Annotated in this window: 54 protein-coding genes and 2 pseudogenes (2 of these 56 cut by a window edge); 30 read left to right on the forward strand and 26 right to left on the reverse strand. The window is 61.1% G+C overall.

What is annotated here, in order from left to right; genetic code table 11:
• Together M0808_RS00295 and M0808_RS00300 are read right to left on the reverse strand one after the other, a co-directional pair.
• Positions 1-166, reverse strand: the start of a protein-coding gene (locus tag M0808_RS00295; protein WP_247839443.1) for a homoserine kinase. 788 nt of this gene lie to the left of the window's left edge; the window shows 166 of its 954 coding nt (coding positions 1-166); it begins with the start codon at positions 164-166; its stop codon lies off the left edge, out of view.
• Between the two features lie 62 nt (positions 167-228).
• A complete protein-coding gene (locus M0808_RS00300; protein WP_007962757.1) occupies positions 229-525 on the reverse strand; it encodes a DUF2782 domain-containing protein in 297 nt (98 codons plus the stop codon).
• 74 nt (positions 526-599) lie between these two features.
• On the opposite strand from M0808_RS00300, the gene polA reads away from it, so the two are divergent.
• Complete coding sequence (gene polA / locus M0808_RS00305; protein ID WP_247839445.1) at positions 600-3404, forward strand: DNA polymerase I; 2805 nt, start codon at positions 600-602, stop codon at positions 3402-3404.
• A 412-nt stretch (positions 3405-3816) separates the two neighbouring features.
• On the opposite strand, the gene yihA is transcribed toward polA, so the two are convergent.
• Positions 3817-4461: a ribosome biogenesis GTP-binding protein YihA/YsxC gene (gene yihA, locus M0808_RS00310; RefSeq protein WP_047597033.1), complete on the reverse strand. Its 645-nt coding sequence runs from the start codon at positions 4459-4461 to the stop codon at positions 3817-3819.
• A gap of 191 nt (positions 4462-4652) precedes the next feature.
• Between yihA and M0808_RS00315 the strand changes: the two genes are divergently transcribed.
• The 7 genes from M0808_RS00315 (at position 4653) to M0808_RS00345 (ending at position 11988) form a co-directional block, all read left to right on the forward strand.
• Positions 4653-4958: a c-type cytochrome gene (locus M0808_RS00315; RefSeq protein WP_041073683.1), complete on the forward strand. Its 306-nt coding sequence runs from the start codon at positions 4653-4655 to the stop codon at positions 4956-4958.
• 32 nt (positions 4959-4990) lie between these two features.
• Positions 4991-5602 (forward strand): c-type cytochrome, encoded by a 612-nt coding sequence (locus M0808_RS00320; protein ID WP_247839447.1) that lies wholly within the window; start codon positions 4991-4993, stop codon positions 5600-5602.
• A 200-nt stretch (positions 5603-5802) separates the two neighbouring features.
• On the forward strand, positions 5803-6444 hold the full coding sequence (locus M0808_RS00325; RefSeq protein WP_027610241.1) for a thiol:disulfide interchange protein DsbA/DsbL: 642 nt from the start codon (positions 5803-5805) through the stop codon (positions 6442-6444).
• A 14-nt stretch (positions 6445-6458) separates the two neighbouring features.
• Entirely contained in the window at positions 6459-7337 is an 879-nt protein-coding gene (locus M0808_RS00330; RefSeq protein WP_027610242.1) for an endonuclease/exonuclease/phosphatase family protein, read from the forward strand.
• The gene (locus M0808_RS00335; protein WP_247839449.1) at positions 7334-9418 is read left to right on the forward strand and encodes a GGDEF domain-containing protein; all 2085 of its coding nucleotides are present in this window, start codon (positions 7334-7336) and stop codon (positions 9416-9418) included. The genes M0808_RS00330 and M0808_RS00335 overlap by 4 nt, the downstream gene beginning before the upstream one ends.
• A 100-nt stretch (positions 9419-9518) precedes the next feature.
• Entirely contained in the window at positions 9519-10298 is a 780-nt protein-coding gene (locus tag M0808_RS00340) for an N-acetylmuramoyl-L-alanine amidase (RefSeq protein WP_247839451.1), read from the forward strand.
• Positions 10299-10371: 73 nt separating this feature from the next.
• Positions 10372-11988 (forward strand): EAL domain-containing protein, encoded by a 1617-nt coding sequence (locus tag M0808_RS00345; protein ID WP_247839453.1) that lies wholly within the window; start codon positions 10372-10374, stop codon positions 11986-11988.
• On the opposite strand, the gene M0808_RS00350 is transcribed toward M0808_RS00345, so the two are convergent.
• Together M0808_RS00350 and algB are read right to left on the reverse strand one after the other, a co-directional pair.
• The gene (locus tag M0808_RS00350; RefSeq protein ID WP_247839455.1) at positions 11985-13775 is read right to left on the reverse strand and encodes a KinB sensor domain-containing domain; all 1791 of its coding nucleotides are present in this window, start codon (positions 13773-13775) and stop codon (positions 11985-11987) included. The two genes, M0808_RS00345 and M0808_RS00350, sit on opposite strands and share 4 nt — an antisense overlap.
• Before the next feature lie 10 nt (positions 13776-13785).
• Complete coding sequence (algB, locus tag M0808_RS00355; protein WP_027610247.1) at positions 13786-15132, reverse strand: sigma-54-dependent response regulator transcription factor AlgB; 1347 nt, start codon at positions 15130-15132, stop codon at positions 13786-13788.
• A 426-nt stretch (positions 15133-15558) separates the two neighbouring features.
• On the opposite strand from algB, the gene M0808_RS00360 reads away from it, so the two are divergent.
• The 5 genes from M0808_RS00360 to M0808_RS00380 all read left to right on the forward strand — a co-directional run bounded on the left by M0808_RS00360 (position 15559) and on the right by M0808_RS00380 (position 20013).
• Entirely contained in the window at positions 15559-15843 is a 285-nt protein-coding gene (locus M0808_RS00360) for a hypothetical protein (protein ID WP_047297449.1), read from the forward strand.
• Positions 15844-15915: 72 nt separating this feature from the next.
• Positions 15916-16080, forward strand: a complete 165-nt coding sequence (locus M0808_RS00365; RefSeq protein ID WP_003177151.1) for a DUF1328 domain-containing protein — start codon at positions 15916-15918, stop codon at positions 16078-16080.
• A 2-nt stretch (positions 16081-16082) separates the two neighbouring features.
• On the forward strand, positions 16083-16547 hold the full coding sequence (locus M0808_RS00370) for an inhibitor of vertebrate lysozyme family protein (protein ID WP_247839457.1): 465 nt from the start codon (positions 16083-16085) through the stop codon (positions 16545-16547).
• Positions 16548-17249: 702 nt separating this feature from the next.
• On the forward strand, positions 17250-18581 hold the full coding sequence (gene gltP, locus M0808_RS00375; protein ID WP_103367992.1) for a glutamate/aspartate:proton symporter GltP: 1332 nt from the start codon (positions 17250-17252) through the stop codon (positions 18579-18581).
• Positions 18582-18783: 202 nt separating this feature from the next.
• On the forward strand, positions 18784-20013 hold the full coding sequence (locus M0808_RS00380) for a spore maturation protein (RefSeq protein ID WP_025112290.1): 1230 nt from the start codon (positions 18784-18786) through the stop codon (positions 20011-20013).
• Positions 20014-20134: 121 nt separating this feature from the next.
• Here the strand turns inward: M0808_RS00380 and M0808_RS00385 are convergent, their stop codons facing one another.
• Genes M0808_RS00385 through M0808_RS00405 form a run of 5 tightly spaced genes read right to left on the reverse strand, consistent with a single transcriptional unit; the run spans position 20135 to position 24729 of the window.
• Positions 20135-20761 (reverse strand): ABC-type transport auxiliary lipoprotein family protein, encoded by a 627-nt coding sequence (locus M0808_RS00385; protein ID WP_202369305.1) that lies wholly within the window; start codon positions 20759-20761, stop codon positions 20135-20137.
• Positions 20758-21696 carry an MlaD family protein gene (locus tag M0808_RS00390; RefSeq protein ID WP_247839459.1) on the reverse strand — a complete coding sequence of 313 codons (939 nt, stop codon included), beginning with the start codon at positions 21694-21696 and terminating at the stop codon, positions 20758-20760. The genes M0808_RS00385 and M0808_RS00390 overlap by 4 nt, the downstream gene beginning before the upstream one ends.
• A gap of 1 nt (position 21697) precedes the next feature.
• Positions 21698-22501 (reverse strand): ABC transporter ATP-binding protein, encoded by an 804-nt coding sequence (locus M0808_RS00395; RefSeq protein ID WP_007962720.1) that lies wholly within the window; start codon positions 22499-22501, stop codon positions 21698-21700.
• Positions 22498-23646 (reverse strand): ABC transporter permease, encoded by a 1149-nt coding sequence (locus tag M0808_RS00400; RefSeq protein WP_098966456.1) that lies wholly within the window; start codon positions 23644-23646, stop codon positions 22498-22500. Before M0808_RS00400 ends, M0808_RS00395 begins: the two co-directional genes overlap by 4 nt.
• Before the next feature lie 54 nt (positions 23647-23700).
• On the reverse strand, positions 23701-24729 hold the full coding sequence (locus tag M0808_RS00405) for a DUF5924 family protein (RefSeq protein ID WP_096797617.1): 1029 nt from the start codon (positions 24727-24729) through the stop codon (positions 23701-23703).
• A gap of 93 nt (positions 24730-24822) precedes the next feature.
• Between M0808_RS00405 and M0808_RS28540 the strand changes: the two are divergent.
• Positions 24823-24921 (forward strand): annotated as a pseudogene (locus tag M0808_RS28540) (metal ABC transporter ATP-binding protein); the annotation flags it as partial.
• Here the strand turns inward: M0808_RS28540 and M0808_RS00415 are convergent.
• Positions 24921-26309, reverse strand: coding sequence for an insulinase family protein (locus M0808_RS00415; RefSeq protein ID WP_247839461.1), 1389 nt, complete (start codon positions 26307-26309; stop codon positions 24921-24923). The pseudogene M0808_RS28540 and the gene M0808_RS00415 sit on opposite strands and share 1 nt — an antisense overlap.
• Before the next feature lie 166 nt (positions 26310-26475).
• A complete protein-coding gene (locus tag M0808_RS00420; protein ID WP_247839463.1) occupies positions 26476-28134 on the reverse strand; it encodes a Na/Pi cotransporter family protein in 1659 nt (552 codons plus the stop codon).
• Positions 28135-28494: 360 nt separating this feature from the next.
• Between M0808_RS00420 and M0808_RS00425 the strand changes: the two are divergent.
• A pseudogene (locus tag M0808_RS00425) lies at positions 28495-28602 on the forward strand (metal ABC transporter ATP-binding protein); the annotation flags it as partial.
• A 29-nt stretch (positions 28603-28631) separates the two neighbouring features.
• On the opposite strand, the gene M0808_RS00430 reads toward M0808_RS00425, so the two are convergent.
• The gene (locus tag M0808_RS00430; protein ID WP_003220266.1) at positions 28632-29399 is read right to left on the reverse strand and encodes a TerC family protein; all 768 of its coding nucleotides are present in this window, start codon (positions 29397-29399) and stop codon (positions 28632-28634) included.
• A gap of 70 nt (positions 29400-29469) precedes the next feature.
• A complete protein-coding gene (locus M0808_RS00435) occupies positions 29470-30777 on the reverse strand; it encodes a CitMHS family transporter (RefSeq protein WP_007954069.1) in 1308 nt (435 codons plus the stop codon).
• 323 nt (positions 30778-31100) lie between these two features.
• Between M0808_RS00435 and M0808_RS00440 the strand changes: the two genes are divergently transcribed.
• Positions 31101-31502 (forward strand): GFA family protein, encoded by a 402-nt coding sequence (locus tag M0808_RS00440; protein WP_247839465.1) that lies wholly within the window; start codon positions 31101-31103, stop codon positions 31500-31502.
• On the opposite strand, the gene M0808_RS00445 is transcribed toward M0808_RS00440, so the two are convergent.
• On the reverse strand, positions 31503-31829 hold the full coding sequence (locus M0808_RS00445; RefSeq protein ID WP_098966448.1) for a DOPA 4,5-dioxygenase family protein: 327 nt from the start codon (positions 31827-31829) through the stop codon (positions 31503-31505).
• An 83-nt stretch (positions 31830-31912) separates the two neighbouring features.
• Between M0808_RS00445 and M0808_RS00450 the strand changes: the two genes are divergently transcribed.
• Positions 31913-32575 carry an NAD(P)H-binding protein gene (locus M0808_RS00450; RefSeq protein ID WP_247839467.1) on the forward strand — a complete coding sequence of 221 codons (663 nt, stop codon included), beginning with the start codon at positions 31913-31915 and terminating at the stop codon, positions 32573-32575.
• A gap of 4 nt (positions 32576-32579) precedes the next feature.
• On the opposite strand, the gene M0808_RS00455 is transcribed toward M0808_RS00450, so the two are convergent.
• Positions 32580-33530, reverse strand: a complete 951-nt coding sequence (locus M0808_RS00455) for a LysR family transcriptional regulator (RefSeq protein ID WP_247839469.1) — start codon at positions 33528-33530, stop codon at positions 32580-32582.
• 114 nt (positions 33531-33644) lie between these two features.
• On the opposite strand from M0808_RS00455, the gene betC reads away from it, so the two are divergent.
• The 3 genes from betC to M0808_RS00470 all read left to right on the forward strand — a co-directional run bounded on the left by betC (position 33645) and on the right by M0808_RS00470 (position 37918).
• Positions 33645-35159: a choline-sulfatase gene (gene betC, locus M0808_RS00460; protein ID WP_247839471.1), complete on the forward strand. Its 1515-nt coding sequence runs from the start codon at positions 33645-33647 to the stop codon at positions 35157-35159.
• A gap of 15 nt (positions 35160-35174) precedes the next feature.
• Positions 35175-36095, forward strand: a complete 921-nt coding sequence (gene choX / locus M0808_RS00465; RefSeq protein WP_247839473.1) for a choline ABC transporter substrate-binding protein — start codon at positions 35175-35177, stop codon at positions 36093-36095.
• Between the two features lie 254 nt (positions 36096-36349).
• Entirely contained in the window at positions 36350-37918 is a 1569-nt protein-coding gene (locus tag M0808_RS00470; protein ID WP_247839475.1) for a SulP family inorganic anion transporter, read from the forward strand.
• A 90-nt stretch (positions 37919-38008) separates the two neighbouring features.
• On the opposite strand, the gene aroE is transcribed toward M0808_RS00470, so the two are convergent.
• Both aroE and hemF read right to left on the reverse strand, forming a co-directional pair.
• Positions 38009-38830, reverse strand: coding sequence for a shikimate dehydrogenase (aroE, locus tag M0808_RS00475; RefSeq protein ID WP_247839477.1), 822 nt, complete (start codon positions 38828-38830; stop codon positions 38009-38011).
• A 9-nt stretch (positions 38831-38839) separates the two neighbouring features.
• A complete protein-coding gene (gene hemF / locus M0808_RS00480) occupies positions 38840-39754 on the reverse strand; it encodes an oxygen-dependent coproporphyrinogen oxidase (RefSeq protein ID WP_047597005.1) in 915 nt (304 codons plus the stop codon).
• A gap of 163 nt (positions 39755-39917) precedes the next feature.
• On the opposite strand from hemF, the gene M0808_RS00485 reads away from it, so the two are divergent.
• A complete protein-coding gene (locus M0808_RS00485) occupies positions 39918-40895 on the forward strand; it encodes a quinone oxidoreductase (RefSeq protein ID WP_115988543.1) in 978 nt (325 codons plus the stop codon).
• Positions 40896-40960: 65 nt separating this feature from the next.
• Here M0808_RS00485 and M0808_RS00490 read toward each other — a convergent pair whose 3' ends face one another.
• From M0808_RS00490 to M0808_RS00505, 4 genes are all read right to left on the reverse strand, one after another.
• On the reverse strand, positions 40961-41635 hold the full coding sequence (locus M0808_RS00490) for a hypothetical protein (RefSeq protein WP_202369293.1): 675 nt from the start codon (positions 41633-41635) through the stop codon (positions 40961-40963).
• A 240-nt stretch (positions 41636-41875) separates the two neighbouring features.
• The gene (locus M0808_RS00495; RefSeq protein ID WP_003220243.1) at positions 41876-42433 is read right to left on the reverse strand and encodes an L-threonylcarbamoyladenylate synthase; all 558 of its coding nucleotides are present in this window, start codon (positions 42431-42433) and stop codon (positions 41876-41878) included.
• Positions 42434-42488: 55 nt separating this feature from the next.
• Positions 42489-43586: a DNA-processing protein DprA gene (dprA, locus tag M0808_RS00500; protein ID WP_139055030.1), complete on the reverse strand. Its 1098-nt coding sequence runs from the start codon at positions 43584-43586 to the stop codon at positions 42489-42491.
• An 82-nt stretch (positions 43587-43668) separates the two neighbouring features.
• The gene (locus M0808_RS00505; protein ID WP_098966434.1) at positions 43669-44694 is read right to left on the reverse strand and encodes a LysM domain-containing protein; all 1026 of its coding nucleotides are present in this window, start codon (positions 44692-44694) and stop codon (positions 43669-43671) included.
• 159 nt (positions 44695-44853) lie between these two features.
• Between M0808_RS00505 and def the strand changes: the two genes are divergently transcribed.
• The 5 genes from def to M0808_RS00530 all read left to right on the forward strand — a co-directional run bounded on the left by def (position 44854) and on the right by M0808_RS00530 (position 49557).
• Positions 44854-45360, forward strand: a complete 507-nt coding sequence (def, locus tag M0808_RS00510) for a peptide deformylase (protein WP_027610272.1) — start codon at positions 44854-44856, stop codon at positions 45358-45360.
• 57 nt (positions 45361-45417) lie between these two features.
• Positions 45418-46389 (forward strand): methionyl-tRNA formyltransferase, encoded by a 972-nt coding sequence (gene fmt / locus M0808_RS00515; RefSeq protein ID WP_247839479.1) that lies wholly within the window; start codon positions 45418-45420, stop codon positions 46387-46389.
• The gene (rsmB, locus tag M0808_RS00520) at positions 46386-47696 is read left to right on the forward strand and encodes a 16S rRNA (cytosine(967)-C(5))-methyltransferase RsmB (protein ID WP_247839481.1); all 1311 of its coding nucleotides are present in this window, start codon (positions 46386-46388) and stop codon (positions 47694-47696) included. Before fmt ends, rsmB begins: the two co-directional genes overlap by 4 nt.
• 22 nt (positions 47697-47718) lie before the next feature.
• Positions 47719-49095: a Trk system potassium transporter TrkA gene (gene trkA, locus M0808_RS00525; protein WP_003220233.1), complete on the forward strand. Its 1377-nt coding sequence runs from the start codon at positions 47719-47721 to the stop codon at positions 49093-49095.
• A 147-nt stretch (positions 49096-49242) separates the two neighbouring features.
• Entirely contained in the window at positions 49243-49557 is a 315-nt protein-coding gene (locus tag M0808_RS00530; RefSeq protein ID WP_027610275.1) for a tetratricopeptide repeat protein, read from the forward strand.
• A gap of 1 nt (position 49558) precedes the next feature.
• Here the strand turns inward: M0808_RS00530 and M0808_RS00535 are convergent, their stop codons facing one another.
• The 3 genes from M0808_RS00535 to M0808_RS00545 all read right to left on the reverse strand — a co-directional run bounded on the left by M0808_RS00535 (position 49559) and on the right by M0808_RS00545 (position 51390).
• A complete protein-coding gene (locus M0808_RS00535; protein WP_007960749.1) occupies positions 49559-49798 on the reverse strand; it encodes a PilZ domain-containing protein in 240 nt (79 codons plus the stop codon).
• Positions 49799-49904: 106 nt separating this feature from the next.
• A complete protein-coding gene (locus M0808_RS00540) occupies positions 49905-50792 on the reverse strand; it encodes a lysophospholipid acyltransferase (RefSeq protein ID WP_047596996.1) in 888 nt (295 codons plus the stop codon).
• A gap of 40 nt (positions 50793-50832) precedes the next feature.
• Entirely contained in the window at positions 50833-51390 is a 558-nt protein-coding gene (locus tag M0808_RS00545; protein WP_115986448.1) for a DNA-3-methyladenine glycosylase I, read from the reverse strand.
• A gap of 81 nt (positions 51391-51471) precedes the next feature.
• Here M0808_RS00545 and glyQ point away from each other — a divergent pair, with 81 nt between their 5' ends.
• From glyQ to M0808_RS00565, 4 genes are all read left to right on the forward strand, one after another.
• Positions 51472-52425, forward strand: coding sequence for a glycine--tRNA ligase subunit alpha (glyQ, locus tag M0808_RS00550; RefSeq protein ID WP_003187265.1), 954 nt, complete (start codon positions 51472-51474; stop codon positions 52423-52425).
• Positions 52422-54476: a glycine--tRNA ligase subunit beta gene (glyS, locus tag M0808_RS00555; protein WP_103367979.1), complete on the forward strand. Its 2055-nt coding sequence runs from the start codon at positions 52422-52424 to the stop codon at positions 54474-54476. The genes glyQ and glyS overlap by 4 nt, the downstream gene beginning before the upstream one ends.
• A gap of 4 nt (positions 54477-54480) precedes the next feature.
• Positions 54481-55020, forward strand: coding sequence for a D-glycero-beta-D-manno-heptose 1,7-bisphosphate 7-phosphatase (gmhB, locus tag M0808_RS00560; protein WP_177325594.1), 540 nt, complete (start codon positions 54481-54483; stop codon positions 55018-55020).
• Positions 55021-55102: 82 nt separating this feature from the next.
• Entirely contained in the window at positions 55103-55882 is a 780-nt protein-coding gene (locus tag M0808_RS00565; RefSeq protein ID WP_247839483.1) for a lysophospholipid acyltransferase family protein, read from the forward strand.
• A 168-nt stretch (positions 55883-56050) separates the two neighbouring features.
• On the opposite strand, the gene M0808_RS00570 is transcribed toward M0808_RS00565, so the two are convergent.
• A protein-coding gene (locus tag M0808_RS00570) for a HAMP domain-containing sensor histidine kinase (RefSeq protein WP_247839485.1) crosses the window boundary here: on the reverse strand, positions 56051-56211 show its final stretch. It continues 1372 nt past the right edge of the window; 161 of the gene's 1533 nt are visible here — the last part of the coding sequence; its start codon lies beyond the right edge, outside the window; it ends in the stop codon at positions 56051-56053.

Genomic DNA, 56211 nt, shown 5'->3' on the forward strand with positions numbered 1-56211 from the left:
CGCGCTCGACCAGGGTCAGGACGAATTCGCCCTGCTCCAGGCTGATAAAGAAATTGGTGTTTTCGCTGCCGGCGGCGATCCCCTGGAAATCAAGCAGACGGCCGAGCCCGTAAGGGGCGAGAAAGGTTTCCAGCTCGGGCCGAGCCAGGGGGGTGAACACAGACATGGTTAAAAACTGCTCAGTTCGGGCGCCGCGATCAAGCGGCGCCGATTAAAAAGTCAGGAATCTTACTTCCAGGTAAAGATTTCCCACGACGGAATCAGCATATCCGGCTGGTCGGAACGGATGTAGTTCACGTCCGAACCATCGGCGCGCACCAGAAAATACGGTTTGCCGCCCTTCGGCGTGACCTTGATCGCATACACAAAGCCACTGCGGCTGTATTCCTGAATGACCTTGTCGCCTTCGGTGTGCGTGTTAATGGTAACTTCCGGCTCCTTTGACGGCGCATCATCCGCCGCCATCGCGGCCAATGGTGAGGCAGCAATCAAACCGACCAGCAGCAAGCGATTTAACGTACGCATGATAACCTTGTCCCTTTGTCGTCAACGGTCCCGCTATTCTAGCGCCGGGCCCGCCGAAAAGGTTGATTCTGCTCATGAGCCAAGCCCCCCTCGTCCTGGTGGACGGTTCGTCTTACCTGTACCGCGCTTTCCACGCCCTGCCACCGCTGACCACCTCCAAAGGCCTGCCGACCGGCGCGGTCAAAGGTGTGCTGAACATGCTCAAAAGTCTGCGCAAGCAGTACCCGGACAGCCCGTTCGCCGTGGTCTTCGATGCCAAGGGCGGGACGTTTCGCGATGAGATGTACGCCGAATACAAGGCCAACCGCCCAAGCATGCCCGACGACATGCGGGTGCAGATCGAGCCGCTGCACCAGAGCGTGATCGCCCTCGGCTTCCCGCTGCTGTGCGTGGAAGGCGTCGAGGCTGACGACGTGATCGGCACCCTGGCACGCAGCAGCGCGGCGGCGGATCGTCCGGTGATCATCTCCACCGGCGACAAGGACATGGCGCAACTGGTCGATGGCCACATTACCTTGGTCAACACCATGTCCGGTAGCTCGATGGATGTGGAGGGCGTGAAGGAGAAATTCGGCGTCGCTCCCGAGCAGATCATCGATTATCTGGCGCTGATGGGCGATTCTTCCGACAACATTCCGGGGGTTCCCGGCATCGGTCCAAAGACCGCCTCCGGCCTGCTGGTCGGCGTCAACGGCGGCCTGACCGAGTTGTACGCGAATCTCGACATCGTCCCGACCCTGCCGATTCGTGGGGCCAAGACCCTGCCGGCCAAGCTCGAAGAGCACAAGGAGATGGCTTTCCTCTCCTATCAACTGGCGACCATCAAAGTCGACGTGCCGCTGGACATCGGCCTCGATGACCTGCAGATGGGCGCGGAAGACCCGGCCAAGCTCTACGAGCTGTACACCCTGCTGGAATTCAAAAGCTGGATCAATGATCTGGATCGCGACGCCAAGCGCCAGGAACTGAGCGCTGCCGCGGAACCTGCGCCGGCTGGCGATCTGTTCAGCCCCCGCGCAGAAGAAGCCCCTGCCGCTCCGACCGAAGCAGCGTATGAAACCATCCTTGATCAGGCGCGTTTCGACGTCTGGCTGGAGAAACTGAACAACGCCAAGCTGTTCGCCTTCGACACCGAAACCACCGGCATCGACGCGCAACAGGCGCAACTGGTCGGCCTGTCGTTCGCGGTGCAGGCCAACGAAGCGGCATACATCCCGCTGACCCACTCCTACATCGGCGTGCCGGAGCAGCTGGATCGCGACACGGTGCTGCGTGCGTTGAAGCCGATCCTGGAAGACCCGAACAAACTCAAGGTCGGCCAGCACGCCAAGTTCGACATGAACATTCTGGCCAACTGCGCCATCGGCGGTGATCAGAACGAAGGCATCACCGTGCGCGGCATCGCCTTCGACACCATGCTTGAGTCCTACGTGCTCAACTCCACCGCCACCCGCCACGACATGGACAGCCTCGCGCAGAAGTACCTGGATCACACCACCGTGAGCTTCCAGGACATCGCCGGCAAAGGCGCCAAGCAGCTGACCTTCGACCAGATCGCTCTGGAGCAGGCCGGCCCATACGCAGCCGAAGATGCCGACATCACCCTGCGTCTGCATCAGACCCTGTTTGAAAAACTCAGCGCAATCCCGAGCCTGGCCAGCGTGCTGACCGACATCGAAATCCCGCTGGTGCCGGTGCTGGCGCGCATCGAGCGTCAGGGCGCGTTCGTCGATGCCGAACTGCTCGGCATCCAGAGCATTGAGCTGGGCAACAAGATGGTCGCGCTGGAGCGAGAAGCCTTCGAAATTGCCGGTGAAGAATTCAACCTCGGCTCGCCAAAGCAGCTGGGCGTGATCCTCTACGAAAAGCTCGGACTGCCGGTGCTGAAGAAAACCGCCAAGGGCCAGCCATCGACCGCCGAGGAAGTGCTGGCAAAACTGGCCGAGGATGATCACCGCTTGCCGAAAGTGCTCATGGAACACCGTTCCATGAGCAAGCTGAAAAGCACCTACACCGATCGACTGCCGGAGCAGATCAACCCTCGCACCGGGCGTATCCACACCTCGTATCACCAGGCCGTAGCATCGACCGGGCGCTTGTCCTCCAGCGATCCGAACCTGCAGAACATTCCGGTGCGTACCGCTGAAGGCCGGCGTATCCGTCAGGCGTTCGTCGCGCCCGAAGGCTACAAACTGCTGGCAGCGGACTATTCGCAGATCGAACTGCGGATCATGGCCCACTTGTCCAAGGACGAAGGCCTGATGAATGCCTTCCGCAACAATCTGGACGTGCACACCGCAACCGCCGCTGAAGTATTCAAGGTCGAGCTGAGCGAAGTGACGTCCGACCAGCGCCGTGGCGCCAAGGCGATCAACTTCGGCCTGATCTACGGCATGGGCGCGCAGAAACTCGGCAAGGACATCGGCGTCGACACCAAGACCGCCAAGGCCTACATCGACACCTACTTCGCCCGTTATCCGGGTGTGCGCGAATACATGGAGCGCACCCGCAAGCAGGCCGCCGACCAAGGCTATGTAGAGACCTTCTTCGGTCGTCGCCTATATCTGCCGGAAATCAACTCGAACAAGCCGCAGGAACGCGCTGCCGCCGAACGCACGGCGATCAACGCGCCGATGCAAGGCACCGCCGCCGACATCATCAAGAAAGCCATGGTGGCGGTGGATAACTGGCTGGCATCGTCCGGGCTGGACGCCAGAGTCATCCTGCAGGTGCACGACGAACTGGTACTGGAGGTTCGCGAGGATCTGGTCGATCAGGTGAGTCAGGAAATCCGCCTGCACATGAGCGAAGCGGCGAAACTGGACGTGCCGTTGCTGGTGGAAGTCGGCGTCGGCAACAACTGGGATGAGGCGCACTGAGGCGTCTAGGTCGGGCGTTTGCCGCGACACACTGTCGCGGCAAACGCCCGAAAAGCGCTTATTTCGAATCGCGCTTGCGGTTATTCCAAAGCTTTTTGAAAAAAATCTGAACTAATCTGACAACTCACTACTCAGAGATACTGAATGGCTGGTGAAGCCCTTCGATGCTCCTATGTTGTGTTAAGTGTTGGCAGATATCTGAACCCCGCCCTAGCGGTTCGGAACTTGAACCCCGGAACTTCTCCCTCCCCATATGAAGTCCGGGGCTTTTTTTACCCAAAAATCGGCTGTAGCGCGGTCATGCTGCGTTAAAAGCGTTACTAAAAATGCTCATTTAGGTCCCCTAAACTCCGCTTTTTAGTAACGCTTTTGCCTTGCCTGACCGCACTACAACCAATTTTCCATAATCCGATTATTCAGCTGTTGCTTCCGCACCCTTGTCCGCCAGTTCCATCCAGCCTGCCAACACAGTGTAGGCCTCTTCCAGGCCCATGCGTTTTGGCGCCGAGAACAGCTGGATCGTCACCAGATCGCCCCAGCCCTTGCGGATTTCCGACTGCACTTTGAGCAGGGTGTTCTTGGCGGCGCCGTAGGTCAGTTTGTCGGCCTTGGTCAGCAGAATATGCATCGGCATGCCGGCGGCAACGGCCCAGTCGAGCATCAGCAGGTCGAAGTCGGTCATTGGATGACGGATGTCCATCATCAGAATCAAACCCTTCAAACTCTCCCGGCCACCGAGGTACGCCTCGAGGTGACGCTGCCAGTGTTGCTTGAGCGGGATCGGTACTTTTGCATAACCGTAGCCTGGCAGGTCGACCAGACGCCGTTCATCGTCTAGCTTGAAGAAGTTCAACAGCTGTGTGCGACCCGGGGTTTTCGAGGTGCGCGCCAGACTGGCGTGAGTCAGGGTGTTCAGTGCGCTGGATTTACCGGCGTTGGAACGACCGGCGAACGCCACTTCGAAGCCTTCGTCGTCAGGGCATTGATCGACTTTGGCGGCACTGAGCATGAACGTGGACTGTTGGCACAGGCCGAGGATGGGATTCTTGAGTTGCATGGGATTTCCGATGTGGGCGGCGCCGGGATTGGGCGCGGAACGCGGTGTCGCTTCCGTTTCAGTGACGCCAGTATATAATGCCGCAGATTTTGTGTGTGCTTTGTCCCAGCGAAGGATGAAGTTCACGAGAGCCAAAGACCTTGATTGCGCATCAGAACGCAGAACGCTCTCAACCCTGAAAAGGTCGTTTTATGACGAAATGGCTGCTGGCTGCCGGAGTCCTGATACCGCTTTGCGGCGCACAGGCTACACAGGAACCGGAAGCCGTGTACAACCGTGTTTGTGGTGCCTGTCATTCCGGCCAACTACCCATGGCGCCCGAAAGAGGCGATCAGGCAGCTTGGACGCCGAGGTTGGCGAAAGGTATGGAGACGCTGGTGCAACACGTGACCCAGGGTTTCAAGGCGATGCCGCCGCGTGGTTTGTGCATGGACTGCAGTGCCGAGGATTACCAGGCCATCATCCTTTGGATGAGCGAGAGTAAACCCGGTCCATAACTCTTAACCCTTAGCCGTAGTTGGATTAGCTGATGAACAAATTGATCGTGAGTCTGCTGTTGACCGTGGGAATTTCAGGCTTCGCCCATGCTGCCGGTGATGCCGCCGCCGGCCAGGCGAAAGCTGCCGTCTGCGGAGCCTGCCATGGCCCGGACGGGAACAGCATGGCGCCAAACTTCCCGAAACTGGCAGGTCAGGGTGAACGCTACCTGACCAAGCAATTGCACGACATCAAGTCGGGCAAGCGTCAGGTTCTGGAAATGACCGGCCTGCTGACCAACATGAGCGACCAGGATCTGGCTGACATCGCAGCCTACTTCGCCAGCCAGAAAGGCAGCGTCGGCGCAGCCGATCCGAAGATCGTCGCTCGCGGTGAAGCTTTGTTCCGCGGCGGTAATCTGGCCAAGGGGCTGCCAGCCTGCACCGGTTGCCACTCGCCGAATGGCGCCGGCAACGCCGCCGCCGGCTTCCCGCATCTGGGTGGTCAACACGCTCAATACATCGCCAAGCAACTGACCGATTTCCGTAAGGAAGAAGGCGGCCGCAACAACGACGGCGACACCATGACGATGCAGACCATCGCCAAGCGCTTGAGCGACGAAGACATCGCCGCAGTCGCCAGCTACATCCAGGGCCTGCACTAACCGCCCTGAATCGAGCGTTAACGCTGATGGACATCTCCTGCAACGTTAACGCTCGATTAATCCGTCGCAGCAAGTATAAAAAGGGTGGCTTTGGCCGCCCTTTTTTGTGGCCGCTGCCGTTACACTACAGAACTCATGCCCGCCAGGACCTGTCTGAAAACAGGTCGCGCGAGGCGACCAAAATTGTCCAGGAGTAAAGCATGCGTAATCTGATCATCAGCGCCGCTCTCGTCGCTGCCAGCCTGTTCGGCGTGACCGCCCAGGCCGCCGAAGCACCCGCTGCCCCTTATGTCGAACTGGCCAACCCGGTGCCAGTGGCAGAGCCTGGCAAGATCGAAGTCGTGGAGCTGTTCTGGTACGGCTGCCCGCACTGCTACGCGTTTGAGCCGGTGATCAATCCATGGGTTGAAAAACTGCCGTCCGACGTCAACTTCGTACGCATTCCTGCCATGTTCGGCGGCCCGTGGGATGCTCACGGCCAAATGTTCCTGACCCTGGAAGCAATGGGCGTCGAGCACAAGGTTCACGCTGCGGTTTTCGAAGCAATTCAGAAACAACACAAGAAGCTGACCGACAAGAACGACATGGCTGACTTCCTCGCCACACAAGGCGTGGACAAGGACAAGTTCCTCGCCACCTTTGACTCGTTCGCGATCAAAGGTCAGATCGTCAAAGCGCGTGAGCTGGCCAAGAAGTATGAAATCACCGGCGTGCCAACCATGATCGTCAACGGCAAGTACCGCTTCGACATCGGCTCTGCCGGTGGTGCCGAGCAAGCCCTGAAACTGGCTGATCAACTGGTCGCCAAAGAGCGAGCGGCCAACAAGGCAGCCGCCAACTAAGCGCGGTAACCGCCATGCGCCGCTGGGGCACCGAACGCAGCGTTGGCCTGCATGATCCGCAGGTCAACGAGCATCACCTGGAGTCCACGGGCCTGCCCGCAGACCATCGTTTGCGCTTGCTCAGTTTCAATATCCAGGTCGGCATCAGCACCGAGCGCTATCGGCATTATCTGACCCGCAGCTGGCAGCACCTGCTGCCGCACACCGGGCGCTCAGGCAATCTGCAGAAGATCGGTGACCTGCTTGGCGACTTCGATCTGGTCGCCCTGCAGGAAGCCGATGGCGGCAGTCTGCGCTCAGGCTACGTCAATCAAGTCGAACACCTGGCCCACCTCGGCGCCTTCCCCTACTGGTATCAACAACTCAATCGCAACCTCGGCCGACTGGCCCAGCACAGCAATGGCGTGCTCAGTCGCCTGAAGCCGTGGGCGATCGAAGATCATCCGCTGCCCGGCCCGAAAGGTCGCGGCGCGATCCTGCTGCGCTTCGGCGAAGGTCCGGAGGCGCTGGTGGTGGTGATGATGCATCTGGCGCTCGGCGCACGGGTGCGCAGCCTGCAACTGGCCTATATTCGTGACCTGATCAGTGGCTACAAGCACCAGATATTGATGGGCGACATGAACACCCATGCCAGTGATCTGCTACAACAGTCACCGTTACGCGATCTCGGCCTGCTGGCCCCGCAGATGCAAGCCACCTTTCCCAGTTGGCGGCCACAGCGATGCCTTGATCATATTTTGCTCAGCCCGACCCTGACCCTGGAAAAGGTCGAAGTGCTGGCCCAACCCATTTCCGATCACCTGCCGGTCGCGGTAGAGATTCGTCTGCCGGGTTCGCTCACGGCCGATGCATTGCCCGCGTTGAGTCCTGCCCCTCGCGGAACCCCTGAATGAGCGACGACGCCCAGCGCTGGAAAGAGAAGTACCTCAAAAGCATCGAACAACAGGACAAGCTCGAACGTCGCTGGGCCGCCCGGCTCGACTTGCTGCGCCGCGGTCTGGTGCGCAGCACGCTGGCCGCTGAAGGCACCGACAAGGTCGTTGATCAGTGCATGAAAGAGATGCGCGACGTGGTGCGCACCGACGACATGGACGCCGGCCTCGCCGCCCTGCTGCCGCGCCTGGAAAAAGCCGTGCTCGATTCCGAGCAACGTCGCGAAACCCGAATCGATCAGGTCAGCACCGCGCTTACCGCGCTGGTCACCCAGCTACAAGCGCTGCCGCTGCCTCGGGAAGTCGCTCAGCCGCTGAAAAAATTCGCCAAGCAACTCGACAGCCGGGTCGGCCAGGCGCGGGAAATGCCGCTGCTGCTGAGCGAACTCAGTGGCTTGCAGGGCAAGGCGTTGAGCCAGTTGGAAACGCCGCCCGAGCCCGACCGCCCGGGCTTTTTGCAGCGCCTGTTTGGCAGCCGTGACAGTGAAGGGGTGCCAGAGTCTTCGGATCAGCCTCAGGCACCGACGCCGACGCCGACACCGACGCCGGTCAACGCTGAACCTGCGCCTGAGCCGGTACCCGCGCCAACCGCAGCGGTCGAGCCGATTCCGGCAGCACCCGTCACTGCAGCGGCCATCGCGCAACCACCAGAGGCCGAGCTTAAGCAAACGCCAGCAGTGCAGCCCGAGTCCGAATCACCTGTGTTCGCGTTCGTGCCTCCGGTCATTGCTGCCGAGCCGATCAGCGAACCCGTTGCTGCACCTGCACTGCCAGCGGCCGAACCTGAAGCCGAACGGCCGACCACCCCGATCACGGCGCCAGCACCTGCTGCCGCGTTCAACCCCGACGAGTTGATCCACCCGGGCGACATCCCGGCACCGTTGCTCCTCGATAGTCTGCCCCTACCCGAACCGATTGCCCAGGCTTTGGCCGCCATCGATCCGGAGCAACCCGAGCAGGACATTCTGTACGCCTTGCCCGATTCCCCGGAGCCGTCTTACAGTTCAGTGGCCAAACACATCGAAGACACGCTGATCGGGCTGCTCGACGACCTGACCCTGCCCGAGCGCCATCGCCCGCAGGCTGAGGCGATGCGCGACCGGTTGAAAAATGGCCTGAACTGGTACGAACTGCTGCCGATTCTCGACGATCTAGCGACCTTGATGCTGGCGATCACCGACAGCGGCCAGCACGAATTCGAAGCCTATCTGCAGCAACTCAACGAGCGCCTCGAAGCGTTCCAGAGCAACCTGCAGGCCGCCAGCGAAGGCCACGCCGACAACAGCTCGGCGGCGCGGGCGATGGACACGCAGATCCGCGAGCAGGTCGATGGTTTGCAGACCAGCATGCAGGAAGCGGCCGATCTGGATGACCTCAAGCAAGTGCTGGAGAACCATCTGGAAGGCCTGCTCGGCACCATGGATCAACACCAGAAACAACGCGATGCCCGCGAGCAGGAAGTGGCGGCACGCCTCAAGGGTCTGGCCGAGCGTGTGGCGCACATGGAGCAGGAAGCCCTGGGCTTTCGCGAACACCTGGAAGAACAGCGGCAGAAAGCCCTGATCGATCCGCTGACCGGCCTGCCCAACCGTGCCGCCTGGAGCGAGCGCCTGGAACACGAGATCAAGCAGTGGCAGCAACACGGCAACACCTTGAGCCTGGCGATGCTCGACCTCGATCATTTCAAGCGCATCAACGACAACTACGGCCATCTGGCCGGCGACAAGGTGCTGAAGATCATCGCCACAGTGCTGCGCAAACGCCTGCGCGCTGCGGATTTCATTGCCCGTTTTGGCGGTGAGGAATTCGTTCTGCTGCTGCCGGCGACCACGCCTGCGGTGGGTGCCAAACTACTGGAGACCCTGCGCGCGGCGATCGAAGCCTGCCCGTTTCACTTCAAGGGCGAACGGGTGACCATCACCATTTCCATGGGCCTGGCGTCGTTCAAAACGGGAGAACACAGCGATCTGGTGCTCAAAAGAGCCGATCAGGCGTTGTACCGCGCAAAAAACGGCGGGCGCAACCGGGTCGAGCTGGGCTGAGTAATTGTTCCATTTTGTTTAATTCAGCCCGCCGGCCGTCGAGACCCGAGGCATTACGTTACACTGTTGCATTACTGTCTTGCGTGTACTGCCTCTTGCCATGAAATTTTTTACCCTTCTCGCGTCGCTGCTCATTCTGGCCGGTTGTGCCAGCGGCCCGCGTTACGACACCAGCCATCCTTCGGCCAATCACGACAGCCGCGTGCAGTTCGTGATCGTGCATTACACCTCGGCGTCGCTCTCGCGTTCGCTGCAACTGCTGACCCACGGCGAAGTCAGCAGCCACTACCTGATCGGCGACGACAAGAGCGCCACCATCTACAAACTGATGGATGAAAACCAGCGCGCCTGGCACGCCGGGGAAAGCCAGTGGCAGGGCCGCACCTGGCTCAATTCCAGTTCGATCGGTATTGAAATCGTCAATCCAGGCTTCAAGGACACGCCGACCGGGCGCCTGTGGTTCCCCTATAGCGAAGCTCAGATTCAGTCGCTGATTGTCCTGCTCAAGGACATCAGCAAGCGCCAAGGCATCAGCCCGCGCCATATCATCGGTCACAGCGACATCGCGCCCCTGCGCAAACTCGACCCCGGCCCACTGTTCCCATGGAAACGCCTGGCCGCCGAAGGCTTGGGCGTATGGCCTAATGAACAAGCGGTGGCGCGGCAGCAGGTGCTGTTCAACGCCGAATTGCCGAGCATCAGCTGGTTCCAGGAACAACTGGCGCGCGTCGGTTACGACACCCCGCAAACCGGCGAGCTGGATGTAGCGACGCGCCATGTGCTCGCAGCGTTCCAGATGCATTTCCGCCCTTCCCGTTTCGACGGTATGCCGGACGCGCAAACAGCCGCGTTGTTGCTGGTACTCAATCAGACAAAATAATGACGCCCGCCCGACGGTCAGGGCGAAATCGCAATCAGCAGCTATAACTCATTGGTAATTCTTCGGATATTCCATGATGGTTGCTACCCGAGCGACGCTGCGTAGCTGGTTTTATCGCCCGTGGTTTTTGGCGATGATCGCGGCTGTCCTCAGTGCAAGCCTGCTGATCGCCGGCGGAATGTTCGTCGCCATGCGCCAGATCGAGCAGAACGAGAGTCAGGAGATGAATGCCCAAGGCGAGCGTTTTCTGGCTCGCCTCGAGCAACTGTTCGGGCAATTGCGCGAAAGTCTCGACGACCTCCAGGCACAGCCGTTGCGCAGTTGCGATGAGGAAATGATCGCCACCCTGCAACAGGTCACGTTCAACTATCGCTTCGTCTATGAAGCGGCCTACATGGACGGCTCGCGGATCTGCTCCAACCGCCCCCGGCAGGAGGGACTGTCGGTCATCCGCACGCCGGACATCAAGGGCCCGACTTACAGCTACTGGCTCAACACCACCACCGAACCCGATGAAAACCGCGCGGCGCTGATGCTCGGGCGCGGCAACTTCCGTGTGGCGACATCGCGCGGGCATTTGACCGACATGGTCGACCTGCCACCGGACAGCAGCCTGCTGGTGGTACTCGATCATGGAAGGCGAGCGATTCCGGTGCTAGGCACAGCCCAGACCTGGCCACCGAGCGAAACCTGGCCACCGAAGAGCCGCGAAGCCCTGCAAGTCACCCAGTCACGGCTGATCTACCGCATGCCAACCAACAATCCGGAATATCAGTTGGTGCTGATCACCCCGCGCAGTGGCATGCACATCCCGACCGTCTGGTGGTGGATGGTGCCGGCCTGCCTGCTGCTGGGGGCGTTTGCCGGTTTCTTCGTGTTTCTGCTGGTGCGCCAGCGCCAGTCACTGGACGCCGAACTGCAGGGTGCGATACGACGGGGCGAGCTACAAGTGCTGTATCAACCGATATTCGACCTCGACAGCCGCAATTGCGTGGGCGCCGAAGCCCTACTGCGCTGGCGCCGCCCGGACGGCACCCTGACCAGCCCCGACCTGTTCATTCCATTGGCAGAAAACACCGGGCAGATACGGCAGATGACCGATTTCGTCCTGCAGCGGCTGCTGGAGCAATTGGGGCCGGTGCTACGCGCGAATCCGCAACTGTACATCTCGGTCAACCTTGCGGCGTGCGACGTGATGGTGCCGCGCATCGGTCAAGTCATGGCCAGGCTGTTGACCCTGCACCGGGTTGCGGCGCGGCAGATTGCCTTCGAAGTCACCGAGCGCGGGCTGATCGATGTGGTGGTGGCGCGGGAGAACCTGCAAGCCTTGCGCGATGTCGGCCATCAAGTGTTGATCGACGATTTCGGCACCGGGTATTGCAGCCTCGCCTATCTGCAGACGCTGCCGGTGGATTGCCTGAAAATCGACAAGGCCTTCATCGACGCACTCGGTCATGACGCGGCGAGCAGTGGCGTTGCTCCGCACATCATTCACATGGCGCAGGCACTGGATCTGAAGGTGATTGCCGAGGGCATCGAGCACGAAGCGCAAGCCGTGTTTCTCAGCAGTGAGGGAGTCAAGTTCGGTCAGGGCTGGCTGTTCGCCCAAGCCTTGAGTGCGGTGCAGTTCATCGAACTGATCACCCGTGGACGGCGCCTCGCCGGACGCCGGCTGGATGACGAAGCCTAGACCGCCAGCGCCATGTAGAACTGCGTGCCCTGCCCCGGCCGCGAATAGACGCCCATGCGCCCGCCATGCAACTGGACGATTTCCTTGCACAGCGCCAGGCCAAGGCCGGCGCCGCCCTTTTTGCGCCCGACCTGCACGAACGGTTCAAAAATCCGCCCCTGCTGCCCGTAGGCAATGCCTTCGCCGTTGTCCTCGACGCTGATGATGACCCGCTCGCCATGCCGACGCGCCTGCAAGCGAATCTGCCCGTCGCGGGCGGTATGGCGCAGGGCGTTATCGATCAGGTTATCCAGTACCCGGTCCAGTTGCGCCTGATCGGCTTGCAGGCGCGGCAACGGCCCCTGCACTTCGACGTTCAACGCAATGCCTTTGGCCGCCGCCGCATCCGCGAAGCGCGATTGCGCCTGCGCCAGCAAATCTTCGATGGAGCACGGCGCTAGGGTGAGTTTCTGTAAACCGTTCTGATAACGCGAGAAATTGAGCAAGTCGTTGATCAACTGCATCAGGCGCTGCATCTCTTCGTTGACCGTGTCGAGCAGGTCCGCCTCGCGTGACTCCGGGGGAAACTTCGCCCGCTCGCGAAACAGCCCGAACGCCATGTGCATGCCGGTGACCGGCGTGCGCAGCTCATGGGAGGCACGCAGCACGAACTCGCTACGTACGCGCTCGAAGGCGCGCTGCTCGGTGACGTCATGCAGCACCATCACCGCGCCAAGAATATGCCCCTGGGTGTGGCTGACCGGCGTCAGGCTGTAAGTCAGCAGACGTGATTCGCCATCGACCTCGATGCTCAAATCTTCCGGAGCACGCTCAAGGGTGCCGCCGCGCAACACCAGTTGCAGTTGTGCGTCGAGTTCCGGGCGCTCCAGCGCTGTGCCCAAGCCCTGACCGAGTCGATCACTGTCCCAGCCCAACTGGCGCTGGGCCACTGGATTGAGGTGCTCCAGATGCCCTTCGCGGTCAATCATCAGCAAGCCATCGTCGATACCGTCAAGCACCGCCTGCAAGCGCTGCTGACCGGCCAGCAGCTCGTCGACGTTGGTCGCCTGATGCTCGCGCAGCGCCTCGGCCATCAGCCCGAAGCGCTTGGTCAGCTGGTTCATTTCCATCGCCGAGGAAATCGGCAGCGTCACCTCGAAATTGCCTTGGCCGATGTTGTCCGCCGCTTGCGCCAGCGCCTCGATCGGCGCGCCGAAACGCCGGGCAATCGCATGCGCGGTGACAAAGCCGATGATCAGCACCGCCAGTCCCACCAGCCCGAGCAGGCCGGAGACCAGCAGCGCCCTTTCCCGGGCGTCATGCTGCACGGCGTTGATGTTGTCCAGCGCGTGCTTGTGCTCGGCAATCAAACCGTTGCGCAAGATGTTGAAGCGTTCTCTGAGGTCGCTGTTGCCGCTGAGCACATTGCCCGGATTACGCGACAGCTCGAACGCCTGGAGAAAACTCAGATAGTCGGCCTTGGCCTGGGTAAACCCGTACTGGCGGCCATCGCCGTCGGCCTCCTGCGAAATGCCTTCATCCAGCAATTGCAGGTAATGCTGCTTTGACGCTTCGAACGCGGCGGGATCGGGTTTTTCGGCCAGCATCAGCACCAACTGGTCGCCGAGGGTCTGGCGCAATTTAAGCCCCAGGTCGAGGGTCACGAAGTTGCTGCGGATCGTTGCTTCCTGAGTACCGGCCATCTGCATCACGCTGACCAGCCCGAGCAACAGCCCGAGCAAGGCGACCGTGATCAGCGCAGAAATGCTCAGGAACAAGCGAGTGCGCAACTTCATCGCCAGCTTCATCGTCGGGCGCTCACAGGTTGTACTGCTTGCGCTTGCGATACAGGGTCGACGCGTCGATGCCCAGGGTTTTCGCTGCCTGATCCAGAGTGCCCGCCGTCGCCAGCACCGCGCCGATGTGGGCTTTTTCCAGCTCGTCCAGGCTCAACGCGGCGCCGACTCGAGGTGCGTTGTTCGCCGGCTGCTCGGCCATGCCGAGGTGGCTGATTTCCACGCGTTCCTGCGGGCAGATGATGCTCGCCCGCTCCACCACGTTACGCAGCTCACGAATATTGCCCGGCCAGCGATAACCCAGCAGCGCCTCCCGCGCCTCGTCACTGAAGCCCCGGGCCGGACGCGCGTACTCTTTGACGAAGCGCGCGAGGAAGCGGTCGGCCAGGGTCAGAATATCCTCGGCACGTTCGCGCAATGGCGGCAGATGCAGGGTGATCACGTTGAGGCGATACAACAGGTCTTCACGGAAGCGCCCGTCGCGCACCATGTCTTCAAGGTTGAGGTTGGTCGCGGCGAGAATCCGCACATCGGCGCGGCGAGTCACTGGATCCCCTACCCGCTCGTATTCCTTGTCCTGAATAAAACGCAGCAACTTGGGTTGCAAAGTCAGCGGAAAATCGCCGATCTCGTCGAGAAACAGCGTGCCACCGTCCGCCTGATTGACTCGACCAAGCGTACTTTCGCTGGCGCCGGTAAACGCACCGCGACTGTGGCCGAACAGCTCGCTTTCCATTAATTCTGCGGTCAACGACGGACAGTTGATGGTCACGCAGGATTTCTTCTCGCGCTTGCTCCAGCCGTGGATGGCCCGGGCCAGTTCCCCTTTACCCGTGCCGGATTCGCCAAGGATAAGGATGTTGGCGTCGGTACCGGCAACCTGCCGCGCGGTCTCCAGCACCACTTTCATCGCCGGGCTATGGGAGTCGAGACCGTCCTTGGGTTTGCGGATCTCGCCTTCGAGGGCTTCCAGACGCGCCGAGAGCTGACGCACTTCCAGTTGCTTGGCGGTGGCCAGACGCAACTGGTCGGGGCTGCACGGTTTGACCAGATAGTCGGCGGCGCCCGCCTGGATCGCGTCCACCGCGGTATCGACCGCCGAATGCGCGGTGACAATCACCACCCGCATCCATGGCGCCTGAACGCGCATCTGCGCCAGTACATCGAGACCGTTGTCTTCACCCAGACGCAAATCAAGGAAGCACAGGTCGAATACCTGGCGTTGCAACAGTGCATCAGCCTGAGCCGCGCTGTTGGCGGTGGCCACCGTATAACCTTCGTCTTCGAGGCAGTAACGAAAGGTTCGCAGGATGGCGGACTCGTCGTCCACCAGCAGAATGCGGCCTTGATGCTCAGTGGCAGATTCCATTTTTCCTACGCTCCATAGTGATTGATCTTGGGTTAGTCCCGGAAAAATCGGGCAAGTTGCATGGTTGATTCTGAACGATGCGAGCCATGGGAGGGTAGCTCTCTCCTGCCTTGACGGCCAATCCGTTGATTTCGTTGAGTTTTTAAACAATCACCGATTTACAGAGGGTTCCCTGCGTACTTTTCTGACATCCGGGACGTGCTCTCAATTCCATAAGAATGAAATCTCCTACGAAATAATCATGCATTTCGCACGACCGTAGATGACCCATCGTGCAGGATGCGTCCGTCGCTGAATTCCACTCACTCGCAACCAATTGATTTTATTGAATATTTTTCAAATAAAAAACTGGCATGCAGCCTGCAATAACTCATTCAGCCCGGGCAGATTCCACTGCCCTAACCGAATAAGAGTGAGGAACCCAGGATGACTCGCCAACGTGCCGCCCAAGTGCGTATCTCGCCACTGCATATCCAGCAAGGCCTGTTTGGCGTACTTGCACTGTTGATCACCCTGATTGCCTGCCAGCAATACCTGAGCTGGGAAAACAGCCAGAAGCCTGAGCCGCTGATCTCGATTCAACACAGCACGCAGACGCACTTCAGCGCCGTCAGCAGCAGTCAGGCCGAAAGCGCCTCGATGCGCATGATGGATGTCGATCAGCCACAGCCGCTGGATCAACTGCCACGTGAAGAGCGCTGGGTTTTCTGACGAACCGAAGAATTCAGGCGCATCGCGCCGGAACACGCAATATCCCTAAATAGAGAAGTAAGGAGAATCACCATGTTGAGCTGGGCAATTACATTCTTGATCATTGCCATCATCGCCGCCGTACTGGGCTTCGGTGGTATCGCGGGCACCGCCACGGGTATCGCCAAGATTCTCTTTGTCGTGTTCCTGGTGATGTTCATCGCTTCCTTCTTCTTTGGCCGTCGCGGCCGAGGTTAACGATGATTGCTTTGAAGACACTGGCAGCCGCCCTGCTTATGGGCGGTAGTGCCATGGCGATGGCGGCCAATGATGGCCAGTCGCGGGTCAACGAGCTGCTCAGCTCCGACCCGCAATACCGCGAAACCTGGCAAGGCGTTGTGAAGCACGAAGAACGCCTGCCGGAATGGGTGATGAACCTGTCCGGCACGCCAGACCAGCAGATGAATGCCGTGACTGAAGACGGCGACAAGTACCTGGTCGGCCCGCTCTGTGAATCCGCAGACAAGTGCCTCAACCACCGCTTGATCGTCGCGTTCAGCTTCGACAAGAAAGACGCGTACGCCATGCTCGTCGATGTTCCCGAAGGACTGCCGGCCGACAAGTCGCCAACGCGACATGCCACCTACCGCTTCCTCGGCAAACCGGATGAGGGTATGCAGAACCTGTTGATGGAAACGCTGAAGAAAGACCCGAAGTGGTATTGATTCGAACATGAGGGCAGCGCCCCGCTGCCCTTTATTGCGCCTACCCGAGGAAGGCTGGCGCATGACCAAGGGGCCGGGACGTTCTGACTGTTGCAGGGTCGGAGTGACCTACGGGTACAGGGAGTGCCTGCGCGAGGGCCGGGTCAGGGTAAAAGCTGCGACGCAGGTTCGCCGACCCTCAGTGGTTCGACGGACTTGCGCTGAGCTTTATCCGATGCAAAAACATTGATCCAGAGCGTCCTGCTCATCTTTTTATGCCTCACACTGCGCGCGAAAACATTACGCGGTGTTTCCTGGCGACCGTATATCGAGAAAGAGTCCCTTTAAACAGTGGGACATCTAGTCTGCAAACGTAGGCTTTTTCTTAAGATTTCCGTCGAAATTTCTCGTTTAAAAAATAACCAATCTACGCTGCAATGGCCGGTTCACGGCACTTATGCCGGCTGAAATGTCGTAATCGAACCGGTTGGGACGCCAGTTTCAATTAAAAAAGCTCATGCCGATTCGGCATAGGGTAGGCGTTTACGGCATTAGACGGCGCAACCTTGCATCGGAATAGTTGCGCCTTTTTTCGCCTGCCGAAGAGCCGTAAATACGCGCTTCGGGGCACCTTATACGGAGGCAGATGCACAGACTTTTCCGCTGACAGAGCGTTCCAGTTCCTGCATGTGCCTGAGTCAAACGCAAGTAAGGGTAAAGATAATGAAGAAGGCAAAACTCAGCCTCGCCTGGCAGATCCTCATCGGTCTGGTTTTAGGGATTGCAATTGGTGCGTTGCTCAACCACTTCAGTGCCGAAAAAGCCTGGTGGATCAGCAACGTCCTGCAACCGGCAGGCGATATCTTTATCCGTCTGATCAAGATGATCGTGATCCCGATCGTCATCTCCTCCCTGATCGTCGGCATCGCCGGCGTGGGCGACGCCAAGAAACTCGGGCGTATCGGTCTGAAGACCATCATCTACTTCGAAATCGTCACCACCATCGCGATCATCGTCGGCCTGCTGCTGGCCAACCTGTTCCACCCGGGCGCCGGCATCGACATGAGCACCCTGGGCACGGTGGATATCTCCAAGTACCAGGCGACCGCCGCCGAAGTGCAGCATGAACACGCGTTCATCGAGACCATCCTCAACCTGATCCCGTCGAACATCTTCGCGGCCATGGCCCGCGGCGAAATGCTGCCGATCATCTTCTTCTCCGTGCTGTTCGGTCTCGGTCTGTCGAGCCTGCAGTCGGACCTGCGCGAGCCGCTGGTGAAGATGTTCCAGGGCGTCTCGGAAAGCATGTTCAAAGTCACCCACATGATCATGAACTACGCGCCGATCGGCGTGTTCGCCCTGATCGCGGTGACCGTGGCCAACTTCGGCTTCGCCTCGCTGCTGCCGCTGGCCAAACTGGTGATCCTGGTTTACGTCGCCATCGCCTTCTTCGCCTTCGTGGTGCTGGGCCTGATCGCCAAGCTGTTCGGCTTCTCGGTGATCAAGCTGATGCGCATCTTCAAGGATGAGCTGGTCCTGGCTTACTCCACCGCCTCCTCGGAAACCGTGCTGCCACGCGTCATCGAGAAGATGGAAGCCTACGGCGCACCGAAAGCCATCTGCAGCTTCGTGGTACCGACCGGCTATTCGTTCAACCTCGACGGTTCGACCCTGTACCAGTCGATCGCAGCGATCTTCATTGCCCAGCTGTACGGCATCGATCTGTCGATCAGCCAACAACTGCTGCTGGTGCTGACCCTGATGGTCACCTCCAAAGGCATCGCCGGCGTACCGGGCGTGTCCTTCGTGGTGCTGCTGGCGACGCTGGGCAGTGTCGGTATCCCGCTGGAAGGCCTGGCGTTCATCGCCGGTGTCGACCGCATCATGGACATGGCGCGTACCGCACTGAACGTGATCGGCAACGCCCTGGCAGTGCTGGTTATCGCGCGCTGGGAAGGCATGTACGACGACGCCAAAGGCGAGCGCTACTGGAACTCCCTGCCGCACTGGCGCAGCAAGGAAAAACTGCCGGCTGGCGAAATTTCCAAGCCATAATGCAAACCCCTGTGGGAGCGAGCTTGCTCGCGAAGAGGCCGGCACATCCAACAATTATGTTGATTGACACACCGCCTTCGCGAGCAAGCTCGCTCCCACAGTGACTGATGCAAGCCTTACCAACAAACCCCGGAGCAATCCGGGGTTTGTCGTTTCTGGCGACCCCGCTATCATTCGCCGCATCTTCCGGGGGATTTGACTGATGCTTAATGGCCTGTGGCTTGGCTTCTTCGTCGTGGCAGCAATATCTGCGCTGGTGCAGTGGCTGGTCGGTGGCAACGCCGGGATTTTCGCGGCGATGGTGGAAAGCATTTTCGCCATGGCCAAACTCTCGGTCGAGGTCATGGTGCTGCTGTTCGGCACGCTGACCCTGTGGCTGGGCTTTCTGCGCATCGCCGAGAAGGCCGGAATCGTCGAGTGGCTGGCCAAGGTGCTCGGGCCGCTGTTCCTGCGGCTGATGCCGGAAGTCCCGGCCGGTCATCCGGCACTCGGTCTGATTACCCTGAACTTCGCCGCCAATGGTCTGGGTCTGGACAACGCCGCCACGCCGATCGGCCTCAAGGCCATGAAGGCGCTGCAGGAGCTCAACCCCAGCGCGACCATCGCCAGCAACGCGCAGATCCTGTTCCTGGTGCTCAACGCCTCGTCGCTGACCCTGTTGCCGGTGACAATCTTCATGTACCGCGCCCAGCAAGGCGCACCAGATCCGACCCTGGTGTTTCTGCCGATCCTGTTGGCGACCAGTTGCTCGACCATCGTCGGCTTCCTTTCGGTGGCGTTCATGCAGCGCCTGCGCATCTGGGACCCGGTGGTGCTGGCCTATCTGATTCCCGGCGCACTGATCCTCGGCGGCTTCATGGCGCTGCTGGCGACGATGTCGGCCACGGCGCTGGCCGGGCTGTCGTCGATCCTTGGCAACCTGACGCTGTTCGGCCTGATCATGCTGTTCCTGGTGATCGGCGCGTTACGCAAGGTCAAGGTTTACGAAGCGTTCGTCGAGGGCGCGAAGGAGGGCTTCGACGTCGCCAAGAACCTGCTGCCGTATCTGGTGGCGATGCTCTGCGCGATTGGCGTGCTGCGTGCCTCGGGCGCGCTGGACTTTGGTCTGGATGGCATTCGGCATCTGGTGCAGTGGGCCGGGTGGGATACGCGTTTTGTCGATGCGTTGCCGACGGCGATGGTCAAACCGTTTTCCGGCAGCGCCGCACGGGCGATGCTGATCGAGACCATGAAGACTTCCGGCGTCGACAGCTTCCCGTCACTGGTGGCGGCGACGATTCAGGGCAGTACCGAGACCACGTTCTATGTACTGGCGGTGTATTTCGGTGCGGTGGGGATTCAGCGCGCAAGGCACGCCGTTGGATGCGCGCTGCTGGCCGAATTGGCCGGCGTACTCGGTGCGATTGGCGTCTGCTACTGGTTCTTCGGTTAACCACGAATCCCCATTGTGGGAGCGGGCTTGCTCGCGAAAGCGGCGGGTCAGTCGACCTGTATATTGACTGACACACCGCCTTCGCGAGCAAGCCCGCTCCCACAGGGGTTATGTATGAGGTTTAAGGTCTGGGTTGTTGGGTGAATTGCTGGCCTTGCTGAACAGCCCAAGCGACAACCTTGGCCGTCAGCCGATCACTGGCCTGTCCAAACCCCGCGACCACCGCCGGCACCTGCACATCGTTCAACGGCTGACGCTCTTCGAAGCGGCGGCTGGCGAGAATCTTCTGGTCGTAGCCGCGCACCAGCAGCGCATCGACGCGCACCACGACGCTGGCCTGATTGCCCTGATACTCAGTCTGAAACGCCTGCAAGCTGCCGCCCAGTTCCAGGTCCGCAGCGAAGTTGCTGTCATCGGTGCTGAGCAGCGTCACCCGACCATCCCGGGCAAAGCCATCCAGCAGCCGATTACGCACCAGCACCGGCGCCGGATCGCTCCAGCGCGAAGCCTTGTAGCTGCTGATCACGTCACCCTGGGGAATCACCGCGATGTTCGGCCGGTTCAGCGCTTCGCTGGCCTGCAACTTGTTCAGGCGCAGCGACCAATGCTGGGTCGCCACTGAGCTGGCCGAGGCAGGCGCTTGCGCGGCAGGCAGGCGATAGACATCCGAAGGTTCGGCCTTGGGCAGGATCGAGCAGGCACTGGTCAAGGCGAGGCTGGCGAGGAGAGCGAAGTGAGTCAGCTTCATGGGGTGAATTCCTTGTTCTTGTCACTGCCCAGCAAGTAGCCGCTGGGGTTGGCCTCAAGGCGTTGCGAAATGCCGCGCAGCGAAGTCAGGGTCTCGCGCAGTTCGCGGATCGCCGGCGCCAGGCCATTGAGGCCCTGCATTCCGTTGTCGAGGGAGTTCTGATTCTTGCTCAGCAGACCGTTGATGGTGGCGCTGCTTTGCTCCAGCGACTTCATCGCCTGCTCGGCACTGCCCAGCGCCTGCTTGCCCTGATCGTTGAGCAGGCCGTTGGCGTTGCGCATCAGCGCCGAAGTTTGCTCGAGCATGCTGCCGGCCTGCTTGCCGACGCTCGCCAGTTGCTGCATGGCCTGACGCAGGTCGCCGCGCTGATCGTTGATCGAACCGGTGGTCTGCTCCAGATGCGCCAAGGTGTTGCTGACGCGCTCGACGTTCTCCGGGGAGAACATCTGGTTGGCGTTGCTCAGCAGCGCGGTGATGCCACTCATCAAATCGTTGCTGTCGTTGAGCAGCCGGGAAATAGGCGAGGGTGCCGCGACAATGGTCGGCAGCTCGCCGTCATGCCCACGCAGCTTCGGACTTTCTGGAGTGCCGCCGCTGAGCTGGATGATCGAAGTCCCGGTAATCCCGGCCAGTGCCAATTTGGCCTGGGTGTCTTCCTTGACCGGGGTGTCCCCACCCAGACGAATCCGCGCCAGCACTCGGCGTGGGTCTTTCGGGTCGAGACGCAGGCTGACCACGTCACCAACCTTGATCCCGCTGTACTGCACGGGGCTGCCCTTGGACAGGCCGCTGACCGCCTCGTTGAAGACCACTTCATAATCCTTGAACTCGCTGTCGACGCTGGACTTGGCCAGCCACAGGCCGAAGAGCAGGGCGCCTGCCACGACAATCACTGAGAACAGGCCGATCAACACATGATGGGCTCGGGTTTCCATGTCAGACCTCGTTGAGCAATTTGGCGGCGTCCAGCGCCGAGCGGCCACGCGGGCCGTGGAAGTATTCGTGAATCCACGCGTCGTCGGTTTCCGAGACCACGTCGATCGGGCCGGCAACCAGCACCTTCTTCTGCGCCAGCACCGCCACGCGGTCGGTGATGGTGTAGAGCGTGTCGAGGTCGTGGGTCACCAGAAACACGCTCAGGCCCAGCGCATCGCGCAGGGTCAGGATCAGTTGATCGAACGCCGCTGCGCCAATCGGATCGAGGCCAGCGGTGGGTTCGTCGAGAAACAGGATGTCCGGATCCAGTGCCAGCGCTCGGGCCAACGCGGCGCGCTTGATCATGCCGCCGGACAGCGAGGCCGGGTATTTGTCCGCCGCCGACAGCGGCAGCCCGGCCAACGCCAGCTTCACCGCCGCCAGATGCTCGGCGTCGTTACGGCTCAATCCGGCGTGCTCGATCAGCGGCAGGGCGACGTTTTCGGTCACCGTCAGCGAGGAGAACAGCGCGCCTTTCTGGAACAACACACCAAAGCGCCGCTCGACCAGCGAACGCTCATGCTCGGACAGGCTCGGCAGGTTCTGTCCGAACACCTTCACGTTGCCTTCGCTGGGCCGGCGCAGGCCGACAATGCTGCGCAACAGCACCGATTTACCGCTGCCGGAGCCGCCGACCACGGCGAGGATTTCGCCCTTGTACAAATCCAGATCGAGATTCTCGTGCACGCTCTGGCTGCCAAAGCGATTGCACAGGCCACGGACTTCGATCACCGCCTCCGAGGGCGCGCGGGGTAGACGACTCACCAGCCCATCTCCATGAAGAACAGCGCAGCCACCGCATCGAGCACGATCACCACGAAAATCGACTGCACCACGGCTGACGTGGTGTGCGCACCGACCGATTCGGCGCTGCCGCTGACCTTGAAGCCTTCCAGGCAACCGATCGTGGCGATCAGGAAGGCAAAGATCGGCGCTTTCACCAGGCCGACCAGAAAGTGCTGAATACCGATGTCGCTCTGCAGCAGCGAGAGAAACATCGCCGGCGAAATCCCCAGCGACACCGCGCACACCACGCCACCGCCGATGATCCCGCAGAGCATCGCCAGAAACGTCAGCATCGGCAGCGCCACCAGCATCGCCAACACGCGCGGCACCACCAGCAGCTCCATCGGGTCGAGGCCGAGGGTGCGGATCGCGTCGATCTCCTCGTTGGCCTTCATCGAACCGATCTGCGCGGTGAACGCGCTGGCGGTGCGCCCGGCCATCAGGATCGCCGTGAGCAACACGCCGAACTCACGCAGGAAAGAGAAGCCCACCAGGTCCACGGTAAAGATCGTCGCGCCGAAACTGGCCAGCACCGTGGCGCCGAGAAATGCCACCACCGCGCCGACCAGAAAAGTCAGCAGCGCCACGATCGGCGCAGCGTCGAGGCCGGTCTGTTCGATGTGGGCGACGACGGGGGTGATGCGCCAGCGCTTGGGGCGCAACAGGTTGCGGGCGATGGTTTCGAGGATCAGGCCGATGAAACCCAGCACTTGCAGGGTGTCCTGCCAGACCGTTTCCACGGCGCGTCCGATGCGGGTCAGCAGTTGCACGCTGACACTGACTTCCGGCTCTTTGACCGGCACACAGAAATCAGTCAGCGAGCGATACACAGTCTGCAGCAGCGCGCGGTCAGCCTGGGAAATCGTGCAGTCGGGGTGTTCGGCGGATTTGCCCAGACGCTCGGAACCGAGCAGCTCCACCAGCAACGAAGCGCCCGCAGTGTCGAGCGCACCGAGGCTGTTGAGGTCGACCACGGTATTGGCGTCGTACTGGCCGGTCAGTTTTTCGGTCAGGTGCTTGAGGTCGGCGTAATGGGCAAGCGTCCAGTCCCCGGAAACCCGCAGGCGGGCAGGGCTGATTGACGTGTCCAGCTGGGCATTACCGCTCATTGAGCTGCTGATCATAAGCTCCGTGCTTGTCCGGCTATTAAGCGAACTAACGTAATAGCACGAACCGGATTACTTTTCTTTGATCGCTGTGCTGTCTGTCACTTCGAAACGCAACACGCCGATCACCTGACCATCTTCAGTCAGCACCCGCACCTGCCACTTGCCTGCCGGGTTGCCGGGGAAGTTCTGCTTGTGCGTCCACGCCCGGTAACCTTCCTTGCGCCCGCCGTGGATATCGAGAGCGATGCGGTCGACCTCTTTGCCGTCGAACTGCCACACGTGGTAGATCCGCTCATCCAGCCCGCGCGGCGCGTTGATTGCGGTGTAGGCGTAGAGACCGCCGTTGCGGATCTGCTCGGCGCTGACCTGTTCGAGGCTGTCGCCCGGGGTGCGATCCTGCAACTGAGTGCTGATCGCCACGTCGGTCATCCACAGCGTCGCCGGCGGCACCCACGAGCGCAGCGTCCAGCCGACCGCGCCAATGCCGAAGGTGATGCACAGAATGGCCAACGCGTTGCGCACGGTGCGGATCGGGAAGATCGACGCCAGGCTCGGGAACGACAACACCACCGCCGTGCCCAGTGCCCATTTGAAACTTTGCGCGGTGGTCAGGTGCATGATCACCGGCAGCGCGGTGAGCAGGGCGGCGAACAGGGTCAGGGTGTGCAACGCGAGAAACGCCCAGCGCCGTGGCGCCAGCCATTTGTAATAGAGCGGATCGACAATCGAGATCAGCGCGGCGATGCACAGCAGGCCGGTGAAGATCAGTTGGCCGCTGTTCCACGTAGTGGTGATGAAGAAGAACGGCAGGACGAAAAACAGGCTTTCCTGATGGATCATCTGCGTCGCGTAACGCAGCAGCGGCTGGGGGATTTCCCGCTTGAAGATGCGCGTGAACAGCCCGGTTAGGGTGTTCTCCAGCATCAGCCAGATCCAGCTCAGCAGCATGATGATGGTGATCCAGCTCGCCAGTCCCTGCTGGCGATCGACCAGAATGAAACTGCCGACCCCGGAGATGAAACCGCCAAGCGCAATCACCCCGGGATAGCGCTTCATCAGCTCGAGAATGCGCTGGATCAGGAGGGGGATTTTCTGCATGTTGGCGGTTCACGACTGAGTAGGAAAAAACCTCGACAGAGTACCGTCCGCCGGGCGACGTGGCGAGGCTCCCGGTCAGTAAAATCACCACAGATCCCTGTGGGAGCGGGCTTGCTCGCGAAGGGGCCGTGTCAGTCGACATCATTGCTGAATGACACACCGCATTCGCGAGCAAGCCCGCTCCCACAGGTTCAGTGTTTGGCTGGCTTACGACGGTGCAAGCGCCAGCCAATCAGCACCAGCAACACCACGCCCAGACCACCGGCAATCAGCCACAACACCTCATCATCACTGAGCAACGGCTTTTCGATCCGCAGATATCCCGGTTGCAACAGCAACTCGCGCATGGCCTTGTTTGCCGTTTCCAGGGTCACACCTTGCAGCTCGCGGGCCGGGTTGGCAAAGCGCCCGTCCTCGTAATCGCCCAGTGCGCTCCAGTAGTAATCCGCCATCGCACTGTTGCCCTGTACCGCCCAGGCCTGATGGGCGATGGCGGCTTGTTTGATCCGGGCGAAGGTGTCCGGGTCGAGGCCGTTTTTCAGCAGGTCGGCCTTGAGGTCTTCCAGCACCTGTTGGGCTTCGGCGAGGTCATCGCGATCCACGTCAGCGTTGAGGCTCATGAAGCCGACCCCGCCAAACACTTCACGCTCGGCCCATGGCCCGTAGGACAAGCCGTGATTCAGGCGAATCTGCCGGTACAGCGCCCAGTCGAGGTAGTCCTTGAGGATGTCGAAGGTCTCGTCGTACTGATCGTCGAGCATCGGCTCCGGCACCAGCCAGTGCAACTTGGCGCTGTCGCCGATGAAGCCACGGGTGAGGGTGCGTTCATGGGCGGCGCTGGTGCGGATGTCCGGCAGCTCACGGTGCTCCGCCGGGTCCACCGCTTCAAGCGCGCCCCAGGTGCGTTCCAGATAGGCCGGCAGCAGTTTGTCGAGTTCACCGACGACGATCAGGGTCATGTTGTTCGGCGCGTACCAGGTCTTGCGCACCTGCTCCAGTTGCTTCTGGGTCAGGTGACCGACCTCGGCCCGCTGCGGGCATTTCAGGCCCAATTCCACCGCCAGTTGATTGCTCGCGGTGTGGCCCAGATCCTGGCGGTCGAGAAAGCGTTGCAGGCGCGTGTAATGGCCGCCGTCCTCGCGCTCGACCACACGTTTGGCAGCGTTGATCGCGCTGTCGTCGATGCGGGTCTGGGTCAAAAGGTCGAGCAACAGGTCGAGGACCTTGCGCTGATTCTTTGCCGGGGCTTCGATGACGAACGTGGTGTCGGCGTTGCTGGTAAACGCGTTCCACTCACCGCCCAGCGCCTGCATGCGCTCCTCGAGGCCGCCTTCGCCGGTGGCATCGACGCCGCTGAACAGCAGGTGCTCAAGCAGGTGCGGCAGCTCTTTTTCATCGCAGTCGAAATCGTCGAGACCGACGCCCACCACCAGACGAATCGCCACATGCCCGCGCTCGGTGCCGGGTTTGAGCAACAGCTGCAAACCGTTGGGCAGCGCGTAGCCTTCGACCTGAAAGCGATCAACGGCGAAGGCGGGCAGGGAACCGAGCAACAGACAGGCGAACAACAGGCAACGCATAACAGGCTTCCATACGGCTGATTTGGAGATCCGTGTCGCTATTCAGGCCGGCATTCGCGAGCAAGCTCGCTCCCACAGGGGAATGCATTTCAAATGTGGGAGCGAGCTTGCTCGCGAAGGTCTTAAGGCTGAATCAATGTTACTGACTGACCCCAGCCCCAGACGTTCAAGGCGAATGCGTAATGTCGGCAATATCATCCGCTTCCAGCGCCCCGGTATCGGCCGTTTCCAGCACCACATAAGCACTGCTGCAAAACAGCGAATTCAAGCGCTTCATATCCGCAATCAGCTCCAAGTGCAGCGAACTGGTTTCCAGACTCTGCACGATCTTACGTTGCAAACGGCTGACATGGGCATGGGCCAGACGCCGTTCCTGTGCGCGAAAGCGACGTTTCTCGCGCAACAGCTGACGGGCGCTTTCCTTGTCGCCGCTGAGGAACACTGACAGGCCGAGGCGCAGGTTGGCGATCAGTTGCTGATGCAGCCCGGCCAGATCCTCCAGGCCTTCTTCGGAAAACGACCGACGCTGCGAAGTCTTCTGCTGCTGCACCTTGCGCAGCATGCGTTCGATCAGGTCGCTGGCCAGTTTCAGGTTGATCGCCAATTCGATGGTCTCTGCCCAGCGCCGACTGTCCTGTTCGCCGAGATCCTCGCGGGGCATTTGCGCCAGATACAGCTTGATCGCGCTGTACAGCGCTTCGACGTCATCGGTCAGTCGGCGCATTTCCTGGGTAATGGCGGTCTGCTTGCCGCGCAGCACATCGAGCATCGCGTCGAGCATGTTGTCGATCAGGTCGCCTATGCGCAGGGTCTCGCGGGCCGCGTTGGCCAGCGCCAGGCTCGGGGTGACCAGCGCCGTCGCATCGAGATGCCGCGGCTTGGCGGTGCCGTTGACCTCCTGGCGCTCCGGCAGCAGCCAGGCACACAGGCGTGCCATCGGCGCGACGCTGGGCAGCAGGATCAGGCAGCGCGCGGTGTTGTAGAGCAAGTGGAAGCCGATGACCATTTCCTGCGGACTGAAATCCAGGCCGTCCATCCAGTGCACCAGCGGATCGAGCACCGGGATGATCAGCAGCAGGCCGATCAGTTTGTACAGCAGGCTGCCCAGCGCCACTTGCCGCCCGGCCGCGTTCTGCATGCTGGTGCTCATGAACGCCAGCACGCCGCTGCCGATGTTGGCGCCGATCACCAGACCGATCGCCACCGGCAGGCTGATCACGCTGGCGCCGGCCAGCGTCGCGGTCAGGAGCACGGCGGCGAGGCTGGAATAGGAAATCATCGCGAACAACGCACCAACCAGGGCGTCGAGGAGGATGTCGCCGGTCAGCGAAGCAAAGATCACCTTCACCCCTTGGGCGTGGGTAATCGGTGCGGCGGCCTCCACGATCAGTTGCAGCGCGAGAATGATCAGCCCCAGACCGATGCTGACCCGGCCCATCTGCCCGAGCCGCGTCTGTTTGCGCGACAGAAAGAAAATCACCCCGAGGAAAATCAGCAGCGGCGACAGCCACGACAGGTCAAAGGTCAGCACCCGCGCCATCAGCGCGGTACCGACGTCGGCGCCAAGCATGGTCGCCAGCGCCGGGGTCAGCGCCATCAAGCCCTGACCGACGAAGGAGGTGACGAGCATGGCCGTGGCGTTGCTGCTCTGCACCATCGCAGTCACGACGATGCCGGCGACGAACGCGAGCCAGCGTTTGGACATGTTCTGGCCAATCACATGGCGCAGATTGGTGCCGTACACCCGCAGGATGCCGGTTCGGACTATGTGCGTGCCCCAGATCAGCAGGGCCACGGCAGACAGCAAATTGAGCAGGGTGAGCATGCAGACCCCCTGTAGTTGCAGAGCCCCAAAGGGGCAAGTTGACGGTACCGCGCGGTTTCTACGTTTTTGATACTTAAGCTGTAGTTGGCTAACGGACTGGGCGCCAGCATTGCACAGCTAAAGTGCGGATTGAAACAAAAGTGTCATGAAAATGGCTTTATCCACCTGACCTGAAAACCCCGATTCCCCTGTGGGAGCGGGCTTGCTCGCGAAAGCGGTGGGCCAGTCAACATTTCTATCGACTGATACGACGCCTTCGCGAGCAAGCCCGCTCCCACAGGTTTTTGTGTCAGAGCTTGAGGGGATTAAACGCAGCGAACTGGCGGTGAACCGGGTGCTGCACAACCTCGTCCCCCCTGCCTGAATGCAGAAACAACTGTGGGAGCGGGCTTGCTCGCGAAAGCGCTGGGTCAGCCAACATCATCGTCGACTGACACGCCGCCTTCGCGAGCAAGCCCGCTCCCACAAGGGGTGTTGCGTGTTGCTGGACTACCGGATTACTGCCCCGGCACGTCCTTGCGCAGTTTCACCGGATCCTGCTGCTGTTTCTTCCGGGCCATCGCGCCGCGCAGTTTGATGTTGATCGCTTCCACCGCCAGCGAGAACGCCATGGCGAAGTAGACGTAGCCTTTCGGTACGTGCACGTCGAACGACTCGGCGATCAGTACGGTACCGACCACCAGCAGGAACGACAGCGCCAGCATCTTCAGCGACGGGTGCTTGTCGATGAACTCGCTGATCTTGCCCGAGGCCGCCATCATCACCAGCACGGCGACGACGATTGCCGCGACCATGACCGGCACATGGGAGACCATGCCGACGGCGGTGATTACCGAGTCCAGCGAGAACACGATGTCGATGATCGCAATCTGGATGATGGTGTAGAGGAAGTTGCCGCCCTTGCCCGAAGGCTCGTCGCCTGTTTCGTCTTCGCCTTCCAGCGCGTGGTACATCTCCTGCGAGCTCTTCCACAGCAGGAACAGGCCACCGAAGAACAGAATCAGGTCGCGCCCGGAAATACCCTGGCCGAACACCACGAACAGGTCGGCGGTGAGGCGCATGACCCAGGTGATCGACAGCAGCAACAGGATCCGCGTGATCATCGCCAGGCCCAGGCCGAAGATCCGCGTGCGCTGCTGCATGTGCTTGGGCATGCGGCTGACCAGGATCGAAATCATGATGATGTTATCGATGCCCAGAACGATTTCCAGGGCGGTCAGGGTAAAGAAGGCAACCCAGATTTCGGGGTTGGTCAGCCAATCCATGTGTATTCCTTTGAGCGAGTGTTAAACCATGACGCCAGCAAGCAGCTGGCGTCATGGTGAGTGAATGCCGTTACAACGTGCTGAACAGCGGGAACGTCCCCAGCAGCAAGGCGGCCACCAGTATGCACAGGCAGACCAGCACTGCCCACTTCAGGGTGAAACGCTGGTGATCACCGAATTCGATACCGGCCAGCGCCACCAGCAGATACGTCGACGGCACCAGCGGGCTGAGCAAGTGGACGGGCTGACCGACGATCGAGGCACGGGCCATTTCCACTGCGGTGATGCCGTAATGGCTGGCCGCTTCGGAGAGCACCGGCAACACGCCGTAGTAGAACGCGTCGTTCGACATGAAGAATGTGAACGGCATGCTCACCAGCGCCGTGATCACCGCCAGGTACGGGCCGAGGAAGTCCGGAATCACTGCCAGCAGACTTTTCGACATGGCGTCGACCATGCCGGTTCCGGACAGGATACCGGTGAAGATACCCGCAGCGAAAATCAGACTGACCACCGACAGCACGCTGCCGGCGTGGGCCGCAACGCGGTCCTTCTGCATTTGCAGGCACGGGTAGTTGACGATCATCGCGATGCTGAACGCCACCATGAACAACACCGGCAGCGGCAGCAGGCCGGCGATCAGGGTGCACATCAGCGCCAGGGTCAGCAGGCCGTTGAACCAGATCAGCTTCGGACGGCGGGCATCGGGGAACTGCGAGACGCTGATTTCACTGTGATCAATCTCGTCGCCGATCAGGTGCAGCTCGCCCAGACGCGCACGCTCACGTTTGCCGTAGAAGTAGGCAATGATCAGGATCGCCACCACACCGGCGGCCATCGCCGGGATCATTGGTACGAAGATGTCCGACGGGTCGACATGCAGCGCACTGGCGGCACGGGCGGTTGGGCCACCCCACGGGGTCATGTTCATCACGCCACCGGCGAGGATGATCAGACCGGCCATGATCCGCGGGCTCATGCCGATGCGGCTGTACAGCGGCAGCATGGCGGCCACGCAGATCATGTAAGTGGTCGCGCCGTCACCATCGAGGGAAACGACGAGCGCCAGCACGGCGGTACCGACCGAAACTTTCAACGGGTCGCCCTTGACCAGTTTGAGGATCTTGCGCACGGCCGGGTCGAACAGGCCGGAGTCGATCATCAGGGCGAAGTACAGAATGGCGAACATCAGCATCACGCCGGTCGGCGCAAGCTTGGTAATGCCTTCGAGCATCATCGGGCCGATCTTCGGCGCGAAACCACCGAACAGGGCGAACAGGATCGGGATGATGATCAGGGCGATCAGCGCAGACAGGCGCTTGGTCATGATCAGGAACATGAACGTGATGACCATGGCAAAGCCAAGGAAAGTCAGCATGGGATTACTCCAGGCGTAGCGCGGCTAATTGAGTGAGCGGATCGGAAGGGATCAGCGCAGAACGGGAAGCACGAGACGTACGGGCGGAGTTTCAGCGAGAAGGCGGGCTACAGAGGACATCAGAATCACCATTGTTGTTGTTAATTGGGCCTGACGTGCGAGCGATCACACGCGTTGGCCAACCGGTCTGTTGCCGGTAGTGGCGGCGATCCTAATCGGGCAACCTTTCAGCTACCTTTCGCTGACGAAAGCTTCAGGCGAATGGCCAACCGGCTGTCGGATGCGGCTAGAGTCAATCATTTCGGGGACGGGAGGGCTGGGACATGGAAGAAGTGCACAGTGGTGGCTGCCACTGCGGACAGATTCGCTATCAGTTCAGCGGGCCGTTGCACGACATTGCCCACTGCCACTGCTCGATCTGCCGCAAAGTCAGCGGTGGGATTGTCACCACGTGGATTACCGTGGCGGCGGCCAGCTTCCAGTGGCTGAGCGGCACGCCATCGCGCTATGACTCGTCGAGCAGTTGCGCGCGGTATTTCTGTCCACGTTGTGGCGCGCAGCTGGCGCTGGTGACATTGCTCAGCCCTGAGAGCATCGATGTGACCATCGCCACGCTGGATCACCCGGAGCGGGCGCCGGCCGAGCGGCACATCTGGACGAACAGCCAATTGCCCTGGCTGCATCTGGACGAGCATCTGCCGGGCGAGCCCGAAGAAACCCTTTGATCAAAAAATAGACAGATCCAGCGGCCGCATCGCGCCCATCCAGATCGCGTGCTCGGTGTGATCGAGCAAATCATCGCCAGTGTCGGGGTGCAAAAACACCACCAGCCCCTTGCGATTGAGCGCCAGCCACGGCAACACCTCACCGATCAGCTCCGGGCCGAAAGCCAACTGGCAGCTCCAGTCTGGATGCGGGCCGACCGGGCGCTCATGGACGCGCCCCATCTTCAGAGGAAACAACTGCGCCGCCTGTTCACACAAAGCGCGCGCCTGATCAATTGAGTCAGCGTCGAAATAGACGTGGGCGTGATAGCCATTGATTGCGTGCATCTGAAAGCCTCTGAATCGGTTCGAACCCTCGGCGCAGGCTGCGTGTCACACGCCATACGAGGGACAACAAAAAGGAATCAGCCATGAAAAATGCCGAAACCCCGACGGTGAAAATGGTGCTCTATGGTGCCATGGCCAGCCTGGGCGGTGCGTTGATGGCTGAATTGCTGCGACGGCAGCACGAAGTCATCGCGATTCTCGACGATTTGAACGTACTCGCACCACGTCCGGGCCTGCGCACCAAAAGCGGCGATCTGTTCGATGCCGAGCGGGTCAAGCAGAGCGTAGCGGGCAGCTCGGCAGTGATCTGCTTGTTGGACGCACCGGGTCTGCCGTTCAGCAGCGACCATGTGGAAAGGTCCGTGGTGCTCGGCCCGGTGGAACAGGTTTTGGCGGTCGATGCGTTGGTCGACGGTTTGCAAATGGCCAACGTGCCACGGCTGTTTCTGGTGGGTAATTTTGCCGTACTCGATGAGGTTGAGCTGGACGACGGGTTGCAACGCCACGCCGCCGAAGAAATCCGCGAGGCCCTGCAAAGCAGCCCGTTGCAGTGGACGCTGGTGAATGCGCCGCATGGGGTGGCAGGGCTGACCATCGAGCATTTCAGCCAGGTCGGCGGCAATCTCGAGCCGGGGCTGGCAGAGCCGCTGGAACGGCTGAACCGGGTGGCGGTCGGGATTGCCGATGAGCTGCAGTTGAATCTGCATGTGGGGCAGCATGTGAATTTTGTCGCCGCAACTGGCTGAGCCTTCAAACCGCAATCGACGGTAACGCTACCCCGGCGAGAGATTCGGCGCTGCTGGCCTGCTCGGCCATTAACCAGTCGACAAACTGCTGAATCAACGCGCCCCGGCGTTTGCGTTGCGGCAGCACCACGTAATAACCGAGGCGCGACAACGTGGTCTCGGCGATCGGCCGACACAGCAAGCCTTGGCTCAGCAAGTTATCCACAAGGTGGCGCCAGCCGATGGCCACACCCTGACCGCCAATCGCCGCTTGAATCAACAAGGTGTAATTGTCGAAACGCAATTGGCCCGGTGCTGGCGGGGTACTGATGCCCAGTTCGCGAAACAGCCCGCTCCAGTCAAACCAGTTGCTGCTGTTTTCACCGCGCAGGTGCAGCAGCGGCAACTCCAGCAACGCCTGGGCAGGCAAGGGCAGGGCACGCTCCTTGAGCAATTGCGGACTGCACACCGGAAACACTTCCTCGCTGAACAGCCAATGGCTTTCGCCCTGCTTGAAACGCCCGTCGCCAAACAAGATCGCGACATCGATGTCGGTGCGCAGCATGTTGTGGCTGCGCTCGCTGGTGACCAGGCTGACATCGACGTTCGGGTTGGCTTCGTGGAAGCGGTACAGGCGTGGCATCAGCCAGTAGGCGGCGAAGGCGAAATCGGTGGCGACCTGCAATACCTCGTGTTGTTGCTGCGTACTGATAGCACTCAATCCTGCGTCGATATTCTGCAAACCGAGCTGAACCTGCTCGAACAGGATCGCGCCGCCCTCGGTCAGTTCAATACCGCGATAGATCCGGTCAAACAGTCGTACTCCCAGCTGTTCTTCCAGACGCTTGATCTGCTGACTGATCGCTGGCTGCGTGGTGCCCAGCTCAACCGCCGCCGCAGTAAAACTGTGATGACGCGCCGCCGCTTCGAATGCGCGCAACAGGTCGAGGGACAGACTGCCGAGGGCGTCATACATAAGCTGTGCTTATCCTAGTCATTGTCCGGCGCAGGCTTTACCGGACGGGGCATGGACTCCATGCTCGATCGCAGCAATGTCGCATAAATATTCACTATGGAATGCCGCGATCACATGAAGCGCAAGAACATTCTTTTCATCATGGCCGATCAAATGGCCGCGCCAATGTTGCCAATCTACGGCCCGTCGCCAATCAAACTGCCGAATCTTTCGTGCCTCGCCGCTCAGGGCGTGGTGTTCGATGCCGCTTACTGCAACAGTCCGCTGTGCGCGCCGTCGCGTTTCACTCTGGTCAGCGGCCAGTTACCGAGCAAGATCGGCGCCTACGACAACGCCGCCGATTTCCCTGCCGATATTCCGACCTACGCCCACTACCTGCGTCGCCTCGGTTACCGCACCGCGCTGTCGGGCAAGATGCATTTCTGCGGCCCGGATCAGTTGCACGGTTATGAAGAGCGCCTGACCAGCGACATCTACCCGGCCGACTACGGCTGGGCAGTGAACTGGGACGAGCCGGACGTGCGCCCGAGCTGGTATCACAACATGTCGTCGGTGCTGCAGGCCGGACCGTGCGTGCGCACCAACCAGCTCGACTTCGATGAAGAGGTGGTGTTCAAGGCCCAGCAATACCTGTTCGATCACATTCGTGAGGACGGCGATCAGCCGTTCTGCCTGACCGTGTCGATGACCCACCCACACGACCCGTACACGATTCCCAAGGCGTTCTGGGATTTGTACGACGACGGTGACATCCCGTTGCCGACCACCCCGGAGCAACATTCCCTCGATCCGCACTCGCAGCGCCTGCTCAAGGTCTACGATCTGTGGGACAAGCCGCTGCCTGTGGATAAGATTCGCGATGCTCGGCGTGCCTACTTCGGAGCGTGCAGCTACATCGACGACAACGTCGGCAAACTCCTGCAAACCCTCGAAGATACCGGGCTGATCGACGACACCATCATTGTCTTCTCCGGCGACCACGGCGACATGCTTGGCGAGAAAGGCCTCTGGTACAAAATGCACTGGTTCGAGATGGCTGCACGGGTGCCGCTGCTGATCAGTGCGCCGGGGCAGTTCGCTGCCGGCCGGGTTAGCGCGGCAGTGTCCACCGCCGACCTGTTGCCGACCTTCGTTGAACTGGCCGGCGGCAGCCTGGAGCCGAACTTGCCGCTGGACGGCCGCTCGCTGCTGACGCACCTGCAAGGGCAGGGCGGGCATGACGAAGTATTCGGCGAATACATGGCCGAAGGCACCATCAGTCCACTGATGATGATCCGCCGCGGCGCCTACAAATTTATCTACAGTGAAAGCGACCCGTGCCTACTCTTCGATGTGCATAACGACCCGCGTGAGCTCGAAGAACTCAGCCAGTCATCGCAACATCGCCAGCTGTTCGACGATTTTCTCACCGAAGCCCGGGCCAAGTGGGACATCACGGCGATTCACCGCGAAGTGCTCGGCAGCCAGCGCCGCCGGCGTTTTGTCGCCGATGCCCTGACCATCGGCAAGCTGAAGAGCTGGGATCACCAGCCGCTGGTGGATGCCAGTCAGCAGTACATGCGCAACCACATCGACCTCGACGATCTGGAGCGCAAGGCCCGTTATCCACAACCCTGCCAAAACCAATAATGTAAGGGGAAGTCCATGCGCAAGTTATCCACAGCACTGACGATTGGCCTGCTGGCTCTGGGCAGTGCCTCGGCATTCGCCGAGCAAAGCTGCGAAACGGTGAAAATGGCCGACCCGGGCTGGAGCGACATCGCCGCGACCAACGCCATCACCGGGTTTCTGCTGGACGGCATGGGCTACAAGGCCAAGGTCGACACCCTCGCGGTGCCGATCACCTTCGGCGGTTTGAAGGACGGTCAGGTGGATGTGTTCCTCGGCAACTGGATGCCGGCGCAGCAGGGCTTCTACGACAAGTTCGTCGGCACCGGTGACGTCACGCAACTGGCGAAGAATCTCGACGGCACCGAGTTCACCCTGGCCGTCCCGGATTATGTGTGGGACGCCGGTGTGCATGACTTTGCCGACCTGAACAAATACGCCGACAAGTTCGACAAGAAGATCTACGGCATCGGCTCCGGTGCGCCAGCGAACATCTCGCTGCAGGAAATCATCAAGAAGAACGACTTCGACCTCGGCCAGTGGAAGCTGATCGAATCCAGCGAACAGGCGATGCTCGCCGAAGTGTCGCGGGCAGTGAAGAAGCAGAAATTCGTCACCTTCCTCGGCTGGACCCCGCACCCGATGAACGTGCAGCTGAAGATGCATTACCTCAAGGGCGGCGAGAAGTATTTCGGCGACACCGGCAGCGTCTACACCCTGACGCGCAAAGGCTACGCCGAGGCCTGCCCGAATGTGGGCAAGTTGCTGACCAACCTGACGTTCACCCAGGACATGGAGAACAGCATCATGGCTGAGGTGGTGAACAAGAAAGTCAGCAATGCCGATGCGGTGAAGGCATGGATCAAGGCCAATCCGGCGGTGCTGGACAAGTGGCTGGAGGGGGTGAAGACCGTGGATGGCAAGGATGCTTTGGCGGCTGTAAAGGCAAAGCTTTGACCGTGGGATGGCTTTGAATTTTGCTCGGCTTGAGATTTTTGCCCCCTCACCCCAGCCCTCTCCCCGAGAGGGGGCGAGGGGGAAGGGAGCCGATCTTTATGTTGTTCAGAACCTGAGTTCGACTGGATATCTCAGGTCGGCGTACTTCCCTCTTTCACCTCGATCAGTCCCCTCTCCCTCCGGGAGAGGGTTAGGGTGAGGGCCTTTACCCTGGCACCCTGATAACCTTGAACAAAACCCGCCCGCGAGGACCCATGGCCCTGCCAAGTCGCCATTCACTCTTTCCCTTCCTGACCTGGCTGCCCCGGCAAACCCGCGCCAGCGTCGGCCGGGATCTGGTCGTTGGCCTGAGCGGTGCGATTCTCGCGTTGCCGCAGTCGATCGCCTACGCGCTGATCGCCGGCCTGCCGCCGGAATACGGCCTCTATGCGGCGATCATCCCGGTGCTGATTGCCTGTCTGTGGGGTTCGTCGTGGCATCTGATCTGCGGCCCGACTGCAGCGATTTCGATTGTGCTGTATGCCAGCATCAGTCCCTTGGCCGTGCCGGCGTCACAGGACTACATCACGCTGATCCTGCTGCTCACCTTCCTCGCGGGGATTTTTCAGTGGCTGCTGGGGTTGCTGCGCTTCGGCGCTTTGGTGAATTTCGTCTCGCATTCGGTGGTGCTCGGTTTCACCCTCGGCGCGGCGGTGGTGATCGCCATCGGCCAGTTGCCGAATCTGCTGGGGCTGGATCTGCCGGCGAAAGCCACGGCGCTGGCCAGTCTGATGGACCTGCTGCAACACCTGCGGGCTGTGGATAAACCATCACTGGTGTTGGGTGTGGCCACGGTGCTGGTCGGTTTTGTCCTCAGACAACTGCTGCCGCGCTGGCCGACTCTGTTGATAACGCTGGTGCTGGGCAGCGCAGTGGTGTGGTTATGGCCGGCGATGTTCGGCCACGTGCATCTGGTCAGCGCCTTTGTCGGACGCCTGCCACCGTTCAGTGCGCTGCCGCTGGATCTCGATCTGGTGCTGCGCTTGCTGCCGAGCGCGGTGGCGGTAGGCATGCTCGGTCTGGTCACCAGCCTGTCGATTGCCCGTTCGATTGCTGCACGTTCGCAGCAGTTGCTTGATGCCAACCAGGAAGTCCGCGCACAGGGCTTGTCGAATATTGTCGGGGCATTTTTTTCCGGATCGCTCTCCGCCGGTTCGTTCACCCGCTCAGGCCTGAGTTACGAGGCGGGCGCCTGTTCGCCGCTGGCCGGGGTGTTTTCGGCGATCTGGGTCGCGCTGTTCGCGATTTTCGGCGCCGGGCTGATTTCACACATTCCGATTCCGGCGATGGCCGGGAGCATTCTACTGATCGCCTGGGGGCTGGTGGACCATCGCGGGATCCGTTCGTTGCTGCGGGTCAGCCGTGCCGAGTTCGTGGTCATGGCGCTGACCTGCCTCGCCACGCTGCTACTGGAACTGCAGACGGCAATCTATGCCGGGGTCCTGGCGTCGCTGTTCTTCTACCTCAAGCGCACCTCGCAACCGCGAGTGCAGCATTCCCGCGAGGGTGAGGAGGACGTACTGCGAGTCGGCGGCTCGATCTTCTTCGGCGCCAGCCATTACCTGCAAGTGCGCCTGCAACGGCTGCACGGTACGCGGGTGGTGATCGAGGCGCAGCAGATCAACTTCATCGATTACTCGGGGGTGGAGATGCTGCATCAGGAGGCGCGGCGCCTGCTGCGTCAGGATCGCAGCCTGACCCTGCGCCGGGCGCGGCCGCAGGTGGTGGAGGAGTTGCGGAAGCTCGAAGGGCCGGAAAAGTGTCCGATCCGGTTTGAGGATTGATCCAAGATCGGCGGTGCGGCCATTCGCGAGCAAGCCCGCTCCCACATTTGATCGCATTCCAATGTGGGAGCGGGCTTGCTCGCGAAGCTTTTAAAGGGCCAACTGGCGGCGTAGTTCGGCCAGTACCGGCGCCGTATCCGGACGCACACCGCGCCACAGGAAAAACGCCTCGGCCGCCTGTTCAGCCAGCATCCCCAGACCATCCATTGACACTGCCGCGCCATGCTCGCTGGCCCAACGGCAGAACGCAGTCGGCTCCTTGCCGTACATCATGTCGTAGCACAGGGTCTGGCCCGGCTCGATCAGGCTCGCGGCAATCGGCGGCACGTCGCCGGTGAGGCTGGCGGAAGTGGCGTTGATGATCACGTCCACCGGCTCCTGCAACCAGTCGAAACCACTGGCCGACACCGGCCCCAGATCACAGAACAGCTCGGCCAGCAGCTCGGCCTTGTCCACCGTTCGGTTGGCGATAATCACCGACGCCGGCTTCTCGGCCAGCAACGGCTCCAGCGCGCCACGCACCGCGCCGCCAGCGCCGAGCAGCAGGATGCGTTTGCCGGTCAGGCTGACCCCGGCATTCACCGTCAGGTCACGCACCAGACCGGCGCCGTCGGTGTTGTCGCCGAGCAGCGAACCGTCGACCAGTTTACTCAAGGTGTTCACCGCACCCGCCCGTTGCGCGCGAGCGGTAAGGCTATTGGCCAGGCGAAAGGCTTCTTCCTTGAACGGCACCGTGACGTTGGCGCCGCGACCGTCCTGGAAGAACGCCATGGCGCAGGCGCTGAAGTCGTCAAGCGGCGCCAGCAGGGTGCTGTAGTCGAGGCGCTGACCGGTCTGCTCGGCGAACAGTTTGTGAATCATCGGCGACTTGCTGTGGCCGATCGGGTTACCGAAAACGACGTAACGATCCATCAGCAGTCCTCAGGCCTGGGCCAGCCAGTCACGGTCTTGCAGGAAGTAGTCGGTCAGGCGCGCTTCTTCGCTGCCGGGCTCGGCCTTGAAGTCATAGGCCCAGCGCACTTGCGGCGGCAACGACATGAGGATCGACTCGGTACGCCCGCCCGATTGCAGGCCGAACAGGGTGCCTCGGTCGTAGACCAGGTTGAACTCGACGTAGCGGCCACGGCGGAATTCCTGGAATTCACGCTGTTTCGCAGTGAACACATCATTCTTGCGGCGCTGCACGATGGGCAGGTAAGCGTCGATGTAGGCATCACCGATGGCGCGCATGAAGGCGAAACTGGTGTCGAAGTCCCACTCGTTCAGGTCATCGAAAAACAGACCACCGATGCCACGCGGTTCATGGCGATGCTTGATGTGGAAATAGGTGTCGCACCAGGCCTTGTAACGCGGATAGACGTCCGCACCGAACGGTGCGCAGGCCTGCTCGGCGACGCGGTGCCAGTGGATGCAGTCTTCTTCGTTGCCGTAATACGGGGTCAGGTCGAAGCCGCCGCCGAACCACCAGACCGGCTCTTCACCTTCCTTCTCGGCGATGAAAAAGCGCACGTTGGCGTGGGACGTCGGCACATGCGGGTTGTGCGGGTGAATCACCAGCGACACGCCGAGGGCTTCGAAACCGCGACCGGCCAGTTCCGGGCGATGGGCGCTGGCCGACGGCGGCAGCCCGCTGCCGAACACGTGGGAAAAGTTGACGCCGCCCTTTTCGATCACCGTACCGTTTTCGATCACGCGGGTACGGCCGCCACCACCGGCAGGCCGGGTCCAGGCGTCTTCGACGAAGCGCGTGCCGCCGTCCTCGGTTTCCAGCGCGGCACAGATGCGGTCTTGCAAATCGAGCAGATAGGCCTTTACGGCGTCGGTGCGGGTCGTCATGGCTTCACCTTGAATCGGGCATAACTACGCGGGCGCCCCGCAGGCAGGGGGCGGCGCAAATGGGCGCGTAGCATAACACCGCAAACCTGCGCGCCGCAGTTGACGAAGATCAAGCAGGGGAGTTGGATAGGGGGCTTACAAACGACCCAAGGAGAGCAGGCAGATGGCAAAGCGTATCCAGTTCCGCGCCCACGGCGGTCCCGAAGTGCTCGAGTTTGTTGACTACGAACCCGCCGCGCCCGGCCCGAATCAGGTGCGGGTGGCGAACAAGGCGATCGGCCTGAACTTCATCGATACCTATTACCGCAGCGGTCTGTATGCCCCGCCGGCCTTGCCGTCCGGCCTCGGCGCAGAAGGCGCCGGCATCGTCGATGCGGTGGGCAGCGACGTCACCCGGTTCAAGGTCGGTGATCGCGTGGCATATGGCAGCGGCCCGCTGGGTGCCTACAGCCAGTTGCACACCCTGCCCGAAGCCAATCTGGTGAAGCTGCCGGACGAAATCAGCTTCGAGACCGCAGCCGGGGTCATGCTCAAGGGTCTCACCGTGCAGTACCTGCTGCGCCAGACCTATGAACTCAAGGGTGGCGAAACCATTCTGTTCCACGCCGCTGCCGGGGGTGTCGGTTCATTGGCCTGCCAATGGGCCAAGGCACTGGGCGTGAAGCTGATCGGTACGGTCAGCTCGAAGGAAAAAGCCGAACTGGCCAAGGCCAACGGTGCCTGGGCAACCATCGATTACAGCCACGAAAACGTGGCACAGCGGGTGCTGGAGCTGACCGACGGCAAGAAAGTCCCGGTGGTGTACGACGGCGTCGGCAAAGACACCTGGCTGACCTCGCTCGACAGCGTTTCGCCGCGTGGACTGGTGGTGAGTTTCGGCAATGCCTCCGGTGCGGTGGACGGGGTGAATCTGGGGATTCTTTCGGCCAAGGGCTCGCTGTACGTGACCCGCCCGACCCTGGCGACCTACGCCAACAACGCCGAGAACCTGCAGCGCATGGCCGACGAGCTGTTCGAGATGATCATCAGCGGCAAGCTCAAGGTGAGCATCAGCCAGCGCTATCCACTGGCTGATGCGGCGAAGGCGCAGACCGAATTGTCGGCACGGCGCACCACCGGTTCGACCATCCTGCTGCCCTGACAAACCTTCGGCGTCTTGCCAGTCAGGGTTGCAAACCCATGGCTGGCAAGTCAGTTCGAACGCGTTCAACACCTCGGCAGATGACACTCCAACGGTTTTTGCACCACGTGGCCGACCGTCGCGTGATCAGGCTGTTGCACCGCCGCGAGGATTTGCCGCCACTCGGCTGACAATACCCAGTAATCGCCGCGTGCGCGCTGGTCGATATGCAGGGCATTGGAGGCGATCGGCATCAGGCCGAAACGCTGGTAGAAGCGCAGTTGTTGCGATCTGCACAACGCGGTTACCCCGTTATAACCGCGTTTAATGGCCCACTCGGTAGCGGCCGCCAGCAGACCGTTGACCGCGATGGGCAACTGATTGGGCGTGTACGACATCAATCGACTGAATTCGACATGGCGCGACAGCGCTACTGTGGGAGAAACGTGTTGCTGCGCCAGCGATACCCACTCGAACGGTGCCGGAGTCGCTCTCAATACCGCCAACAGTTGATCGTGCCGATACAGCAGGAAATGAGTACTGCGCGACTTTATCGCCAGTCTGGTTTCGAGCATCCGCGCCCGTGAAGTCAGCATGTAATGCTGCAACCGAAGCCGAAATTGCCGATCGATAAACCGGTCGAACTCCTGAGTATCCGCCCCTGCTTCCAGCATCACGATGCGACAACCCTCATGGTGACTCTTCAACGTCACTTGAAGCGCCTGCAGGTAATCCGTGAGTTGCAAATTGGTAGTGTCCATTCTTTCTCCGCAGACCTTAACTTATCGAAGTGTTTCGAGTGCAGGGAAAGGATGGTTGCTTTTGCCGATTCCGCCACACCAGAAAGTCTGATAATCAAGTGGGAAAAGCCAATGAATCCGGGGACTTGGCGACTTTTCCGACAAGGACACTGCCGTCATTGCAGGATAAATCGCAGGCGCGCGTAGTCCTCCTCACCATCAAGGCGAGGAAGACTCACAGTAAAGGTTTTCGACGCAGGATCAGTCGGGACGAATGACCTTGCCGGTTGCCAGATCGCGAATCACGCTGGGGTTCTTGCGCCCGCCCAGTTGCCCGCCAAGGATCAGGTCGATCTGCCCACGGAAATACTGCTCGACGCGCAACCGCGTGCGCGCCGCCGGCCGCCCCTGCGGGTTGGCCGAGGTGGAAATCAGCGGCCCGACCATCGAGCACAGATCCCGCACCTGCGGGTGATCGCTGACCCGCAGCGCCACCGTGTCATGCACGCCCGTCACCCATTCCGGCAACAGGTTCTGATGCGGCACCAGCCAGGTGTTCGGCCCCGGCCAGGTGCTGGCCATGCGGTCGAGCCACTCTTGCGGGAAGTCTTCGAACAGGAAGTCGAACTGGCGGATGTTGTCGGCGACCAGGATCAGGCCCTTGTCCACCGAACGGTTCTTGATCGCCAGCAGACGATCCACTGCCTCTTCGTTCCACGGGTCGCAACCCAGCCCCCAGACGGCTTCGGTTGGATAGGCAATCACCGCCCCGGCGCGAATCTCTCGTGCGGCTTGTTGCACACGCCAACTGTTGACCATGAAAAAACTCTCCGAAAACAGGTTTTGCGCAGTTTACCGATCTTCCCTGTAAAACCTAGCGTGTCCTCGCCAGCCAGCGACCGTTTTCACACACTGCGCGGCCGTCCATTTCCAGCTCGGTGAGCGCCGCGAGGACTTTGGGCAACGCCCAGCCGCTGCTTTCGACCAAGGCTTCGCTGGTGTGCGGCGCGGCGTGCAGCAGATCAAGCAAGGGATGCGCGGAATCCGGCGGGTCTGTGGATAACGGCAAATGCTGCCAGCCGCGCAGGGCTTCGAGAATGTGTTCGATGGTTTCCACCAGCACCGCGCCGTCGCGGATCAACTGATGGCAGCCGCGCGCACCGGGGTGATGGATCGAGCCGGGAATCGCATACACCTCGCGGCCCTGCTCCGCCGCCAGCCGAGCGGTGATCAGTGAACCGCTGGCGACACTCGCCTCGACCACCAGCACACCGAGGGACAAACCGCTGATGATCCGGTTGCGCCTGGGGAAGTTGCTCGCCGTCGGCCCGGCGTCCAGTGGAAACTCCGAAAGCACCGCGCTGCCCGAGGCAATCATCGCGTCGGCGAGTCGGCGATTGCGCTGTGGATAAAACTTTTCCAGGCCGGTGCCGAGTACGCCGACGGTTTGCCCGCCGACGTCCAGCGCGGCTTGATGGGCAGCCGCATCGATACCCAACGCCAGCCCACTGGTGATGACGAAACCGGCCCCGGCGAGGCTGCGGGAAAACGCGGCGGCGGTATCCATTCCCGGGCGCGACGCGCTGCGACTGCCGACCATCGCCAGTTGCGGTTTTTCCAGAATCAGCGGATCACCGGCGACGAACAACAGCGGTGGCGGGTCAGGGATCTGCGCCAGCAGCGCCGGATAATCCGCCTGGTCCAACATCAATAGATGCTGGCCGGGCCGCTCTAGCCAGCGCAATGCATGGCTGGCGCCGTCGCGCACTTCAGGGCTGCGCCGGGCCTCGGCCGACGCCGCTGGCAGACCCAGCGCTCGCCAGGCACTGGCCGGCGCGCTCAGGGCTTTTGACGCCGAGCCGAAGGCTTCAAGCAGTTTGGCAAAACGTTTCGGACCGATTTCCGGCAAGCGGTGCAGGCGCAAACGCGCTTCCAGTTCCGCAGGGGAAACCGGCGTACAGGCAGACAGCATCGTGGATCATCCTTGATCGTTATAAGTCCCGAACCATTCGGAACAAGCTGTGGATAACTCTGTTGGTAACTTGTGAAGCCAGCTAAGGATTTCGCACCTTGTCGAGCACCGCCAGCGAGCGCGATGCGTTGAGTACGAGGCCGTAACTGAGCTTGTCGTAGGTACGGAACACCATCAGCAGACCGGCCCGTTCATCGGGAATTTTCAGCGGCTGGCCGGTGATCCGGTCGCGCACGGTTTCCCCGGTTTTCATCACCACCAGCACATTGCCTTCGGCCAGACCGTCGCGCTTGCCTTTGTTCAGGGTGACCACGTCCATCACGCCGATCTGCGTGACGCCGCGCGGCACGTCGATGATCAGGCCGTTGATGTTGGTGCTCGGGGCGCTGGGCATGAAAGTCGAATTGATCGAGCGCTCTTCGCCGCTGAACAGACGATCGCCCAGACGTACTTCCTGGGTGGTGCGTTGCAGGGCGAGGGTGGCGACGTCGCCTTCGGTGGCGACGATTTCACCGCCACCGATATCGTCGGCGTTGATCCCGAGGAACTCCTTGGTCTGCGGGTCGGTGTAGACCTTGCCCTGGCGGAAGATGCCGTACACCGGTTGATTCGGATCGAAGTGGCCCCGGGCGAAGATCCGGTCGCCAGTGCCACTCAACACGCGCTCGGCATCGCCGGCGACGATATACGGCGCCTTGTCGAAGTCCTCGACCTTGTCGACGATGCGGTTGCTCAGCAGGAAACTGTTGATTGATTTCAGCGGAATGCTCGGAATCGCCTCGGCCACCGGGCTGGTGCGGATGCGCGGCGACAGCTTGATGGTGCCCCGTGACTCGCCGCGATTGAGGGTCAGCTGCGGCTGGCCGTTGACGTAACTGAGCGTCAGCGTGTCGCCGGGATAGATCAGGTTGGGGTTTTCGATTTGCGGATTGGCCCGCCACAGCTGTGGCCATTGCCAGGGCTCGCGCAGGTATTTGCCGGAAATGTCCCAGAGGGTGTCTCCCGAAACCACCGTGTATTGCTGTGGAAAACCATCCCTGAGTTGCACTTGCCCTTGCGCAGCCGCGGCCGAAGCCAGAAGCAGCAGGGCGAGTAGTGTTTTCCTCATGCAGCGAATCCCTTTATCATGTGCGTTCGCGTGAACCGTCAGAGCCCCCGTGGCTCGCTACTGCAAATTGCATTAGCTACGCTTCACAACGGTAGCCTGCATCTTCGGACCTGCCAGGCCATCGACCCGACTTTACTCAATACGTGCAGCAATCAGCCTATGGCCATTTTAAACATCCTCGAATTCCCGGACCCGCGTCTGCGTACTATCGCCAAGCCTGTGGCAGTAGTGGACGACGAAGTGCGTCAGTTGGTCGATGACATGTTTGAAACAATGTATGAAGCGCCGGGCATCGGCCTCGCCGCGACCCAGGTCAACGTGCACAAACGTATCGTCGTGATGGACCTTTCCGAAGACCGCACCGAACCCCGGGTGTTCATCAACCCCGAGTTCGAATCGCTGACCGACGAGATGGATCAGTACCAGGAAGGCTGCCTCTCGGTGCCGGGTTTCTACGAAAACGTCGACCGCCCGCAGAAGGTCAAAATCAAGGCGCTGGACCGCGACGGCCAGCCTTACGAACTGATCGCCGAAGGCCTGCTCGCGGTGTGCATCCAGCACGAATGCGACCACCTCAACGGCAAGTTGTTCGTCGATTACCTGTCCACGCTCAAACGCGACCGGATCAAGAAGAAACTGGAAAAGCTGCACCGCCAGAACGCTTGATGCCCCTCTTCAAAGGCTTGCTGCGGCAAGCCTTTTTCTTTTTATGAGATTCCCTTCATGACTGAGCCACTGCGCATCGTTTTTGCCGGTACCCCGGAATTTGCCGCCGAACACCTCAAGGCCCTGCTGAACAGCCCTTACGAGATCGTTGCGGTCTACACCCAACCGGATCGTCCGGCCGGTCGCGGGCAAAAACTGATGCCGAGCCCGGTCAAACAGTTGGCCCTGGAAAATAATATCCAGGTGTTGCAGCCGCCGACCCTGCGCAACGCCGATGCTCAAGCCGAGCTGGCCGCGCTGAAACCGGACTTGATGGTGGTGGTCGCCTACGGCCTGATCCTGCCGCAAGCGGTGCTGGATATTCCGCGTCTGGGCTGCATCAACAGCCACGCCTCGCTGCTGCCACGCTGGCGCGGTGCGGCGCCGATCCAGCGCGCCGTGGAACACGGTGATGCCGAAAGCGGCGTGACTGTGATGCGCATGGAAGCCGGCCTCGACACCGGGCCAATGCTGCTCAAGGTCGTGACCCCGATCAGCGCCGATGACACCGGTGGCACGCTGCACGACCGCCTCGCCGAAATGGGCCCGCCCGCCGTGGTTCAGGCAATTGCCGGCCTGGCCGCTGGAACCCTCGAAAGCGAAGTGCAGAACGACGAGCTCGCCACCTACGCCCACAAACTGAACAAGGACGAAGCGCGCCTCGACTGGAGCCGTCCGGCGGTTGAACTGGAGCGTCTGGTACGCGCCTTCAATCCCTGGCCGATTACCCACAGCACCCTCAACGGTGAAGCGCTGAAGGTATTGGCCGCGACCCTGGCTGACGGCAAAGGCGCGCCGGGTGCAATCCTCAGCGCCAGCAAGGACGGCCTGATCGTCGCCTGCGGTGAACAGGCGCTGTGCCTGACCCGTCTGCAACTGCCCGGCGGCAAGGCGCTGAACTTCAGCGACCTGTTCAACAGCCGTCGCGAGAAATTTGCCGTCGGCACCGTGCTCGGCACCGTGCTCGGCGCCGTGGTGGACGCGCAATGAACCCGCGTCTGGCTGCCGCCAAGGCACTCGCAGCCGTGATCAGCGGCAAGGCTTCGCTGAACAGCTCCCTGCCGACGCAACTGGACAAGGTCGAAGACCGTGATCGCGGCTTCACCCAGGATCTGGCGTTCGGCACCGCGCGCTGGCAGCCACGGCTGTCGGCGCTGGCAGAAAGACTTCTGCAGAAGCCGTTCAAGGCTGCCGACGCCGATGTCGAGGCGCTGCTGCTGGTCGGTCTCTATCAACTGCTCTACACCCGCGTGCCGCCGCACGCGGCCATCGGCGAAACCGTCGGTTGCGCCGACAAGCTGAAAAAGCCGTGGGCCAAGGGTCTGCTCAACGCCGTGCTGCGTAATGCCCAGCGCGAAAGCGAGACGATTTTCGCCGAGCTGGAGCGCGATCCGGTGGTGCGTACCGCCCACCCGCGCTGGCTGCAAAAATCCCTGAAAGCCTTCTGGCCGGAACAATGGGAAGCGATCTGCGCGGCGAATAACGCGCACCCGCCGATGATCCTGCGGGTCAACCGCCGCTATCACAGCCGCGACGCCTACCTCAGCTTGCTCAGCGAGGTCGGCATCGCCGCCACGCCGTGCGTTTACAGCCGCGACGGCATCGTCCTCGACGCCGCCGCCGACGTGCGCAGCCTGCCGGGTTTTGCCGAAGGCTGGATCAGCGTGCAGGACGAAGCGGCGCAACTGGCCGCCGATCTGCTCGATCTGGCCCCGGGCCAACGGGTGCTCGACGCCTGCTGCGCCCCCGGCGGCAAGACCTGCCACATCCTCGAAGCCGAACCGGCGCTGGCCGGCGTGGTGGCGGTGGATCTGGAAGCCAAGCGGCTGGTGCGGGTGAAGGAAAACCTTGAGCGGCTGGGGCTGAGCGCCGAACTGATCGCTGCCGACGGTCGCGATACCGCCGCGTGGTGGGACGGCAAACCGTTCCAGCGCATCCTGCTCGACGCGCCATGCTCGGCCACCGGCGTGATCCGCCGCCATCCGGACATCAAGCTGACCCGTCAACCGGACGACATCGTTGCCCTCGCGCAACTTCAAGGCGAGCTGCTCGACGCCCTGTGGAAAACCCTCGAAGTCGGCGGCATCCTGCTCTACGCCACTTGCTCGACCTTGCCGACCGAGAACACCGAAGTCATCGCCGCGTTCCTTGAGCGCACGCCCGGTGCCCGCGAACTGGATCTGGCCACTACGGCCGGGATGAAACAGCCCCATGGTCGCCAATTGCTGGCCCAGCAGGGCGGGCATGACGGGTTCTACTACGCCAAGCTGATCAAGATCGCTGCCGCGCGCGGCTAAACGGATTCAACGGAGTGACTGGATGAAAATCATCATCCTCGGTGCGGGGCAGGTCGGCGGTTCGCTGGCTGAACACCTGGCGAGCGAAGCCAACGACATCACCGTGGTCGACACCGATGGCGAACGCCTGCGCGACCTCGGCGACCGTCTCGACATCCGCACCATTCAGGGCCGCGGCTCGCTGCCGTCGGTGCTGCGTCAGGCCGGCGCCGACGATGCCGATATGCTGGTGGCGGTGACCAACAGCGACGAGACCAACATGGTCGCCTGCCAGGTCGCGCACACACTGTTCCACACCCCGACCAAAATCGCCCGGGTGCGCGAAGCGTCCTACCTCAATCGCGAAGAACAGCTGTTCCAGAACGAAGCGATTCCGGTCGACGTGCTGATCAGCCCCGAGCAGGTGGTGACCAACTACATCAAGCGCCTGATCCAGCATCCGGGCGCGCTGCAAGTGATCGACTTCGCCGAAGGCCAGGCGCAACTGGTGGCGGTGCGCGCCTATTACGGCGGGCCGCTGGTGGGTCAGCAATTGCGCCAGTTGCGCGAGCACATGCCGAATGTCGAGACGCGTGTCGCGGCGATTTTCCGCCGCGACCGGCCGATCCTGCCGCAGGGCGATACGGTGATCGAGGCCGATGACGAAGTCTTCTTCATCGCCGCCCGTGAGAATATTCGCGCGGTGATGAGCGAAATGCGCCGTCTCGACGAAACCTACAAGCGCATCGTGATTGCCGGTGGCGGGCAGATCGGCGAGCGTCTGGCCGAGGCCATCGAAAGCCGTTATCAGGTGAAGATCATCGAGATGAACCCGGCCCGCTGCCGCTATCTCTCCGACACCCTCGACAGCACCGTGGTGCTGCAGGGCAGTGCGTCGGACCGTGATCTGCTGCTGGAAGAGAACATTGCCGACGCCGACATCTTCCTTGCGCTGACCAACGATGACGAAGCCAACATCATGTCGTCGCTGTTGGCCAAAAGGCTGGGGGCGAAGAAGGTGATGACGATCATCAACAACCCGGCGTACGTCGATCTGATCCAGGGCGGCGACATCGACATCGCCATCAGCCCGCAACTGGCGACCATCGGCACCTTGCTGGCCCACGTACGCCGTGGCGATATCGTCAGCGTGCACTCATTGCGCCGGGGCGCGGCGGAGGCCATCGAGGCGATTGCCCACGGCGATGCGAAGTCGAGCAAGGTCATCGGCCGGCCGATCGAGAAAATCGGCCTGCCGCCGGGCAGCACGATTGGCGCGATCATCCGCAACGAAGAAGTGATCATCGCCCACGACGATACGGTGATCGAAACCGGCGACCATGTGATTCTGTTCCTTGTGGATAAAAAGCATATCCGCGATGTGGAGAAGCTGTTTCATGTGGGTCTCAGCTTCTTCTGAGTTTTGCGCCGACAGCACTGGCCTCTTCGCGAGCAAGCCCGCTCCCACAGGGGGAATGCATTCCAAATGTGGGAGCGGGCTTGCTCGCGAAAGCGGTGTAACTGACACCGATCTCCACCTGACACTCCACAGAAAAGGACTCCACCGATGCTCGAATCCCTGGAAAAAATGCTCGCCAAGGGTGTGGATAACTCACTGCTGCGCTTCGGTCTCGGCAAGGGTTATCTGGATTTGGGAGAGAACGCCAAGGCAGCCGAGCATTTCCAGCGCTGTGTCGGTTTCGACCCGAAGTACTCGGCGGCGTGGAAGCTATTGGGCAAAGCGCAACTCGCACTCGGCGATCACGCGGCCGCGCGGCAGGCGTGGGAACAAGGTCTGGAAGCCGCCCGCGCCCATGGCGACAAGCAGGCCGAGAAGGAAATGACGGTGTTTCTGAAGAAGCTCGACCGCCAGGCGCAATAAGTTAGAGATAACGCAGGCCGATGCCCTCGGCATCCACCGTCACCACTTCCATTCGCACCCGCGGCGCGCCTGTGGGTAAATCCTGCACTTGGCCATAAACCACCGCACCCTTGGGCAATGACGCCAGACGCGGATGCTGCACATACACGCCGGTGGCCGACAGATTGCGCGTCTGCCCCAGGCATTCGCCGAAGCTGTCGTGGGTGATCTTGATGCGGAAGGATTTGCGTTGTTCGGACATCTTTATGCGCCCTTGAATGAACGGGGTTGTGGATAACCTCAAGCAAGATCAAAAGATCACAGCCTTCGGCGTTCCTACAGGTTATCCACAGAGTGTGCCAACTTGCTCAGTACCAGCGCGCTTCGCCCGGCGGACGTTTCTTGAAGCGCTTCATGCTCCACATGTACTGACTCGGATACGCCGCGACGTAACGCTCGACCACCTTGCTCATGGCCGCGCAGGATTCCTCGGTATCGGTGCTGTACATGGCCTCGGGCGCCGCTTCGAGGATCACTTTGTAGCCGGAGCCGTCCGGCAGGCGCAGGGCATGCAGGAACACCCCGACCGCTTTGCCGCCGGCGAGCATGTTCGGCACGAATTTGCTGGTCAATGCCTGGGTGGCGAAGAACGGCACGAAGATCCCTGCGGATTCGGCCGGTTCCGGGTCAGCGGGAATGCCCACTGCACCACCTTTGCGCACTTCCTTGATGACGCTGAGGATGCCTTCCTTGGTGGAGGCAGCAACCTTGTTGCCCAGCTGCACGCGTTGCTTGCGCAGTAATTCATCCACAGCCTTGAGCTTTGGCGGGCGGTAGAAAATGATCGGTTTGCACTGGCTGCAATAGAAGTGATTGAGCACTTCCCAGTTGCCCAGGTGGCTGGTGATGCCGACCACGCCTTTGCCCGAGGCCAGCGCATCCTTGAGGATGTCGAGGCCTTCGACTTCGCGCACCAGATCGATCGAACGCTGCGCCGGCCAGATCCAGGCGCAGGCGCTTTCGGTCAGGGATTTGCCGATGTCTTTCAGGCTCTGGCCGACCAGGCGCTCGCGCTCGGCCGGGTCCATCTGTGGAAAACATTTGGAAAGGTTGATCCGCACCACGTCGCGGGAACGGTTGGGGGTTTTCCACATGATCCAGCCGATCGCCGAACCCACGGCCTGCACGGCCCGCCATGGCAGCAGGGCAAACAGCCGCAGAGCGCCTACCAGCAAGGCGCCTTTAAACTTTTCCACAGGTCACTCCTGATTTTGTGCTGTGCGCGAGGCGGCCATTCTAACCGCCGTTGACCAGCTGCGCGTAGCGGTCGCAGTCCTGAGTGTGATCCATGACCATGCCCGAGGCCTGCATCAGTGCGTAGCAAATGGTCGGGCCGACGAAGGTGAAGCCGGCCTTTTTCAGGGCTTTGCTCATCGCCAGCGCTTCGGGGGTGATCGCCGGGACTTCGCTACGATCCTTGAAATGATTGATGATCGGTTGGCCGCCGACGAACGACCAGAGGAAGGCCACCGGGTCTTCCAGCGCCAGCCAGGCCTGGGCGTTGCGCCGGGCGGCATTGAGTTTGAGGCGATTGCGGATGATCCCCGGATCGAGCATCAGTTCATCGATTTCAGCGTCGCTCATCTGCGCCACGCGCTGCACGTCGAAGCCGTACAACACCTCGCGGTAGCGCTCGCGTTTACGCAGCACGGTGATCCACGACAGCCCGGCCTGGAACCCTTCGAGCAAAAGCAACTCGAACAAACCCTGCGCATCGCGTAGCGGCGTGCCCCACTCCTGATCGTGATAAGCCATGTACAGCGGATCTTCGGTACACCAAAAGCAGCGTGGCATAAGGCTCCAGGGGGCGTGCGCAGCAACGAATCGGGTATACTCCCGCTCTTTAAATCGCAGCCCAAGAAACAGGTGAATTTCGTGAGCCAGCCTACGCCAGCCGTGCGTACCTTCCAAGACTTGATCCTCGCGCTCCAGCAATACTGGGCCGAGCAAGGTTGTGTGGTACTTCAGCCCTACGATATGGAAGTAGGCGCCGGCACTTTCCACACCGCGACCTTCCTGCGCGCCATCGGCCCGGAAACCTGGAACGCCGCGTACGTGCAGCCAAGCCGCCGTCCGACTGACGGCCGCTACGGGGAAAACCCGAACCGTCTGCAGCACTACTATCAGTTCCAGGTGGTTCTGAAGCCGAACCCGGACAACTTCCAGGAACTGTACCTGGGCTCGCTCAAGCATGTCGGCCTGGACCCGCTGGTCCACGACATCCGCTTCGTCGAAGACAACTGGGAATCGCCAACCCTGGGCGCCTGGGGTCTGGGCTGGGAAGTCTGGCTCAACGGCATGGAAGTGACTCAGTTCACTTATTTCCAGCAGGCCGGCGGCATCGAGTGCTACCCGGTGACCGGCGAGATCACTTACGGTCTGGAGCGTCTGGCCATGTACCTGCAGGGCGTGGACTCGGTCTACGACCTGGTCTGGGCTGACGGTCCGTTCGGCAAGGTGACCTACGGCGACGTGTTCCACCAGAACGAAGTGGAGCAGTCCACCTACAACTTCGAACACGCCAACGTCGACAAACTGTTCGAACTGTTCGATTTCTATGAAAGCGAAGCCAAGCGCCTGATCGAACTCGACCAGCCGCTGCCGTTGCCAAGCTACGAAATGGTCCTGAAGGCCTCGCACACCTTCAACCTGCTGGACGCGCGCCGGGCGATCTCGGTGACCGCGCGTCAGCAATACATCCTGCGCGTACGCACCCTGGCGCGTTCCGTTGCGCAAGCCTACCTGCTGGCTCGCGCCAAGCTGGGCTTCCCGATGGCGACCCCGGACCTGCGTGATGAAGTACTGGCCAAGCTGGAGGCTGCACAATGAGTGCGCAAGATTTTCTGGTTGAACTGGGCACCGAAGAACTGCCGCCAAAAGCCCTGAACACCCTGGCTGAAGCGTTCCTCGCCGGTATCGACAAGGGCCTGCAAGCTGCCGGCCTGAGCTACGAAAGCAAAACCGTCTACGCCGCGCCGCGTCGTCTGGCCGTGCTGATCACGGCGCTGGCCACCCAGCAGCCGGATCGCAGCATCAACCTCGACGGCCCGCCGCGTCAGGCGGCGTTCGACGCTGAAGGCAATCCGACTCAGGCAGCCCTGGGCTTTGCCAAGAAGTGCGGCGTCGAGCTGAGCGAAATCGACCAGAGCGGTCCGAAACTGCGCTACAGCCAGAACATCGCCGGCAAGCCAACCGCGAGCCTGCTGCCGACCATCGTCGAAGATTCGCTGAACGACCTGCCGATCCCGAAACGCATGCGTTGGGGTGCGCGCAAGGAAGAGTTCGTGCGTCCGACCCAGTGGCTGGTGATGCTGCTCGGTGACCAGGTCATCGACTGCACCATCCTCGCGCAGAAGGCTGGCCGCGACTCCCGTGGTCACCGTTTCCATCACCCGGAAAGCGTGCGCATCGGTTCGCCGTCGAGCTACCTGGCCGACCTGCGTGCCGCCTACGTGCTGGCCGATGCCAACGAGCGTCGCGAGATCATCAGCAAGCGCACCGAAGAACTGGCGACCCGTCAGGAAGGCACCGCGATCGTGCCGCCGGCGCTGCTCGATGAAGTGACCGCGCTGGTCGAATGGCCGGTGCCGCTGGTGTGCTCGTTCGAGGAACGCTTCCTCGACGTGCCGCAGGAAGCACTGATCACCACCATGCAGGACAACCAGAAGTACTTCTGCCTGCTGGATGCCGACGGCAAGTTGCTGCCACGGTTCATCACCGTCGCCAACATCGAAAGCAAAGATCCACAGCAGATCATCGCCGGTAACGAGAAAGTGGTTCGCCCACGCCTGACCGACGCCGAGTTCTTCTTCAAGCAAGACAAGAAGCAGAAACTCGAAGCCTTCAATGATCGCCTGAAGAACGTGGTGTTTCAGGAAAAACTCGGCAGCGTCTACGACAAGGCCGAGCGCGTTTCGAAACTCGCGGCCTACATCGCCGCGCGGATCGGCGGCAACGCTTCCTGGGCGGCCCGTGCCGGCCTGCTGTCGAAGTGCGACCTGGCCACTGAAATGGTCGGCGAGTTCCCGGAGATGCAAGGTGTCGCCGGTTACTACTACGCGCTCAATGACGGCGAGCCGGAAGACGTCGCGCTGGCGCTGAACGAGCAGTACATGCCACGCGGTGCCGGTGCTGAACTGCCGGCGACCTTGACCGGTGCCGCTGTCGCGATCGCCGACAAGCTCGACACCCTGGTCGGCATCTTCGGAATCGGCATGCTGCCGACCGGCAGCAAAGACCCGTATGCCCTGCGCCGTGCGGCCCTCGGCGTGCTGCGCATCCTGATCGAGAAACAACTGGATCTGGACCTGAACGACGCCGTGGCTTTCGCCGTGGCTGCTTTCGGTACCAAGGTCAAGGCTGCCGGTCTGAACGACGCGGTGCTGGAATTCATCTTCGACCGTCTGCGTGCGCGTTACGAAGACGAGGGCGTCGATGTCGCCACTTACCTGTCGGTACGTGCCCTGAAGCCGGGTTCGGCGCTGGACTTCGACCAGCGTGTGCAAGCGGTTCAGGCCTTCCGCAAACTGCCGGAAGCGGCAGCGCTGGCGGCGGTCAACAAGCGTGTATCGAACCTGTTGAGCAAGGTTGAAGGCTCGGTGCCGACCGTGGTCGAGGCCAAGTACTTCGACAACGCCAACGAGTTCTCGCTGTACTCGGCGATTCAGCAAGCGGATCAGGCGGTGCAGCCAATGGCCGCAGCGCGTCAGTACAACGAATCGCTGGCGCGTCTGGCGGCATTGCGTGAGCCGGTGGATGCGTTCTTCGACGCGGTGATGGTCAATGCCGAAGACGCCAAGGTCCGGGCCAACCGCTACGCGCTGCTCGCGCGTCTGCGTGGTCTGTTCCTCGGGGTTGCCGACATTTCGCTGTTGGGTTGAGGGATTGCTGTTGAAACTGCTGATTCTCGATCGGGATGGAGTGATCAATTACGACTCCGACGCTTACATCAAGTCGGTGGAGGAGTGGATTCCACTGCCCGGCTCGATCGAGGCGATTGCGCAGTTGAGCAAGGCCGGCTGGACGGTGGCGGTCGCTACCAACCAGTCGGGCATTGCTCGCGGCTATTACGACCTTGCCACCCTCGACGCCATGCACGCGCGCCTGCGCACGCTCGTGGCAGAGCAGGGCGGTGAAGTCGGGCTGATCGTGTACTGCCCGCATGGTCCGGACGAGGGTTGCGATTGCCGCAAGCCGAAGCCGGGGATGTTGCAAACCATCGCGGCGCATTACAACGTGGCGCTGACGAATGTCTGGTTCGTCGGCGACAGCCTTGGTGACCTGGAGGCCGCCAAAGCCGTCGATTCACAGCCCGTTTTGGTAAAGACCGGGAAAGGCGAAAAAACTCTGGGCAAGACCCTTCCGGTCGGCACCCTGATTTTTGACGATCTGGCGGCGATTGCCGCAGAACTTATCCACAACTAGAGTGCTTCTGAAGTTCCTGACCAGGGATTGATCGGGAGTGCGCTTGAACAGTCGGGCATCGCCCGTAACGGTAAACGTCGCCATGTCGATACTGCAGGCCATCAGAATTTTTCTCTTTTACCTGCTGCTGGGCACTACTGCCTTGCTGTGGTGCAGCCTGAGCTTTTTTATCGCGCCCTTTCTGCCGTTCAAGGTGCGTTATCGTTTCATCAACGTGTACTGGTGCCGTTGCGCCTTGTGGTTGACCAAGGTGTTTCTCGGCATTCGTTACGAGATCAAAGGTGCGGAAAACGTGCCGGATCGGCCCTGCGTGATTCAGTCGAACCACCAGAGCACCTGGGAGACGTTCTTTCTCTCTGCTTATTTCTCGCCCTTGAGCCAGGTGCTCAAGCGTGAATTGCTCTACGTACCGTTCTTCGGTTGGGCCATGGCCATGCTGCGGCCGATCGCGATTGACCGCGACAACCCGAAAGCGGCGCTCAAACAAGTCGCGGCCAAGGGCGATGAACTGCTCAAGGATAACGTCTGGGTATTGATCTTCCCTGAGGGCACCCGCGTTCCTTACGGCACCGTCGGCAAGTTCTCGCGCAGTGGCAGCGCGTTGGCGGTAAATGCGGTGCTTCCGGTGCTACCGATTGCACACAATGCCGGCAAGTTCTGGCCGAAAATCGGCTGGGGCAAGACGCCGGGCGTGATCACCGTGGTCATCGGTGAGCCGATGTATGCCGAAGGCACTGGTCCGCGCGCCATCGCCGAGCTGAACGACCGGGTACAGGCCTGGAACGAACAGACCCAGCGCGAAATGGGTTCGCTGCCACCGGCACCGCAGGCGCCTGCCGCGAATGATCAGGTGGCTGTCTGAGATTTTGTGGATAACCTGTGTACGGTTTTGTTGAAAAAGTCTGAATTTTGAAAGTAACCGATTGATTTACTTATATATTTCTCAAGCTCATAAAACACCGTAAAAGGTGCATAAGTTTTTTTCGGAAGTAAAAAAACCGGCTGATATAGCCGGTTTTTTTGTGCCTGTTCACTCGCAGATCAGCGGTAACTGCAGCCGGAACGTGGTGCCTTGATCGACGATACTGTGGCACTCGATGTTACCGCCATGATGATCGACCACTGCCTTGACCATCGACAGCCCCAACCCGACGCCATCAATCCCCTGCGCCGACGAAAAGCGCCGGTACT

Origin of the sequence: Pseudomonas sp. MWU12-3103b, from assembly GCF_023100615.1 — a bacterium.
Lineage (GTDB): Bacteria > Pseudomonadota > Gammaproteobacteria > Pseudomonadales > Pseudomonadaceae > Aquipseudomonas > Aquipseudomonas putida_A.

Excerpts from the sequence above, each read along its gene's own strand:
- M0808_RS00300 (WP_007962757.1), bottom strand. The coding sequence starts at position 525 with ATGCGTACGTTAAATCGCTTGCTGCTGGTCGGTTTGATTGCTGCCTCA.
- polA (WP_247839445.1), top strand. The coding sequence starts at position 600 with ATGAGCCAAGCCCCCCTCGTCCTGGTGGACGGTTCGTCTTACCTGTAC.
- yihA (WP_047597033.1), bottom strand. The coding sequence starts at position 4,461 with ATGCAACTCAAGAATCCCATCCTCGGCCTGTGCCAACAGTCCACGTTC.
- M0808_RS00315 (WP_041073683.1), top strand. The coding sequence starts at position 4,653 with ATGACGAAATGGCTGCTGGCTGCCGGAGTCCTGATACCGCTTTGCGGC.
- M0808_RS00320 (WP_247839447.1), top strand. The coding sequence starts at position 4,991 with ATGAACAAATTGATCGTGAGTCTGCTGTTGACCGTGGGAATTTCAGGC.
- M0808_RS00325 (WP_027610241.1), top strand. The coding sequence starts at position 5,803 with ATGCGTAATCTGATCATCAGCGCCGCTCTCGTCGCTGCCAGCCTGTTC.
- M0808_RS00330 (WP_027610242.1), top strand. The coding sequence starts at position 6,459 with ATGCGCCGCTGGGGCACCGAACGCAGCGTTGGCCTGCATGATCCGCAG.
- M0808_RS00335 (WP_247839449.1), top strand. The coding sequence starts at position 7,334 with ATGAGCGACGACGCCCAGCGCTGGAAAGAGAAGTACCTCAAAAGCATC.
- M0808_RS00340 (WP_247839451.1), top strand. The coding sequence starts at position 9,519 with ATGAAATTTTTTACCCTTCTCGCGTCGCTGCTCATTCTGGCCGGTTGT.
- M0808_RS00345 (WP_247839453.1), top strand. The coding sequence starts at position 10,372 with ATGATGGTTGCTACCCGAGCGACGCTGCGTAGCTGGTTTTATCGCCCG.
- M0808_RS00350 (WP_247839455.1), bottom strand. The coding sequence starts at position 13,775 with ATGAAGCTGGCGATGAAGTTGCGCACTCGCTTGTTCCTGAGCATTTCT.
- algB (WP_027610247.1), bottom strand. The coding sequence starts at position 15,132 with ATGGAATCTGCCACTGAGCATCAAGGCCGCATTCTGCTGGTGGACGAC.
- M0808_RS00360 (WP_047297449.1), top strand. The coding sequence starts at position 15,559 with ATGACTCGCCAACGTGCCGCCCAAGTGCGTATCTCGCCACTGCATATC.
- M0808_RS00365 (WP_003177151.1), top strand. The coding sequence starts at position 15,916 with ATGTTGAGCTGGGCAATTACATTCTTGATCATTGCCATCATCGCCGCC.
- M0808_RS00370 (WP_247839457.1), top strand. The coding sequence starts at position 16,083 with ATGATTGCTTTGAAGACACTGGCAGCCGCCCTGCTTATGGGCGGTAGT.
- gltP (WP_103367992.1), top strand. The coding sequence starts at position 17,250 with ATGAAGAAGGCAAAACTCAGCCTCGCCTGGCAGATCCTCATCGGTCTG.
- M0808_RS00380 (WP_025112290.1), top strand. The coding sequence starts at position 18,784 with ATGCTTAATGGCCTGTGGCTTGGCTTCTTCGTCGTGGCAGCAATATCT.
- M0808_RS00385 (WP_202369305.1), bottom strand. The coding sequence starts at position 20,761 with ATGAAGCTGACTCACTTCGCTCTCCTCGCCAGCCTCGCCTTGACCAGT.
- M0808_RS00390 (WP_247839459.1), bottom strand. The coding sequence starts at position 21,696 with ATGGAAACCCGAGCCCATCATGTGTTGATCGGCCTGTTCTCAGTGATT.
- M0808_RS00400 (WP_098966456.1), bottom strand. The coding sequence starts at position 23,646 with ATGATCAGCAGCTCAATGAGCGGTAATGCCCAGCTGGACACGTCAATC.
- M0808_RS00405 (WP_096797617.1), bottom strand. The coding sequence starts at position 24,729 with ATGCAGAAAATCCCCCTCCTGATCCAGCGCATTCTCGAGCTGATGAAG.
- M0808_RS00415 (WP_247839461.1), bottom strand. The coding sequence starts at position 26,309 with ATGCGTTGCCTGTTGTTCGCCTGTCTGTTGCTCGGTTCCCTGCCCGCC.
- M0808_RS00420 (WP_247839463.1), bottom strand. The coding sequence starts at position 28,134 with ATGCTCACCCTGCTCAATTTGCTGTCTGCCGTGGCCCTGCTGATCTGG.
- M0808_RS00430 (WP_003220266.1), bottom strand. The coding sequence starts at position 29,399 with ATGGATTGGCTGACCAACCCCGAAATCTGGGTTGCCTTCTTTACCCTG.
- M0808_RS00435 (WP_007954069.1), bottom strand. The coding sequence starts at position 30,777 with ATGCTGACTTTCCTTGGCTTTGCCATGGTCATCACGTTCATGTTCCTG.
- M0808_RS00440 (WP_247839465.1), top strand. The coding sequence starts at position 31,101 with ATGGAAGAAGTGCACAGTGGTGGCTGCCACTGCGGACAGATTCGCTAT.
- M0808_RS00445 (WP_098966448.1), bottom strand. The coding sequence starts at position 31,829 with ATGCACGCAATCAATGGCTATCACGCCCACGTCTATTTCGACGCTGAC.
- M0808_RS00450 (WP_247839467.1), top strand. The coding sequence starts at position 31,913 with ATGAAAAATGCCGAAACCCCGACGGTGAAAATGGTGCTCTATGGTGCC.
- M0808_RS00455 (WP_247839469.1), bottom strand. The coding sequence starts at position 33,530 with ATGTATGACGCCCTCGGCAGTCTGTCCCTCGACCTGTTGCGCGCATTC.
- betC (WP_247839471.1), top strand. The coding sequence starts at position 33,645 with ATGAAGCGCAAGAACATTCTTTTCATCATGGCCGATCAAATGGCCGCG.
- choX (WP_247839473.1), top strand. The coding sequence starts at position 35,175 with ATGCGCAAGTTATCCACAGCACTGACGATTGGCCTGCTGGCTCTGGGC.
- M0808_RS00470 (WP_247839475.1), top strand. The coding sequence starts at position 36,350 with ATGGCCCTGCCAAGTCGCCATTCACTCTTTCCCTTCCTGACCTGGCTG.
- aroE (WP_247839477.1), bottom strand. The coding sequence starts at position 38,830 with ATGGATCGTTACGTCGTTTTCGGTAACCCGATCGGCCACAGCAAGTCG.
- hemF (WP_047597005.1), bottom strand. The coding sequence starts at position 39,754 with ATGACGACCCGCACCGACGCCGTAAAGGCCTATCTGCTCGATTTGCAA.
- M0808_RS00485 (WP_115988543.1), top strand. The coding sequence starts at position 39,918 with ATGGCAAAGCGTATCCAGTTCCGCGCCCACGGCGGTCCCGAAGTGCTC.
- M0808_RS00490 (WP_202369293.1), bottom strand. The coding sequence starts at position 41,635 with ATGGACACTACCAATTTGCAACTCACGGATTACCTGCAGGCGCTTCAA.
- M0808_RS00495 (WP_003220243.1), bottom strand. The coding sequence starts at position 42,433 with ATGGTCAACAGTTGGCGTGTGCAACAAGCCGCACGAGAGATTCGCGCC.
- dprA (WP_139055030.1), bottom strand. The coding sequence starts at position 43,586 with ATGCTGTCTGCCTGTACGCCGGTTTCCCCTGCGGAACTGGAAGCGCGT.
- M0808_RS00505 (WP_098966434.1), bottom strand. The coding sequence starts at position 44,694 with ATGAGGAAAACACTACTCGCCCTGCTGCTTCTGGCTTCGGCCGCGGCT.
- def (WP_027610272.1), top strand. The coding sequence starts at position 44,854 with ATGGCCATTTTAAACATCCTCGAATTCCCGGACCCGCGTCTGCGTACT.
- fmt (WP_247839479.1), top strand. The coding sequence starts at position 45,418 with ATGACTGAGCCACTGCGCATCGTTTTTGCCGGTACCCCGGAATTTGCC.
- rsmB (WP_247839481.1), top strand. The coding sequence starts at position 46,386 with ATGAACCCGCGTCTGGCTGCCGCCAAGGCACTCGCAGCCGTGATCAGC.
- trkA (WP_003220233.1), top strand. The coding sequence starts at position 47,719 with ATGAAAATCATCATCCTCGGTGCGGGGCAGGTCGGCGGTTCGCTGGCT.
- M0808_RS00530 (WP_027610275.1), top strand. The coding sequence starts at position 49,243 with ATGCTCGAATCCCTGGAAAAAATGCTCGCCAAGGGTGTGGATAACTCA.
- M0808_RS00535 (WP_007960749.1), bottom strand. The coding sequence starts at position 49,798 with ATGTCCGAACAACGCAAATCCTTCCGCATCAAGATCACCCACGACAGC.
- M0808_RS00545 (WP_115986448.1), bottom strand. The coding sequence starts at position 51,390 with ATGCCACGCTGCTTTTGGTGTACCGAAGATCCGCTGTACATGGCTTAT.
- glyS (WP_103367979.1), top strand. The coding sequence starts at position 52,422 with ATGAGTGCGCAAGATTTTCTGGTTGAACTGGGCACCGAAGAACTGCCG.
- M0808_RS00565 (WP_247839483.1), top strand. The coding sequence starts at position 55,103 with ATGTCGATACTGCAGGCCATCAGAATTTTTCTCTTTTACCTGCTGCTG.